The organism is Microvirga aerophila, from assembly GCF_003332305.1.
Classification (GTDB): domain Bacteria; phylum Pseudomonadota; class Alphaproteobacteria; order Rhizobiales; family Beijerinckiaceae; genus Microvirga; species Microvirga aerophila.
The window spans coordinates 57,672-113,507 of sequence record NZ_QOIO01000002.1 but is presented as its reverse complement, the minus strand read 5'-3'; the positions used below and the strand labels follow the sequence as shown (position 1 = coordinate 113,507).

Annotated in this window: 59 protein-coding genes (2 of these 59 running past the window's edge); 32 read left to right on the top strand and 27 right to left on the bottom strand. The window is 60.7% G+C overall.

What is annotated here, in order from left to right; genetic code table 11:
* The 4 genes from otnK to DRB19_RS01790 form a co-directional block, all read right to left on the bottom strand.
* A protein-coding gene (otnK, locus tag DRB19_RS01805; protein ID WP_114184315.1) for a 3-oxo-tetronate kinase crosses the window boundary here: on the bottom strand, positions 1-283 show its start. It extends 980 nt beyond the left edge of the window; the window shows 283 of its 1,263 coding nt (coding positions 1-283); its start codon is at positions 281-283; its stop codon lies beyond the left edge, outside the window.
* Positions 280-1,092, bottom strand: coding sequence for a hydroxypyruvate isomerase family protein (locus DRB19_RS01800; protein WP_114184314.1), 813 nt, complete (start codon positions 1,090-1,092; stop codon positions 280-282). The genes otnK and DRB19_RS01800 overlap by 4 nt, the downstream gene beginning before the upstream one ends.
* A gap of 4 nt (positions 1,093-1,096) precedes the next feature.
* Entirely contained in the window at positions 1,097-1,816 is a 720-nt protein-coding gene (otnC, locus tag DRB19_RS01795) for a 3-oxo-tetronate 4-phosphate decarboxylase (protein WP_114184313.1), read from the bottom strand.
* An 80-nt stretch (positions 1,817-1,896) separates the two neighbouring features.
* On the bottom strand, positions 1,897-2,586 hold the full coding sequence (locus tag DRB19_RS01790) for a GntR family transcriptional regulator (protein ID WP_114184312.1): 690 nt from the start codon (positions 2,584-2,586) through the stop codon (positions 1,897-1,899).
* Between the two features lie 211 nt (positions 2,587-2,797).
* On the opposite strand from DRB19_RS01790, the gene DRB19_RS01785 reads away from it, so the two are divergent.
* From DRB19_RS01785 to DRB19_RS01745, 8 genes are all read left to right on the top strand, one after another.
* Positions 2,798-3,826: a 4-hydroxythreonine-4-phosphate dehydrogenase PdxA gene (locus tag DRB19_RS01785; protein WP_114184311.1), complete on the top strand. Its 1,029-nt coding sequence runs from the start codon at positions 2,798-2,800 to the stop codon at positions 3,824-3,826.
* A gap of 57 nt (positions 3,827-3,883) precedes the next feature.
* The gene (locus DRB19_RS01780) at positions 3,884-4,879 is read left to right on the top strand and encodes a Bug family tripartite tricarboxylate transporter substrate binding protein (protein ID WP_114184310.1); all 996 of its coding nucleotides are present in this window, start codon (positions 3,884-3,886) and stop codon (positions 4,877-4,879) included.
* 76 nt (positions 4,880-4,955) lie between these two features.
* The gene (locus DRB19_RS01775) at positions 4,956-5,435 is read left to right on the top strand and encodes a tripartite tricarboxylate transporter TctB family protein (protein WP_114184309.1); all 480 of its coding nucleotides are present in this window, start codon (positions 4,956-4,958) and stop codon (positions 5,433-5,435) included.
* Positions 5,436-5,462: 27 nt separating this feature from the next.
* Complete coding sequence (locus DRB19_RS01770) at positions 5,463-6,977, top strand: tripartite tricarboxylate transporter permease (RefSeq protein WP_114184308.1); 1,515 nt, start codon at positions 5,463-5,465, stop codon at positions 6,975-6,977.
* A 61-nt stretch (positions 6,978-7,038) separates the two neighbouring features.
* A complete protein-coding gene (locus DRB19_RS01765) occupies positions 7,039-7,926 on the top strand; it encodes an NAD(P)-dependent oxidoreductase (RefSeq protein ID WP_114184307.1) in 888 nt (295 codons plus the stop codon).
* A 1,024-nt stretch (positions 7,927-8,950) separates the two neighbouring features.
* Complete coding sequence (locus DRB19_RS31635; RefSeq protein WP_114184305.1) at positions 8,951-9,703, top strand: helix-turn-helix domain-containing protein; 753 nt, start codon at positions 8,951-8,953, stop codon at positions 9,701-9,703.
* 448 nt (positions 9,704-10,151) lie between these two features.
* Positions 10,152-10,751, top strand: coding sequence for a LuxR C-terminal-related transcriptional regulator (locus DRB19_RS29700; protein WP_210207431.1), 600 nt, complete (start codon positions 10,152-10,154; stop codon positions 10,749-10,751).
* A 273-nt stretch (positions 10,752-11,024) separates the two neighbouring features.
* Entirely contained in the window at positions 11,025-11,825 is an 801-nt protein-coding gene (locus DRB19_RS01745) for a transglutaminase-like cysteine peptidase (protein ID WP_308494253.1), read from the top strand.
* Between the two features lie 94 nt (positions 11,826-11,919).
* Here DRB19_RS01745 and DRB19_RS01740 read toward each other — a convergent pair whose 3' ends face one another.
* The 4 genes from DRB19_RS01740 to DRB19_RS01725 form a co-directional block, all read right to left on the bottom strand.
* Complete coding sequence (locus DRB19_RS01740) at positions 11,920-12,741, bottom strand: alpha/beta fold hydrolase (RefSeq protein ID WP_114184302.1); 822 nt, start codon at positions 12,739-12,741, stop codon at positions 11,920-11,922.
* 251 nt (positions 12,742-12,992) lie between these two features.
* Positions 12,993-13,796: an SDR family NAD(P)-dependent oxidoreductase gene (locus DRB19_RS01735; RefSeq protein WP_114184301.1), complete on the bottom strand. Its 804-nt coding sequence runs from the start codon at positions 13,794-13,796 to the stop codon at positions 12,993-12,995.
* 60 nt (positions 13,797-13,856) lie between these two features.
* The gene (locus DRB19_RS01730) at positions 13,857-15,494 is read right to left on the bottom strand and encodes an acyl-CoA synthetase (RefSeq protein WP_114184300.1); all 1,638 of its coding nucleotides are present in this window, start codon (positions 15,492-15,494) and stop codon (positions 13,857-13,859) included.
* 87 nt (positions 15,495-15,581) lie between these two features.
* Positions 15,582-16,394, bottom strand: coding sequence for an IclR family transcriptional regulator (locus DRB19_RS01725; RefSeq protein WP_114184299.1), 813 nt, complete (start codon positions 16,392-16,394; stop codon positions 15,582-15,584).
* Positions 16,395-16,838: 444 nt separating this feature from the next.
* On the opposite strand from DRB19_RS01725, the gene DRB19_RS01720 reads away from it, so the two are divergent.
* The 3 genes from DRB19_RS01720 to DRB19_RS01710 all read left to right on the top strand — a co-directional run bounded on the left by DRB19_RS01720 (position 16,839) and on the right by DRB19_RS01710 (position 19,774).
* Entirely contained in the window at positions 16,839-17,849 is a 1,011-nt protein-coding gene (locus DRB19_RS01720) for a TRAP transporter substrate-binding protein (RefSeq protein ID WP_114184298.1), read from the top strand.
* A gap of 107 nt (positions 17,850-17,956) precedes the next feature.
* Positions 17,957-18,760, top strand: a complete 804-nt coding sequence (locus DRB19_RS01715; protein ID WP_114184297.1) for an SDR family NAD(P)-dependent oxidoreductase — start codon at positions 17,957-17,959, stop codon at positions 18,758-18,760.
* Positions 18,761-18,901: 141 nt separating this feature from the next.
* Entirely contained in the window at positions 18,902-19,774 is an 873-nt protein-coding gene (locus DRB19_RS01710) for a PCC domain-containing protein (RefSeq protein ID WP_162815554.1), read from the top strand.
* A 50-nt stretch (positions 19,775-19,824) separates the two neighbouring features.
* On the opposite strand, the gene pgi is transcribed toward DRB19_RS01710, so the two are convergent.
* Entirely contained in the window at positions 19,825-21,468 is a 1,644-nt protein-coding gene (gene pgi, locus DRB19_RS01705; protein ID WP_114184295.1) for a glucose-6-phosphate isomerase, read from the bottom strand.
* Positions 21,469-21,673: 205 nt separating this feature from the next.
* Between pgi and DRB19_RS01700 the strand changes: the two genes are divergently transcribed.
* The 10 genes from DRB19_RS01700 to DRB19_RS31450 all read left to right on the top strand — a co-directional run bounded on the left by DRB19_RS01700 (position 21,674) and on the right by DRB19_RS31450 (position 31,844).
* Complete coding sequence (locus tag DRB19_RS01700) at positions 21,674-22,915, top strand: glycerate kinase type-2 family protein (protein WP_114184294.1); 1,242 nt, start codon at positions 21,674-21,676, stop codon at positions 22,913-22,915.
* A gap of 282 nt (positions 22,916-23,197) precedes the next feature.
* Entirely contained in the window at positions 23,198-24,196 is a 999-nt protein-coding gene (locus DRB19_RS01695; RefSeq protein WP_114184293.1) for a DctP family TRAP transporter solute-binding subunit, read from the top strand.
* 68 nt (positions 24,197-24,264) lie between these two features.
* A complete protein-coding gene (locus tag DRB19_RS01690; protein ID WP_114184292.1) occupies positions 24,265-24,816 on the top strand; it encodes a TRAP transporter small permease in 552 nt (183 codons plus the stop codon).
* A gap of 2 nt (positions 24,817-24,818) precedes the next feature.
* Positions 24,819-26,099, top strand: coding sequence for a TRAP transporter large permease (locus tag DRB19_RS01685; RefSeq protein ID WP_114184430.1), 1,281 nt, complete (start codon positions 24,819-24,821; stop codon positions 26,097-26,099).
* Between the two features lie 131 nt (positions 26,100-26,230).
* Positions 26,231-27,217, top strand: a complete 987-nt coding sequence (locus tag DRB19_RS01680) for a D-2-hydroxyacid dehydrogenase (protein WP_114184291.1) — start codon at positions 26,231-26,233, stop codon at positions 27,215-27,217.
* A 115-nt stretch (positions 27,218-27,332) separates the two neighbouring features.
* Positions 27,333-28,157, top strand: coding sequence for a class I fructose-bisphosphate aldolase (locus tag DRB19_RS01675; protein WP_114184290.1), 825 nt, complete (start codon positions 27,333-27,335; stop codon positions 28,155-28,157).
* Positions 28,154-29,194 carry an alcohol dehydrogenase catalytic domain-containing protein gene (locus DRB19_RS01670; protein ID WP_114184289.1) on the top strand — a complete coding sequence of 347 codons (1,041 nt, stop codon included), beginning with the start codon at positions 28,154-28,156 and terminating at the stop codon, positions 29,192-29,194. The genes DRB19_RS01675 and DRB19_RS01670 overlap by 4 nt, the downstream gene beginning before the upstream one ends.
* Positions 29,187-30,743 (top strand): xylulokinase, encoded by a 1,557-nt coding sequence (locus DRB19_RS01665; RefSeq protein ID WP_114184288.1) that lies wholly within the window; start codon positions 29,187-29,189, stop codon positions 30,741-30,743. The genes DRB19_RS01670 and DRB19_RS01665 overlap by 8 nt, the downstream gene beginning before the upstream one ends.
* An 18-nt stretch (positions 30,744-30,761) precedes the next feature.
* The gene (locus tag DRB19_RS01660; protein WP_114184287.1) at positions 30,762-31,466 is read left to right on the top strand and encodes a FadR/GntR family transcriptional regulator; all 705 of its coding nucleotides are present in this window, start codon (positions 30,762-30,764) and stop codon (positions 31,464-31,466) included.
* A 246-nt stretch (positions 31,467-31,712) separates the two neighbouring features.
* Positions 31,713-31,844: a hypothetical protein gene (locus DRB19_RS31450; protein ID WP_276330591.1), complete on the top strand. Its 132-nt coding sequence runs from the start codon at positions 31,713-31,715 to the stop codon at positions 31,842-31,844.
* A gap of 108 nt (positions 31,845-31,952) precedes the next feature.
* Here the strand turns inward: DRB19_RS31450 and DRB19_RS01655 are convergent, their stop codons facing one another.
* On the bottom strand, positions 31,953-32,837 hold the full coding sequence (locus DRB19_RS01655) for an NAD(P)-dependent oxidoreductase (protein ID WP_114184286.1): 885 nt from the start codon (positions 32,835-32,837) through the stop codon (positions 31,953-31,955).
* 174 nt (positions 32,838-33,011) lie between these two features.
* Between DRB19_RS01655 and DRB19_RS01650 the strand changes: the two genes are divergently transcribed.
* Both DRB19_RS01650 and DRB19_RS01645 read left to right on the top strand, forming a co-directional pair.
* On the top strand, positions 33,012-33,917 hold the full coding sequence (locus DRB19_RS01650; protein ID WP_114184285.1) for a DMT family transporter: 906 nt from the start codon (positions 33,012-33,014) through the stop codon (positions 33,915-33,917).
* 178 nt (positions 33,918-34,095) lie between these two features.
* A complete protein-coding gene (locus DRB19_RS01645; protein WP_114184284.1) occupies positions 34,096-35,589 on the top strand; it encodes a sensor domain-containing diguanylate cyclase in 1,494 nt (497 codons plus the stop codon).
* A 10-nt stretch (positions 35,590-35,599) separates the two neighbouring features.
* On the opposite strand, the gene DRB19_RS29695 is transcribed toward DRB19_RS01645, so the two are convergent.
* Both DRB19_RS29695 and DRB19_RS01640 read right to left on the bottom strand, forming a co-directional pair.
* Positions 35,600-35,737, bottom strand: a complete 138-nt coding sequence (locus DRB19_RS29695; RefSeq protein WP_162815553.1) for a hypothetical protein — start codon at positions 35,735-35,737, stop codon at positions 35,600-35,602.
* Between the two features lie 282 nt (positions 35,738-36,019).
* Positions 36,020-36,766 (bottom strand): LuxR C-terminal-related transcriptional regulator, encoded by a 747-nt coding sequence (locus DRB19_RS01640; RefSeq protein WP_114184283.1) that lies wholly within the window; start codon positions 36,764-36,766, stop codon positions 36,020-36,022.
* A 300-nt stretch (positions 36,767-37,066) separates the two neighbouring features.
* Between DRB19_RS01640 and DRB19_RS01635 the strand changes: the two genes are divergently transcribed.
* Positions 37,067-37,489, top strand: coding sequence for a DoxX family protein (locus DRB19_RS01635; RefSeq protein ID WP_114184282.1), 423 nt, complete (start codon positions 37,067-37,069; stop codon positions 37,487-37,489).
* Between the two features lie 155 nt (positions 37,490-37,644).
* Positions 37,645-37,905, top strand: coding sequence for a hypothetical protein (locus tag DRB19_RS01630; protein ID WP_147021656.1), 261 nt, complete (start codon positions 37,645-37,647; stop codon positions 37,903-37,905).
* Positions 37,906-37,932: 27 nt separating this feature from the next.
* Here the strand turns inward: DRB19_RS01630 and DRB19_RS01625 are convergent, their stop codons facing one another.
* Positions 37,933-38,124 (bottom strand): hypothetical protein, encoded by a 192-nt coding sequence (locus DRB19_RS01625; protein WP_114184280.1) that lies wholly within the window; start codon positions 38,122-38,124, stop codon positions 37,933-37,935.
* A gap of 222 nt (positions 38,125-38,346) precedes the next feature.
* Here DRB19_RS01625 and DRB19_RS01620 point away from each other — a divergent pair, with 222 nt between their 5' ends.
* A complete protein-coding gene (locus DRB19_RS01620; RefSeq protein ID WP_114184279.1) occupies positions 38,347-39,714 on the top strand; it encodes an amidase in 1,368 nt (455 codons plus the stop codon).
* A 17-nt stretch (positions 39,715-39,731) separates the two neighbouring features.
* Here the strand turns inward: DRB19_RS01620 and DRB19_RS01615 are convergent, their stop codons facing one another.
* Positions 39,732-40,100, bottom strand: coding sequence for a hypothetical protein (locus DRB19_RS01615; protein WP_147021655.1), 369 nt, complete (start codon positions 40,098-40,100; stop codon positions 39,732-39,734).
* Positions 40,101-40,533: 433 nt separating this feature from the next.
* Here DRB19_RS01615 and DRB19_RS01610 point away from each other — a divergent pair, with 433 nt between their 5' ends.
* From DRB19_RS01610 to DRB19_RS31445, 4 genes are all read left to right on the top strand, one after another.
* A complete protein-coding gene (locus tag DRB19_RS01610) occupies positions 40,534-40,743 on the top strand; it encodes a hypothetical protein (RefSeq protein WP_147021654.1) in 210 nt (69 codons plus the stop codon).
* Positions 40,744-40,883: 140 nt separating this feature from the next.
* Complete coding sequence (locus tag DRB19_RS01605; RefSeq protein WP_114184276.1) at positions 40,884-41,267, top strand: response regulator; 384 nt, start codon at positions 40,884-40,886, stop codon at positions 41,265-41,267.
* 148 nt (positions 41,268-41,415) lie between these two features.
* Complete coding sequence (locus DRB19_RS01600) at positions 41,416-41,868, top strand: sigma factor-like helix-turn-helix DNA-binding protein (RefSeq protein WP_114184275.1); 453 nt, start codon at positions 41,416-41,418, stop codon at positions 41,866-41,868.
* Between the two features lie 170 nt (positions 41,869-42,038).
* Complete coding sequence (locus DRB19_RS31445; protein WP_276330590.1) at positions 42,039-42,161, top strand: hypothetical protein; 123 nt, start codon at positions 42,039-42,041, stop codon at positions 42,159-42,161.
* Between the two features lie 129 nt (positions 42,162-42,290).
* On the opposite strand, the gene DRB19_RS01590 is transcribed toward DRB19_RS31445, so the two are convergent.
* The 10 genes from DRB19_RS01590 to DRB19_RS01545 form a co-directional block, all read right to left on the bottom strand.
* Complete coding sequence (locus DRB19_RS01590) at positions 42,291-42,740, bottom strand: hypothetical protein (protein ID WP_174799906.1); 450 nt, start codon at positions 42,738-42,740, stop codon at positions 42,291-42,293.
* A gap of 355 nt (positions 42,741-43,095) precedes the next feature.
* The gene (gene greA, locus DRB19_RS01585) at positions 43,096-43,563 is read right to left on the bottom strand and encodes a transcription elongation factor GreA (protein WP_114184273.1); all 468 of its coding nucleotides are present in this window, start codon (positions 43,561-43,563) and stop codon (positions 43,096-43,098) included.
* A gap of 54 nt (positions 43,564-43,617) precedes the next feature.
* Positions 43,618-44,742: a branched-chain amino acid ABC transporter permease gene (locus DRB19_RS01580; protein WP_114184272.1), complete on the bottom strand. Its 1,125-nt coding sequence runs from the start codon at positions 44,740-44,742 to the stop codon at positions 43,618-43,620.
* Positions 44,739-45,758 carry a branched-chain amino acid ABC transporter permease gene (locus tag DRB19_RS01575; protein ID WP_114184271.1) on the bottom strand — a complete coding sequence of 340 codons (1,020 nt, stop codon included), beginning with the start codon at positions 45,756-45,758 and terminating at the stop codon, positions 44,739-44,741. Before DRB19_RS01575 ends, DRB19_RS01580 begins: the two co-directional genes overlap by 4 nt.
* Positions 45,755-46,480 carry an ABC transporter ATP-binding protein gene (locus tag DRB19_RS01570; RefSeq protein ID WP_114184270.1) on the bottom strand — a complete coding sequence of 242 codons (726 nt, stop codon included), beginning with the start codon at positions 46,478-46,480 and terminating at the stop codon, positions 45,755-45,757. Before DRB19_RS01570 ends, DRB19_RS01575 begins: the two co-directional genes overlap by 4 nt.
* Positions 46,473-47,249, bottom strand: coding sequence for an ABC transporter ATP-binding protein (locus DRB19_RS01565; protein ID WP_114184269.1), 777 nt, complete (start codon positions 47,247-47,249; stop codon positions 46,473-46,475). The genes DRB19_RS01570 and DRB19_RS01565 overlap by 8 nt, the downstream gene beginning before the upstream one ends.
* A 7-nt stretch (positions 47,250-47,256) precedes the next feature.
* Positions 47,257-48,447, bottom strand: a complete 1,191-nt coding sequence (locus DRB19_RS01560) for a substrate-binding domain-containing protein (RefSeq protein WP_114184268.1) — start codon at positions 48,445-48,447, stop codon at positions 47,257-47,259.
* 85 nt (positions 48,448-48,532) lie between these two features.
* Entirely contained in the window at positions 48,533-49,447 is a 915-nt protein-coding gene (locus DRB19_RS01555) for a DMT family transporter (protein WP_114184267.1), read from the bottom strand.
* Positions 49,448-49,570: 123 nt separating this feature from the next.
* Complete coding sequence (locus DRB19_RS01550; RefSeq protein WP_114184266.1) at positions 49,571-50,485, bottom strand: SMP-30/gluconolactonase/LRE family protein; 915 nt, start codon at positions 50,483-50,485, stop codon at positions 49,571-49,573.
* Positions 50,486-50,493: 8 nt separating this feature from the next.
* Positions 50,494-51,330 carry a universal stress protein gene (locus DRB19_RS01545; RefSeq protein WP_114184265.1) on the bottom strand — a complete coding sequence of 279 codons (837 nt, stop codon included), beginning with the start codon at positions 51,328-51,330 and terminating at the stop codon, positions 50,494-50,496.
* A 172-nt stretch (positions 51,331-51,502) separates the two neighbouring features.
* Between DRB19_RS01545 and DRB19_RS01540 the strand changes: the two genes are divergently transcribed.
* Complete coding sequence (locus DRB19_RS01540) at positions 51,503-52,087, top strand: carboxymuconolactone decarboxylase family protein (RefSeq protein ID WP_114184264.1); 585 nt, start codon at positions 51,503-51,505, stop codon at positions 52,085-52,087.
* Between the two features lie 11 nt (positions 52,088-52,098).
* On the opposite strand, the gene DRB19_RS01535 is transcribed toward DRB19_RS01540, so the two are convergent.
* Complete coding sequence (locus DRB19_RS01535) at positions 52,099-52,920, bottom strand: polyphosphate kinase 2 family protein (RefSeq protein WP_114184263.1); 822 nt, start codon at positions 52,918-52,920, stop codon at positions 52,099-52,101.
* Positions 52,921-53,058: 138 nt separating this feature from the next.
* Here DRB19_RS01535 and DRB19_RS01530 point away from each other — a divergent pair, with 138 nt between their 5' ends.
* On the top strand, positions 53,059-53,694 hold the full coding sequence (locus DRB19_RS01530; RefSeq protein WP_114184262.1) for a glutathione S-transferase family protein: 636 nt from the start codon (positions 53,059-53,061) through the stop codon (positions 53,692-53,694).
* Positions 53,695-53,767: 73 nt separating this feature from the next.
* On the opposite strand, the gene ligD is transcribed toward DRB19_RS01530, so the two are convergent.
* Both ligD and DRB19_RS01520 read right to left on the bottom strand, forming a co-directional pair.
* Entirely contained in the window at positions 53,768-55,339 is a 1,572-nt protein-coding gene (gene ligD / locus DRB19_RS01525; RefSeq protein ID WP_114184261.1) for a non-homologous end-joining DNA ligase, read from the bottom strand.
* 143 nt (positions 55,340-55,482) lie between these two features.
* Positions 55,483-55,836, bottom strand: the 3' end of a protein-coding gene (locus tag DRB19_RS01520) for an ABC transporter ATP-binding protein (protein ID WP_114184260.1). 1,278 nt of this gene lie beyond the right edge of the window; only the last 354 of its 1,632 coding nucleotides appear in the window; its start codon lies beyond the right edge, outside the window; the stop codon is at positions 55,483-55,485.

Here is a 55,836-nt window from a genome sequence, read left to right as displayed (position 1 = left end):
TATTGCCCTCGTCGGTAGAGTCGAAGGTGGAGCAGTACTTGAAGAAGAGATGCTGGGCGCCTGCCGCGCGCAAGGAGTTTGCTGCGGCCAAGGATTGCTCGACGGCTTCCTGCGCGGGGATCGTTCGCGACTTGAGCGCCACGACGACAGCGTCGGCGCCCGATAGATCGAGGCTCGCATCCGGCACGCCGATGGTTTGAACCGTCTTGAGCCCTTCTCGGGCGAGCATAAGCGCCAGATCCGTTGCGCCCGTCAGATCGTCTGCGATGCATCCGAGTTTCATGCTGTGATCTCTCTCGAGCTGGATGGCGTGGTGTTGCCGGATAAGGCCCGGAGCCAGCCGAGCCCGTCCTCAGTTCGCCCACGGGGCTTGTACTCGGCTCCTATCCAGCCCTGGTACCCAAGGCGGTCGAGAACGCTGCAGATATCGCGGTAGTTGACCTCGCCTTCATCCGGTTCGGCACGGCTCGGTACTGCTGCAATCTGCACGTGCCCGATGATGTCCAGGTATGTCTTGAGTCGAGTCGTCAAATCGCCCTGCGTGATCTGCGTGTGGTAGCAGTCGAACATAATCTTCACGTTCGTCCGACCGACTTGGTCAATGATCGAGGCTGCCTGTTCGATGCGGCTGAGGAAGTAGTTCGGCTTGTCGCGATGATTGATCGGCTCGAGGAGAACCATTATCGAAGCTTGCGCGGCCTTGTCGGCGGCTTCTTTCAGATTCGACACGAACGTGCGCTCGGCAGCAGCGAAATCCTCGGCGCTCACGACGCCTGCCATGCAATGGACGGCTGTCGCGCCGATTGCTGCTCCGTATGAGAGCGCCTGATCGACTGTCTGCTCGAACTCGCTCTCCCGGCCCGGCAAAGCTCCTAGGCCGAAATCGCCTGCTGCGGCGTTGCCGACGGCCGTATTCAAGCCAAGCATCGTCACCTGAGCCTTGGTGAGGGCATCGCGCATGTCGGAGGCTGGCACCTGGTAAGGCCAGTGCATCTCGACAGCCCGGAAGCCAGCCGCCGCGGCGGCGGTAATTCGATCGGTTTCGGGTCTTTCCGTGAAGAGAAAGCCCAGATTGGCAGAGAAGCGGGGCATCGGTTCATCCGCATTTGTGGGAGTGTTGATGGGGAAGCGAACAGGACTCATGAGCGGTCTCGGGCGCTTCGGCGCCAATCGCTTCATCCAGGCCGAAATGATCGACAAGATCTCTCACCTGGGCCCGGCTTAACAGGCGCGGATTCAGTCCATGCAAAAGAAGACGGAGTTTGGCTGTCTCCTCCAATTCTTCAGTTGCGTAGACAGCCGCTTCCAAATCCTTGCCGGCGACGACGGGACCGTGGTTGGCGAGGAGCACGGAGGTATAGCGTCCTGCGAGGCCATGGATCGCGTCCACGACCGCAGGATCTCCCGGACGGTAATAGGGAACCAGGGCAGTTCGCCCGACACGCATGACATAATAGGCGGTCATCGGCGGGAGTACATCGGCTGGGTTCACATCCGGCAGCATGGAAACCGCGACCGAATGGGTGGAGTGCAGGTGGACGATGGCCCCTGCATCCTTGCGGGTTGCATAAAGGGCGGAGTGGAGGGGTAGCTCTTTCGTCGGTTGGTCCCCAGACAGCAGGCGGCCGTCGGGATCAAGCTTGCTCAACTGGGCAGGGTCGAGAAATCCGAGAGAACTATTCGTCGGAGTTGCGAGCCAGTTTCCATCCCCCAGCCGAACCGAGATATTGCCGGATGATCCTGCGGTCAGACCGCGCTCGAACAGGGAGCGGCCGAAGCGGCAGATGGTTTCGCGGAGTTGGCTCTCATGGCTCACGTTGGCGGCCCTTGGCGAAGTGTGGCTGGGGTGCCTTGCGTCACCGGCGTTGAGCCGGCGGCGCGAGGCGTTCTCGGTATTTAGATAGAGTTCCTGACGCGCTCCCAGGTTCTCTCCATATGAACCGTCAGGACTTTGGACAGGCGCTCCGCGTCTCGCGCCTCAAGCGCGCTGATGATTTCCTCGTGATCGGCGACGGCCGCAGCCCATTTTTCGGGGCCCTCGTTGCCGATATACCGGATCCGCCGCAGACGGGCCTGCAAAGTTCCGTGGACGTAGGCCAGGGCCTCGTTCTTCGTGAGCCGGAGTATGGCCGAGTGGATATTTTGATTTAGCTTGAAATAGGGCAGTCGGTCGCGGCTCGCATACATCTCCATCATATGATCATGCAGACGCCTGACTTCGCGAATGTCCTTATCTGTGGCCTGTTCACAGGCGAGACGACCCGCGAGCCCCTCAAGAGCCCCAAGGACCACCAGGCTGTCATAGACATCCTTGGCGCTGAACTGCCGAACCACGGCACCCCGGCCTGGCGACAACTCGACAAGCCCCTCGCTCGCAAGAAACTTGAGCGCCTCTCTCAGAGGCGTGCGCGACACGCCGAGCTTGCCGCCCAGGTTTCCCTCATGAATCCGGGTGCCCGGAGCTAGTTCGCCCTCGATGATCATGTCGCGCACCCGCGCCACGATGGCCTCGTGCAGGCTCTGTCGGGCAATGGGTCCACGCCCTTCGAAATCTTCGAGCAAGGAGTGCGAAGCCTCGGTTGCCATTGGTCGATCCATCTTTGGAATATCCGCCTGTCATAACGCCTGCGGTTGCACCATGCATCCATTATATCGGATGCTACGCACGTGCAAACAAAATTCTGTATGCAGAATACTTGCGTACACGGAATGGGCCTGTTAGTGTCCTTACGTCATCTTAGAAGAGGTTGCTGTGAGCGCTCGTTCCTCATCAACAAAGCCCACCGTCGCGTTTGCCATGGGCGATCCGGCCGGCATCAGCCCAGAGCTTGCGGCCAAGCTCATAGCATCCGACGAGATTCGGTCTCAGGCGCACTTGGTGATCTATGGCGACCGTCGGATCCTGGATCAGGGCGCTAAAGTTGCTGGCCTCGGCGTTGATGTGGACGCAATCTCGCCGGATGACGCGATCCCGGTAGATTCTACGCGTCCGGTTTTCGTCGACTTGCAAAACCTCAGCTTGGACCAGGTCACGCCGGCAACCGCGACCCTTGAGGGCGGCTTGTTCGCGACGGAGAACTTCCGGCGCGCCTTGCTCCTGGCGCAGTCGGGCCGCGCAGATGCTGTCTTCTTCACGCCATTCAACAAGAAGGCGATGCGCCTCGCCTATGATGGATATGACGACGAAATCCGTTTCGTGCGCGACGTCCTGAAGACGAGCGCCCCGGCGAGCGAATTCAACGTTCTGGGTAATCTCTGGAATGCCCGCGTGACGTCTCATATTCCCCTGTCGCGAGTTGCCTCCGCAATCTCCGAGCAGGCGATCCTGCGCTCCCTAACTCTGGCGGACCGCTGCATGCGCGCAGCTGGCTTCAACCCGCCGCGCATCGCTGTAGCCGGGCTCAACCCTCATGCAGGCGATGGCGGGAATTTCGGTCGAGAAGAGATTGACGTGATCGAGCCTGCCGTCCAGCAGGCTATTGCCCAAGGTCTCACGGTCGAGGGGCCATTTCCATCGGATACCGTTTTCCTGCGGGCCAATAACGGCGATTTCGACGCTGTTCTGACCATGTATCACGACCAAGGTCAGATCGCCATGAAGCTGATGGGCTTTGACCGCGGCATCACGCTGATCGGCGGCTTCCCGTTCCCGATCTGCACTCCTGCTCACGGCACCGCATATGAAATTGCCGGCCGCGGAATCGCCAATCTCGGCGCAAGCCGAGAAGCCCTTTTACTCGCGATCCGTATGGGTTCTGAGGTACTGGCAAGACGACAAGCCGAGGGCGGGACTGCGCCGGAACTAGCGGTGGCTGGGGCCTCATAACGACCCAAGCTCATGCCGACGCCATCGGCCCGTATTAATCATCAAGGGAGGAAGAGAATGATCAAGAAAACGTCGTGGTTGGTTGCAACGGCTCTCACCGTTGTGTTCGGCGCAGCGGCACAGGCTGATTGGAAGCCCGCGAAGCCGGTTGAATTCATCGTAACCTCGAGCCCGGGCGGAGGAACGGACAACTTTGCGCGAATGGTCCAGTCGATCATCGCGAAGCACAAGCTGATGGAGCAATCCGTCGTCGTTACGAACAAGGGCGGCGGCAGCGGAGCCGAAGGCTTCGTTTACACGAAAGTAGCCGCAGGCGATCCCCACAAGCTGACCTTCGGCACCAATAATGCATACCTCTTGCCGTATGTGGCGAAGCTCGCCTACAAGCCGAGCGAGTTGACGCCGGTTGCCGCCATGGCTCTCGACGAGTTCGTGCTCTGGGTCAACGGGAACTCACCCTACAAGGACGCAAAGAGCTTCATCGAGGCCGCCAAGGCAAAGCCGGAGACCCTCAAGATCGGCGGGAGCCAGTCCAAGGATACTGATCAGACCCTCACAAGCTTGATTGAAGAAGCGACCGGAACGAAGTTCATTTACGTGCCGTTCCAGGGCGGCGGCGCGGCTGGTGTCCAGCTGGCCGGCGGTCATATCGACGGCAATACGAACAACCCGAACGAGAATGCCGGACAATGGAAAGCCGGCGCTGTGACGCCGCTCTGCGTGTTCAGCCCGACCCGCCTCCAAGGCGGTGCGAAGGTCACGGCCACGATGGGTTGGTCCGATATCCCGACCTGCAAGGAAGCCGGCATTCCGATCGAGCAGTTCCAGATGCCCCGCACCGTGTGGCTGCCGGGCGGAGTTCCTCAGGAGGCCGCAGAGTTCTATGCTGACCTTCTGAAGAAGGTCAGCGAAACGCCGGAGTGGAAGGAGTATATCGAACGTACTTCCCAGACCAACCGTTTCCTGGCCGGCGAAGAGCTGAAGCGCTTCATTGCCGAGGACGATGTGAAGACGAGCAAGGTCTTCGAGCGCGAAGGGTGGATCGTTCGCTAAGATCCAATAAGCCGATGACCGGCGCAGCTCTGCCTGCGCCGGATTACCCGGTGCGGCGCAGGTAAGGGACGACGCAATGATTTCCCGTTTCCAGGCTGAAATCGCAACGGCGCTCATGACGGCCGGTCTGGGGCTGACGGCCGTGGCCGGCGCCCTCGAATTCGGTGTCGGTTGGGGAGATGCCGGCCCCGACGCGGGGGCGTTTCCGTTCTACATCGGGCTGCTGATCATCGCCGCGAGCATCGGCACGCTCTTTCAGGCAGCGACCGGACGACAGGCGCTGCAATCCGTCTTCCTGGATCGGGAGCAGGCCAAGCGGCTGGGGGCGTTTTTCATCCCAATCCTATTCTTCGTCCCTACTGCCCTTCTACTCGGGCTCTACGTGGCAACAGCCCTTTATCTGACCTTCGTCATGTGGATGCAGGGCGGCTACAGGCTGATCGTGTCTGCTGCTTCCGGCCTTGCGGCCGCCGTCATCTTTTACATCGTGCTCGAGATTGCATTTCAGGTTCCTCTCCTGAAAGGGCCTCTTGAAGCCGCGTTGGGCATTTACTGAACTCCAACCGATTGCGGGAGACAGGCCGTGGAAAATTTCGCATCGCTCCTGCATGGCTTTGGAGTTGCCCTGACGACTTACCATGTCGCGCTGATGGTCGTCGGCGTTCTCCTCGGCATTCTGGTAGGCGTCCTGCCTGGCCTTGGCGCGCCGAACGGCGTCTCGCTGCTGCTGCCGCTGACATTCACGATGGATCCCGTCTCAGCCATCATTCTCCTTACGAGCATGTATTGGGGTGCGCTCTTCGGCGGGTCGACCACCTCAATTCTGTTCAACATTCCGGGCGAGCCTTCGTCGGTTGCAACGACCTTCGACGGGTATCCCATGGCCAAGCAGGGCAACGCCGCCGAAGCCTTGACGCTCGCATTCCTGTCAGCGGGCTTTGGGGCTTTGGTGGGTGTTATCCTCATCACGGTCTTGTCCGGATGGGTGGCCAAGTTCGCCCTCAGGTTCAGCTCGCCGGAATACTTTGCGGTTTACTTCCTAGCCTTTGCGAGCTTCGTCGGATTGGGCGGGACGTCTCCCTTCAAGACGGTCGTGTCCATGGGGCTTGGGTTTGCGTTCGCGGCTGTGGGCATGGATACGGTATCGGGCGGACTGCGTCTGACATTCGGGCTGAACGAACTTCTGAGCGGCATCAGCTTCCTGATCGCAGTGATCGGCTTGTTCGGCATCGGCGAGCTCATGCTCACCATGGAGGAGGGGCTGCGCTTCGACGGGATCCGGGCCCGCGTCAGGCTTCGCGACGTTGTCCGGACCATCGGTACGATGCCCCGTTACTGGGTTGCGCTACTGAGAAGCAGCGTCATTGGGTGCTGGATGGGCATCACGCCGGGTGGGCCGACAGCCGCTTCCTTCATGAGCTATGGTCTCGCCAAGCGCCTCTCCCGCCGCAAGGAAGCCTTCGGCAAGGGTGAGCCTGAGGGCGTGGTTGCTCCGGAGACGGCCGATCACGCAGCCGGAAGCAGCGCCATCCTGCCAATGCTCGCACTCGGTGTGCCGGGCTCCGCGACCGCGGCTGTGATGATGGGCGGCTTGATGATCTGGGGCCTCAATCCGGGACCCATGTTGTTCATCGAACGTCCGGATTTTGTCTGGGGCCTGATCGCCAGCATGTACCTGGGCAACATGGTCGCCGTGCTCGTGGTGCTGACCACCATCCCGCTCTTCGCTTCCATCCTGCGCATCCCGTTTGCTATCATCGGTCCGATCATTGTGATCGTCTGTTTCATCGGCGCCTATACGGTTGCGGGACGCTCGTTCGATCTCTGGCTGGCGCTCGCGTTCGGGCTCGCGGGGTATCTGTTCAAAAAGCTCGACTACCCGATCGCGCCTCTCGTCCTCGCAATGGTGCTGGGCGACAAGGCCGAGGACGCCTTCCGGCAATCCATGATCATGTCCAAGGGCTCGCTGTCGATTTTCTGGTCAAACGGCCTCGTGGCAACGCTGATATCGCTCGGACTGGTGCTCGCGTTCTGGCCGCTTCTCAGCATGGTGCTGGCTCGCCTGACACGGCCGAAGACCACTTCGGCCACCGCCTGACAGCGCTGGACCGCACCATCCACAGCTAAGCGTATCACTCTAGCGGCAAGGAGTTTCCGAAATGGCATCCACCTCAGGCAGCATCGCATTCCTTGGCGTTGGCCTCATGGGTTCACGTCAAGCCAAGCGGCTGCTCGATGGAGGCCACCCGCTCACGGTTTGGAACCGCTCCCGCGAAAAGGCCGAAGCTCTCGCTCCATTCGGCGCGAGTGTCGCCGATACGGCGCATGAGGCCGTGCAGGATGCGGATATCGTCATTCTGATGCTCGAGAATGGCGCGATCGTGCGGAATGTCCTGTTCTCGCAGGACGTTATAGAGACCCTACGGCCCGGCAGCATCGTCGTGGACATGAGTTCTATCAAGCCTGCCGAAGCGCAGGAACATGCAAAGCGGTTAGCAGAGCGGGGCATCCATCACATCGATGCGCCTGTATCGGGGGGAACCGTTGGGGCAGAGCAGGGCACTCTGGCCATCATGGCCGGCGGCGATGCTGGCGTGTACGCCCGGGTAGAGCCTATTTTGAGCGTGATGGGGCGTCCTGTTCATGTGGGACCGCAGGGCGCGGGTCAGCTTGCCAAGCTCGCCAATCAGATCATCGTCGGCGTCACGATCGGGGCTGTCGCGGAGGCCTTGCTCCTGGCGCAGCGCGGCGGGGCTGACCCAGCCAAGGTCCGCGAAGCCTTACGGGGCGGCTTTGCCGAAAGCCGCATCCTCGACCTTCATGGCCAGCGGATGGTCGAGCGGGATTTTGCCACGAAGGGGCGTTCGGTCACGCACCTGAAGGATTTGGACAACGCCCTCGATGCGGCGGAGCGGCTGATGATGGATGCAGTGCCTTATACGGCCCTGACCGCCAGTCTTTTCCGTGGGCTTATAGAGAATGCCGGGGATCTCGACCACAGCGGCCTGCTCGTGGAACTCGAGCGAAGAAACGGCGCCGCAGCCTGAAATTTCCGGGATGCGGCGGGGTCATCTCCGCTGCAAGCAATACAGCACTTCGACCTGGTGGGAGCGTCACTCCGCTAGAAAGCGGTAACGCTGCTGAATGGTGCGCTGCAAGTCGCGGGTATCCTTGAGGATGGCGCTGACGAACGGAGTGCGGTCAGGAGGATCATGGCAAATCTCTATTGTTTCCAGGCGGGCTGGTTTCGACCAATAGAGGGACGATATCCCGTCATGCTGCACTGCGGTATAGGGCTCACGCCATGTGAGCTATGCGCTTCGGGCATGAGCCCACAGAGTAACTAAGTTCGCCGCCGCTTCGGCGTAAAAGAGAGCGCTGAGCATACCCCTCGCACCTGCGGTTTATGCAGCTCCGTCAGTGATCACCCAGTGGACATCACGGAAGATCGTTCTCGCCTTCAGATGTCTGCCGCTAGGGAGTTTTTGACCCGCTGCAGGCCTTCTGGCGTGAGTGGGTCAACCCTCAGAATCTTATGTTCCCCTGCGGACCAGCGCTGTGAGAATGCGAGGCGAACATAACCGCCATCCTGGAGAGGGAGAAAGTACGTCCCGTCCGATTCACCTTTCAGGAAACAGCGCAGACCCACATAAAAGCTTTCCTCATAACCTTTCACGGCTCGACGGATCGCTGGGTGGACCACAAGGGTAATTTTCTTGCTCTCGCAGACTTCTTCGACACTTTCGAAACTCAACACCGTCGAACCCCGTTTTAAGAGCAGCCGGTTGGCTACTGTCTTGGTTCAACGTCGCTCGTAAGGATACGGTTCAATGCGATCCCCACAATGGATAGCAGCCGAACCGAACCTCTCGAACCACAGGTTCACTTTGGCCGCATGGGCTGTGAGGGGCATTCGGCTCCGGCGTTTGCTGTAAGCCGGAGATCATGCTTTGATAAGCCAAGATTGTTTAAAGGATATGGGACTGGGCAGACAGATTGTCTCTTCGATAAGGCCGGCAAACAGTCGAAACGCGTAAGGAGCCGGGTTCTGCATTGTAGGTTCGGGTCGATATGGAACATCGATGTATTCCTTCAGATCAAGCTCCTAAACCGGCAGGTCACCGTGTTAATCGAATTTTGGCGGCCCTTGACCCTGATGATTACGCGCTCATTGAACCACATCTCGAGTTCGTGGAGCTGACGAGGGGCAAGGTCCTCTTTGACGCCGGCGAAACGATCCATCACACGTATTTCCCTCACGACTCGGTTGTTTCCCTTGTAACCGTCATGGAGGATGGCAACTCCGTTGAGATGGCAGTGTTCGGCCGGGAAGCACTGCTCGGCTTCGTCAGCGCCATGGTCAGCCGCCAGTCTTTCGGACGATATATCGTACAGATAAACGGAACCGCATCCCGAGTCCCTGTTGATCGCCTTCACGAAGTAGTCGCTACCCGCCCAAGCATGAGGCTGCTGTTTCTCCGTTTCACGGAAGCGCTGCTGGCGCAGACATTTCAGACTGTCGCATGCAATGCCGTTCACAGCGTCGAAGCCCGCTGTTGCCGGTGGATCCTGAGCATGCACGACAGGCTGGATCAGGACACTCTACCCCTTACGCACGAGTTTCTGGCCGAGATGCTAGGCGTGCAACGGTCCACGGTCAGTCTTGTGACCCGCACGCTTCAGACGGCAGGTCTGATCTCACAGCGAAGGGGCTTTATCACCGTCACGGACCGTGCGGGTCTCGAGGACACCACTTGCGAGTGTTACGATAAGATAAGACGCAATTTCGAACGTCTTTTGCCTGGCACCTACACGCATCGTTAGGCTGCTATCCCGTCAATTCCAACTGCTTCCGGCATTCAACAATAAAAACTTGCGGTAAAACCCCTAATGTCCGGAAATTTTCCTTTTATGTCGGATTCCCGACAGACGCTTCAATCCAAAGTGTTATCGTGGCCCCTGCACCTGTTCTACAAGATGAACGACGGACGGGGCAAGTTAAAACGAAATATCGTATCTCATGAATTGTGGGTACGACTTGTTTCTATAACGGGAGAGCGGGATGATCGAGGTTAACGGAAACATCGTTACTCAAGCGCGATCTGGCCTCGACGGGGTGTCGACAGGAGCTTCCGCGCCGGTGCTGGCTATCCTGCTTGGTGAGAATGCCCTACTTTTCACAGGCCTGAAGCATTTGCTGTCAGGGACCCGCTTCGTTGTGACGGAGATGGCATGGGGTGATAGCCTACCGCAGATCCCACACGACCGTCCCGTGCTCTTCATCGTCAGCGCAAGTCATTGGACGGACGAGAGCATCAGCACGATCCGTCATCTGAAGACACAATGTCCGATCGGACGGGTTTGCATGCTGGCCGACGATTTCGACATCACCCGCGTTATGGAAGCTTATGAAGCCGGAGTTGATGGCTTCTGCCTGATGACCGCAGACCGAGATGTTCTGACCCGTTCTCTCGACTTGATCGCTCTTGGGGAGGATATCCTTCCCTCCGGGATCGTGCTTTCAGTGCTTGCCCAACTCTCGCGCCAAGCAGGAAGCCAGCCTCGTCATGCATCCAACGACAAGACGAGAGTTTCCATCCCGATCGCCCATAAGCTTTCCGTTCGAGAGGGTGAAATTCTGCGCGGCCTGATGGAAGGTGAGCCTAACAAGGTCATCGCGCGCCGGTTCGGATTGAGCGAGGCTACCGTCAAGGTTCACGTCAAGGCGATCCTTCGAAAGATCGGGGCGAAGAACCGTACGCAGGCAGCCATGTGGGCGTCCGATCATATTGTGACGGAGAATGGCGACAGCGCAGGTCCAATGAATACCAACTACAAAATAGACGGCGAACACCGCTCCTTCGCTCGTTAAGCGGAATTTTGGCGCTAGCCGCACACGTGGCGGCGCCGGATCTCCTGATACTCTCGAAGCAGGCCGACGCCGGAAATACGCGTCGGCCTTTTTTGTCTGCGTGATCGAGCCGCCAACGAGGCAACTGTTCGCTATTTGGGTCTCGGGGCATTGGTCTAAAAGCAACCTCATGTCCTCAACGCCGCAAGGCAATTAACCGTCTGGGATGCTTTCCAAAGCGGTTGAAGAGCCTGGGCGAACTGCGCTCCAGGCCGCCTCAGCGCCTCCGTTAGGTTGCGCACCGACCTGATAACGCCTCTTAAGAAGTGGTTTACTACCTCCGTCCATCATTCCAGTTCTGCTCTGGAGCCTCGCATGGACGGTCCTACTTATGCCCTGTTATCGAAACCGGCGGTAATCGCCAGGTTCGCCGCCTCATACAGGAAGCGCTGGACCGGAAAGGCAAAACGTTGCCTCGGTTCTGCCGTGGCGGCGCTGGGAATTGCAGTCACGACCATTTCCGATCCAGCCGCAGCTGCATTCGCCGAGAAAGCGTCGTTGCCTACAGCCAGCGAAGCCACTCGCTCCCACGGAAAGGCAGACCCCACGACCGCTTGGATCCGCTTCTGCGAACAGCTTCCTGAGGAATGTGCGATCAATGCTCGCGAGCCCACCCTTGTCTCTCTCAACCCGGATATATGGGCCGCGATCACCAGTGTGAATGAACGTGTGAACGCCATGATCCTGGCTGTCACGGACCAGGATCACTGGGGCGTGGTGGATCGTTGGGACTTTCCCGACGATGGCATGGGCGACTGTGAGGATATCCAGCTTCTCAAACGCAAGCTGTTGATAAAGGCCGGCCTTCCGCGCCGCGCCATGCGGATGACCGTAGTCATCGATGAATTGGGCGCCGGGCATGCTGTGATGATGATCCGGACCGATCACGGCGATTTCATCCTCGATAACAAGCGGGATGCGGTGCTTCCATGGAAGCAGACAGGCTATGTTTACCTCAAACGTGAAGGGACCGAGAGCGAGGCCTGGGTCATGCTTGGCGACTGGGCGGTGCCCATCGTCACCGTGAACCGTTAGGCAGCCGAGAATTTCGGCTTCGCCTCAACCTGACCTCCACGCCACCGCATGGAAGCCAGGACTGTGCGTTTGCAGTAGGCGTGAGGCCAGACGGTCAGCTTTTCAGGAATTGCAGAATATCTGCATTGACCTCGTCCTTGCGCGTCGAGCAGATGCCATGATCCGCTCCAGGGTAAATCTTCAAGGTCGCGTCGGGGACGATCTTCGATGAGAGCATGGCAGATGCGCCAATCGGCACGATCTGATCATCGTCCCCATGGAGGATGAGAGTCGGAACATCGAATTTTTTCAGGTCCTCGGTGAAGTCGGTTTCCGAGAATGCCTTGATGCAGTCGAGCTCGTTTTTCACGCCACCCATCATTCCCTGCAGCCAGAACCAATCGCGAAGGCCCTGGGAAACATTTGCTCCCTGACGGTTGGCTCCAAAGAATGGGGCGCTCAAATCCTTGAAGAATTGAGAGCGATCGGCCGAGACGCCTGCGCGAATGTCATCGAAGGTCTCCAGCGGCAAGCCGCCGGGATTCGCTTCGGTCTTCAACATGATCGGCGGAACTGCGCTGATGAGCACGGCCTTGGCCACCCTTTTGGTACCATGACGACCGATATACCGGGCGACTTCTCCTCCACCGGTCGAATGTCCAATATGGATTGCATCCTTCAGGTCCAGGGCCTCCACCAGCGCCGCCAGATCGTCCGCGTAGGTGTCCATCTCGTTGCCGTCCCAAGGCTGGCTTGAACGGCCATGCCCTCGGCGATCATGGGCGATGCAGCGATAGCCGTGCGACGCTAGGAAAACCATCTGATCGTCCCACGCGTCTGCAGTCAGCGGCCAGCCATGACTGAATACGACAGGCTGCCCCTGGCCCCAATCCTTGTAGTAGATCTCGGTGCCGTCTTTGGTCGTGATCATGCCCATGAAATGACCTTTCTGAGGGTGAAGGGGAGGAGCCTGAATCACCTAGGCCCCGGTCACGACAGTAAGGGCTCGCATTTTGGCTGTCGAAGTCGCCCGCATGGGCAAAAGAGTAATGTGGCTCGAATTAGTAGCACTCCGGAAGGCGACGAGAGCCACATCTGCATCCCCGAATACCGCCGTCCATCGCACGTCAATGGCTTCGCGCCTTCGGCCAATCCGACAAGCGCTTTGCCCAAATTGAGGAAGCTCTTCTAACGAGCGCCGGCATCCTTCGCCGCTGGAGCATGCACTTTCGTGCGCCCCATTAGCCCCGCAGCCGTGAAGCCGCCATCGACGCAAAGGGTCTGTCCCGTCACGAAACTCGACCGGGCGTCATCCAGAAGGAAAATCACCGCACTGGCAATCTCGGACGGTTTTCCATAGCGGCCCTGCGGAACGGTGGCGAGCCATTCGGCACGAATTTCGTCAGTATGAACTTCACGGACAAGGGGCGTCTCTATGGGCCCGGGCGCGACGGCGTTGACCCGGATTCCGGCGGATGCGAGCTCCACGGCCATTACCTGGGTCATTGTAATCACGCCACCTTTGGACGCGCCGTAGGCCACCCGCCCCACATTGCCGCGAACGCCAGATACCGATGCGATGTTGACGATGGAGCCCTTGCCTCGCTCCCGCATGCGGCGCGCGACTTCGCGGGAAACCACGAAGCTTCCAATGAGGTTGACCTCCAGAAGCGTGCGGAAAAGATCAACGCTCGTTTCGATCGCCGGAACATCGCGGCCAATTCCGGCGGAGTTCACCAGCCCGCTGATGGGTCCGAAATCTCCTTCGCATCGGAGAATGGATTGTACGACCGCATCCTCATCCGTGATGTCCAGTTGCTCGAAGCGAACAGACCCGCTCGACCTTCCGAGGGTATCGCGGCATTGATCGAGGCTCTTTTGATCACGATCGACCACGACGGCACGCCAACCCTCTTCGAGAGCAGCCTCGACCACGGCGAACCCAATGCCCGAAGCACCGCCCGTAATGAGAACCGTTTCCTGGCCTGCCATCTTGTTCCCCGTTGGTGTGAATAGCGTGAGCAATGCCTCGACAGGATGTGCGGGCGCGCCTCAGGCAGAGGCTTCGATCTTTTGATCCAGCGGCAGGTAACCTCGTGCCTCCAACTCCGCGCGAATGTTTTTCTTCGTGATCTTTCCGTAGGCGGATCTTGGCAGGGCTTCCCAGAAAAACACGCGCTTCGGGAGCTTGTATCGAGCAACCTTTCCGTCCATCCAACCTAGAAGCTCGCGCTCGTTCAGCGCAGCGTCGGGGCGAAGAACGCACACTGCAACGCCGACTTCCCCCCAAGTCTTATCGGGCACGCCCAGCACCGCCACTTCGGCAATGGCCGGATGAGTGAGCACCTTCTCCTCGATTTCGCGCGGATAGACGTTCGAGCCGCCCGAGATGTACATGTCGGAGGCGCGACCAGTGATGTAGAGGAAGCCTTCCTGGTCCATGTGGCCAAGATCGCCGGTTCGAAACCAGCCGTTCCGAAAAGCCTTCTCGTTGGCCTCCGGGTTGTCGTAGTAGCCGGCAAAAACAGCTGGGCCACAGACACAGATCTCGCCTGTCGCACCCGACCGGACCTCGCGGCCCTGGTCGTCCTGTATGGAGACCTGCATGCCGGTTCGCTCGTAGCCACAGGTTCCGATCTTGACGTCGTCACCATCATCCAGCTCATGAAGGGCAGGGGGCAGTACGGTGATGTTTCCAGTGACCTCGCCCAGGCCGAAATATTGAACCAGCACTTTCCCGAGCTTTTTCAGGGCGTGCTTCTGGTCCTCCCGGTACATGGGTGCGCCCGCATAGATCACATAGCGTAGCGATGAGTGATCATGGGCATCGATCGACGGGTGCTCGGTCAGCATTTTCACGATGGTCGGAACCGTGAACATGTTCGTGATGCGCCATCGGGCCACCAAGGCCCACGCTTCGTTTACGTCAAAGCGGTCGCCTGAAAGAAGCACTGTCTTGGCGCCTCGCGCCACCTGCACCAGTTGGTGGACGCCGGCTCCATGGGACAGTGGCGCGACTACGAGAGACGCGTCCGCATGGGTTGTTCCCGGCATCAAGTCGCAGAGATGGTTCGTGATCACGAACGCCATCTGTCCATGAGTCAAAACAGCAGCTTTGGGACGTCCGGTCGTCCCCGACGTAAAGAAGAACCAGCACGGATCGTCGTGCAGGACCGGCGCCGGTGATACGGCCTCTCCCATATGACGTTCGACGAGATCGTCGTAGTCTTCCCCGATCTCCGATCGGCCGATGGAGATGACGAAGCGGATGCCCGGCACAGCCTCGCGGACGGCTGCGGCATGGTCGGGAAAATCGCAATGGCAAATCATGGCGGAGGCCCCGCTTGCTTGCGCCAAATATGCAACCTCATCAGAGGTCTGCCTGTAGTTTGTCGGCACCCATACCGCCCCGATGCGAAAACAGGCGAACATCGACTCGAACATCTGATGGCAGTTCTTGGACTGCACCAATATGCGGTCGCCTTTCGCGATGCCCTTCGCCGTAAGGGCGGCCGCCATAGCGTCGACGCGCCGGTCGAGTTCTACCCATGTCAGGGTCAGGTCGCCCCACACGAAGCCGATTTCCTGCCCATGACGGCGCGCCGTTTGGCGAAGGAAATGGGAAAGGTTCATAACCCGCCTGGAGACCGGGATCACGCCGCCTTGTGGCTGAGGATGGGTGCTGGTCATATCATCTGCTCCAAGGACGGAATGCGGTTCGGCAGGAAAAACTTTAGGATTTGAAGGGAGTCTGGCGATGCGCATGGTCCTCGCGCATCATCCTCGGCCTTCCGGGACAAACATCTTGCGAAGCTTGGCCTCTATGCGTCCGGCCTCGAGCTTCAGATAACGGGCAAGTTCCGGCTGCCGCTTCTCGGTCAACCGACTGTCGATCGCCGCGATGCTGAGCGCGCCGGCCACTCGCCCATCTGGAAACAGAATGGCGGCGCCGATTCCCCAGGAACTCGCGACGATACGGCCGGGATTGACCGAGTAGCCGTGCTCACGGGTCTTGGCGACATCTTCGCGGATCTGTCCTAGGGTGTAGTTGGAATATTGCGCATCCAGCACTTTTTCGTTCGCCGCAAGAACGCGCTCGACTTCGTCGTCCTTGAGGGCGGCCAGAATAGCGAGCGAGCCTGCGCCAATGCCGAGCGGATGCTGATATCCGGTTTGAAGGGCGTGGGTCCTCACCGGGTATGTGCCTTCCTGACGGTACAGGCACATGGAGTAATTTTCCCGCCTCACCGAAATGAAGCTCGTGTCCATGGTGACTTCAGAGAGATTGCGCAGGCTCTCCATTGAAAGCTCGAGCAATCCATGACGGCGCGACGCAAGGGTGCCGAGGACATAAGCTTCCTCGCCGAGGTAATAGCGTTTTGTCTGGGCCTCCTGCTCGACTAAACCAGCGCGCATCAGGGCGAGAAGCAGCCGCCGGGCTGTCGGTTTGTTAAGTCCGCTCTCCTCGACAATGTCAGTCAAGGGCGCGCCGTGCTCGGCCCCTCGGCCAACCAGAGCTAGCAGCCGCAAAGCCCGGTCAACGCTCTGTGAGCCTGACAGATCGTGTGTCGAGGATTTGAGGTCATCCATGGCAGATCCGGTGAAGGTCCATATGGTGGACCTCAATAGCTCCTTAGGCAATCGTAGTTGCTCCAAGGAATATTGCAATGACTTGCCAGACGTGTATCTTTTCCTCCGTATTAGACAAACAACGATCCATAAAATGGACCTCTTATGCGGTTCGTACCGCTGATGCTAAGGGAAGCGGGAGGAAACGAGATGCTGAATCGGACTTCTAGGCGGGTTCGGTGCGCGGGGAGGATCCCAACGCAGGGCGAACATTTGTGCCGTGTGCTGGAATGCGAGGGACTGCTGCGGCGCTGATCGTCGCAAACGATGGTCGTCGTTAGACCCGACGAGACATAGCGTGTCGCGGCCTTGTCTTGATCGCCGTGACAGCGTCAACCTCAAACGCCTTCCTTTAACCCACGGAAGCGCTTAACGTCTGCCAAAACAACCATGAGGGAGAGAAACATGATCATTTCACGCCGGACGATCCTGCAAGGCGCAGCCTCTGCGGCGCTGGTGAGCGGCTTCGGGGCTCGTGCCCAATCAGCCGAGTTTACCTACAAGTACGCCAACAACCTGCCTGCGGCGCATCCCATGAACCTTCGCGCGAAGGAAGCTGCGGACAGGATCAAGCAGGAAACCGGCGGTCGGGTCGAGATCCAGATTTTTCCCAACAACCAGCTCGGCTCCGATACGGACATGCTGAGCCAGGTCAGGTCCGGCGGCGTCGAGTTCTTCACTTTGTCTCCGCTGATCCTGTCCACGCTCGTGCCCAACGCCTCCTTGAGCGGCATCGGTTTCGCATTCCCCAACTACGATGCCGTCTGGAAGGCGATGGATGGCGAGCTCGGCGCCTACGTCCGTGGCCAGATCTCCAAGGCCAACCTCGTCGTGATGGACAAGATCTGGGACAACGGCTTCCGGCAAATCACGAGCTCCAACAAGCCAATCCAGACTCCAGAGGATTTGAAGGGATTCAAGATCCGCGTTCCGGTCAGCCCTCTCTGGACGTCGATGTTCTCCGCATTCGGATCCTCGCCCGCCAGCATCAATTTCGCGGAAGTTTACACGGCTTTGCAGACGAAGGTGGTCGACGGGCAGGAAAATCCCCTTGCGATCATCTCGACCGCGAAGCTGTTCGAGGTTCAGAAATTCTGCTCCATGACGAACCACATGTGGGACGGGTTCTGGTTCCTGGCAAATCGCCGGTCCTGGGAACGCCTCCCTGAAAATCTACGCACGGTCGTCGCGAAGCACCTCAACGAGGCTGCCGTCTCCGAGCGCGCCGATGTCGCGAAATTGAATGCCGGGCTCAAGGACGAACTCGTGTCCAAGGGCATGGCGTTCAACGAGCCGGAAGCCGGACCATTCCGTGAAGCGCTTCGCAAAGCCGGGTTCTATGCGGAGTGGAAGAAGAAGTACGGCGATGAAGCATGGGCTATCCTCGAGAAATCGGTGGGCAGCACCCTGAGCTGATCGCAATGCCTTATCGCTGCCTGACTGCCAGCAGGCGGTCGGGCAGCGATGCGCTTCCGCCGCCATAAGAGCGCGCATGCTCCAAAGCCAGCGCTCAAGGGAGAAACATGGTCGATCGTCTGAAGGGAAAGACCGCCATTGTGTTCGGAGCGGGATCCTCCGGGCCCGGATGGGGCAACGGCAAGGCCGCCGCCGTAGCCTACGCGCGGGAAGGCGCCCGCGTTGCTTGCATCGACCTCGCGCAACAGGCCGCGGAAGAGACGGCGGCCATCATCAGGGGCGAAGGTGGCAGCGCAGCTGCCATCACGGCAGACGTGACCGATAGCAACTCGGTCGCGGAGGCGGTTGCCTCGACTGTTGCTGCGTTCGATCGGATCGACATTCTCCACAACAACGTCGGAGTCACCCACATGGGCGGCCCGGTGGAGCTGACCGACGAGAAGTTCGAGACAGCCCTCAATCTCAATATCGGTTCGGTCTATCGTTCTGCCAAAGCGGTCATTCCACATATGCTGCGACAGGGTCACGGAGCGATCATCAACATCTCCTCGCTCGCAGCTATCCGTTGGACCGGCTACCCATACTTTGCGTATTACGCCACTAAGGCGGCGGTGAACCAGGCGACCGTCGCGCTCGCCATGCAATATGCCCGCAACGGCATTCGCGCCAACTGCATCATGCCGGGATTGATCGACACACCACTGATCTACAAGCAGATCTCCGGGCAGTACGCATCCGTTGACGAAATGGTGGCGGCGCGCAACGCAGCGGTTCCGACTGGCAAAATGGGAACGGCGTGGGACATTGCCAACGCGGCCGTTTTCCTGGCCTCGGACGAGGCTCAGTTCATTACAGGGGTATGCCTTCCGGTCGACGGGGGCCAAAGCTGCGCCGTGTCCGAGTTCCATTGAAAGCCGTGTTCGCGTTTATCACGCAGAATAACAAGTCGCGGGAACAAGGCAGCCGACACGTCGAAGCTCCATGCGGCGAGTCAGGGGCGTGCGTCCCATCCGACAACCGTTTCCAACGGAATCATGGTTGAAGGCTATATCATGAGGAAAATTCTTCATCCAGGTCCCGTTGCCCCCGAGCGCGTCGCTGCCGTAAGCGGCTCGCCGGTTCGGCTGCGTTTCACGCTCGAACCGGGATGTGCGGTCGATGAGGCAATCACCAAAGGCTTTGAGGAGGCGGGCTGCATGGGCGGCTTCGTCTTCCTGCAAGGTGGACGGTTCGAGCCGTTCAAGTATGTGATTCCGGCTGCGTCTCCCGATGCTCTGCATGCAGCGTGGTACAGCGCCACCTTCGAACCGGAGGGCGCCGTGGAGATCGTGCGGGCAGGCGCCATCGTCGGCTTTCGAGACGGAAAGCGGTTCATCCACTGCCACGGGATCTGGGACACCGCCGAGGGGCCGCGCATGGGGCACATGCTTGCCCGAGACACCAAGATCGTTGACCCCATCGAGGTTACGGGAATCGGCATGAAAGACGCCGCATTCCAAGCAATCCCCGACGCTGAAACGAACTTCACCCTTTTCGAGCCGGTTACTGCGCCTGGAGGACAAGCAGGCGCAGGAGGTCAGCGCACCCTGATCGCAAAGGTCCGACCGAACGAGGACGTCAGCGTAGCGATTGAGAGCATCTGTTCAATGCACGGAATACAGGCCGCCAACGTCTTCGGTATCGGCAGCTTGAACGAGGTCCACTTCGTCGGTGGAAGTTTTGTCAAATCGTACGCGACGGAGGTACTGATCCGGAGGGGCACCGTGGCGAGGGTCGACGGTCAACCTCGGGCCCGGCTTGAGATCGATGTCGTCGACATGGATGGCCGGATCTTCTCGGGAGAGATTTTAAGAGGCGACAATCCTGTCTGTGTCACCTTTGAATTGGTGATCGAGGCAATCGAACAGGACGCTGGCCCCGCGTGAATGGATCGTCGGTCTCCTGTAAAATTCCCGTCCATGAAATATAGAAACGCCTAACCTCTACGCAGATGCTTGAAATGATTGATCAGGCCATTTGTCGAGCTGTCGTGGGTCGTGATCGGTTCATCGCCGTCCAACTCAGGCAATATGCGAGAGGCCAACTCCTTGCCCAATTCGACGCCCCATTGGTCGAAGCTGTTGATCCCCCAGACGATGCCTTGGACGAAGATCTTGTGCTCGTAGAGCGCAATCAGGGAGCCGAGCCTGTGAGGCGTCAGCCTCTCATAAAGGATCGAGGTCGTCGGCCGGTTGCCTTCAAAAATCTTATGCGGCAGCAGGGCCGCCAGGGCTTCGCCTGACAGGCCCTTCTTCTCCAGTTCGGATCTTGCTTCGGCCTCGGTTTTTCCGAACGCAAGGGCTTCGGTCTGCGCCAGAAAGTTGGCGAGCAGCTTGTCGTGGTGGTCCCTCATGGGCGTCTGGCTTTGGGCCGCCGCCATGAAATCCGCTGGAATCAGCTCTGTGCCCTGATGGAGGAGCTGGAAGAAGGCATGTTGGCCGTTCGTGCCGGGCTCGCCCCAGATGATGGGACCGGTGGCGTAATCGACGCGCGTGCCATCGCGACGGACGAACTTGCCGTTGCTCTCCATGTCGCCTTGTTGGAAGTAGGCGGCGAACCGACTGAGATGCTGATCGTAAGGAATGAGCGCCACGGTCGAGGCGCCCAGGAAGTTGCGATACCAAACACCGAGAAGACCCATGATGACCGGCAGGTTCTGGTCGAGCGGAGCGGTTTGAAAATGCTCGTCCATGGCATGCGCACCTTCGAGCAGCTCAAGGAATCGCTCGAAGCCGACCGCCAGCACGATCGGCAGGCCGATGGCCGACCAGAGGCTGTATCGACCGCCGACCCAATCCCAGAATTCGAACATGTTGGCCGTGTCGATGCCGAACCGCGCCACTTCGGCCGCATTGGTGGAGACGGCCACGAAGTGTTTGGCCACCGCATCCTCACCCAGGGCGTCCGTCAGCCAGGCCCGCGCGCTGGCCGCATTGGTCATGGTTTCCTGGGTCGTGAAGGTTTTCGATGCGACGATGAACAACGTTCGCGCCGGGTCGAGACGGCTGATTGTGTGGGTAAGATGCGCCGCATCGACGTTGGACACGAAATGCGGCCGCAAGTCTGGCCGCTGATAGGGCTTCAAGGCCTCGCAGACCATCAGGGGTCCAAGGTCCGAACCGCCGATCCCGATATTGACGATGTCCGTAATGGCCTCGCCTGTCGCTCCACGCCAAGCGCCGCTCCTGACACGCTCGGAGAAGTCACGCATTCTCCCCAGCACACCTTCGACCCCCGGCATGACATCGCGACCGTCGACGACGATCGGCTTGCCGGATCGGTTGCGCAAAGCAACGTGCAGGACCGCGCGGTTCTCGGTGGAGTTGATCTTCTCGCCTGAGAACATCTTGTCCCGCCACCGCTCCACATCGGCGAACCGCGCCAGATCGAGCAGGAGCTCCATGGTCTCCGTCGTAACGCGATGCTTGGAATAATCGAGGAGAAGATCGCCGAGCCGGACGGAGAGGCGCTCGAAACGTTCCGGATCCTGTGCAAACAGATCGCGCAGGTGCAGCTTTCGAATGGTCTCGGAGTGCGCTTGCAGCGCCTGCCAAGCCGGTGAGGCGGTCGTCGTCGTCATCAGGTTGTGGTCCAGCCCAAGAAATTGTTCCGGATGGATGTTAGGGCACGGACCGTCCGGAGGCCAGCTTGAGCGACCTCGTCATCCTCGCCGCCGGTGGGTATTTGTCGTCTCCGGTCGCGGAAGCGGGCTCCTGACGCTTTGGATTTGCCGACGAGCGTCGCTCATCCTAAGCATATGCCCCGGTTCAGGTGAAGAGGTTCACATGGTGAGTGACGAGCAGGTCCTGCGGGAGCTTTTTGCAGCGGCTTCGTTGGCTGCAGGTCCAGACGGAAAGTTTTCGGCCCGTCTGCCGGCTGCTCCGAAAGGGCGCACTATTGTCATCGGTGCCGGCAAGGCTGCCGGCTCCATGGCGCGGGCCTTCGAGGTGGAGTGGGGGCGTCCTTGTGAAGGCCTGGTGGTTACGCGATACGGGCATGCCGCGCCGACCCAGTTCATAGAGGTGGTCGAGGCCGCGCACCCGGTTCCGGATGAGGCAGGTCTCAGGGCCGCCGAGCGGATTCTCGCACTCGCCCAATCCGCTGGGCCGGATGATCTCGTCATCTGCCTCATGTCGGGCGGCGCGTCCTCGCTTCTCACCCTTCCCGCCCCCGGCCTCACCCTGGCCGACAAGCAGGAGATCAACCGACACCTTCTGAAATCAGGAGCGCCGATCACGGTCATGAACCGGGCACGCCGGGCATTGTCGTCCATCAAAGGCGGACGGCTTGCGGCGGCCGTCGCTCCGGCAAGGCTCGTCACCTACATCATCTCGGATGTCCCAGGCGATGATCCGGCGGTTGTGGGCTCGGGACCGACGATTCCCGACATTGCCGATCCTGAAGTCGTGCTTCGGGAGCTGAAGGCCTATGGCATCCCCGTCTCCGAGAAGATCGAGACGGCGATTCGGGCCAATGCCGCCATGGATGCGGCTCCCCCTGGAGAGGTGCATATGATCGCGACGCCCCGATCAGCCCTTGTGGCGGCAGCCGACAAGGCCCGGGAGCTTGGTCTCAACCCGCTCGTTCTCGGCGACGCGATTGAGGGAGAGGCCCGCGAAGTAGCAACGGTTCTGGCCGGAATTTCGCGGTCCGTCGTTCTTTATGATGATCCCGTCGCGAAACCCTGCGTGCTCATTTCAGGCGGAGAGACGACCGTTACGGTTCGGGGAAAGGGCCGGGGCGGTCGCAATGCAGAATTTCTCCTCGCCCTGGCGCTCGCGTTACGGGACGAGGCTTCGATCTCGGCTCTTGCGTGCGATACCGACGGGATCGATGGCTCGGAGGACAACGCCGGCGCTTGGATCGACGCCGCCTTCTTCGAGGCTGCGTCCGCCAAGGGGGTCGATCTCGTCCTTCATCTTGCCAACAACGACGCCTACTCGGCCTTTGCTGCCCTCGACCGGCTGATCGTGACCGGCCCAACCCTTACCAACGTGAACGATTTCAGAGCCATCGTCATACGATAGCAACGGCTCGTTCGTCCGCCGAATGATGCACTGTGAACGAACACCGCGAAGCTTTGCCGTATCGCACGGGACGCGTCGCCCACTGTTCTTCTGCCGTTCTTTCGCACCCTGCTCATGCCATCATGACTATCGCCAGAAGACTTGCCCACCCGAACCGGGCCTTTGGGGCAAAAGGATAGTCGACGATGGTCGATAGTCCGAAATTGGTTATACCACTTGTCAGGTCCTAAGCGTTTCGCTAGCGTATTGGCATAACCAATAACCAACTAGGAGGAGACGAGAATGCTGAAATCAGTGATTCAGGGTGTTGCGACGGCTGCGATGATGATGATCGCGACGGCGGCGAGCGCCCAGACGACGTTCACGCTTTCGACACCGGACCCGGACAATTCCGAGATCACGCTTGCGGCCAACAAGTTCGCTGAACTCGTGTCGCAGAAGACCGGGGGCAAGGTCACGGTTAAGGTTTTCCCGAACGGCACTCTCTACGGCGGTGATCCTTCGGCGGCCGTAAAGCAACTCGCGGGGGGCTCCCTCGACATGCTGCTGCTGTCGACATCGCTCTATGCGAATTTCAATCCGAAATTCACGGCGATTTCCGTCCCCTATCTCTTCAGCGACCTTGGGCAGCTTCGGTCCTATCTGTCTGGCCCGATGGGGCAGGAACTCACCGCCGATCTGGAAAAGATCGGTATCAAGGGCCTTGGCATGTGGCCGCGTCCCTTCCGCCAGATGACGAATTCCCGTAAGCCCATTCTTAGCCCGCAGGATCTCAGCGGTCTGAAATTCCGCGTCCCCAACAACCCGCTCTGGGTCGAGTTCTTCAAGAAGATGGGCGCGGCTCCGACGCCAATGGCGTTCGCTGAGGTCTATAACGCTCTGCAGCTCAAGGTGATCGACGGGCAGGAAAACCCGATCAACATCCCGGTCACGGCCAAGTTCTATGAAGTGCAGTCCCATGTGACCATGACGAACCACATGGCGGACGGCTGGGTGCTGGCGATCAACCCCGCCAAGTACAACGCGCTTCCCGAGGACCAGAAGAACGCCGTCAGGCAGGCAGCCACGGAGGCCGAAGCCTGGAAGGTGGAGAACGACGCCGCCGATGAGGGCCGCTCAATCGCGACGCTCAGCGAGAAGGGCATGAAGGTGGAGCGCCTGACGCCCGAGCAGCAGAAGGCTTTTGCCGACGTCGCCAAGGAGCTGTTCCCGACCTTCGCTAAACTGGTGAAGGACCAGTCCTTCTTCGACCGCACCATCGCGGCCGTCGGCAAGCAGTAAAGACAGACATCCTCCAAGAGAGCTGGCCGCATGCGCGGCCAGCATCTTCATTCGGAAGTTGACGTCCCATGGCTCATAAACCGTCTCTTCTTGGCAGGTTCGTCAAGCTCAGCGCCGATTTTGCGGCGGGGGCGACGGCCGCCGGCATTCTCATCGTGGTCCTTACTCAGGTCGTGACCCGCCTGCTGGGCGTGCCCGTGTCCTGGTCCGAGGAAGCGACTCGCTATCTTTTCGTCTGGATGGTCTTTCTTGGATTGGCAGCGGGCTTTCGCACCGTCGAGAGTGCTCGCGTCGTCGTGTTCATCGCTGCAGTGCCCCGCCTGTTCCGGCGGCTGGCGGTTCCGATTTACGTCAGTTCTTCCATTTTGTTCTTCGTTCTCATGGGATGGACGGGCATCAGTCTCGTTCGCCAACAGATCATGATGAACGAGGAGACGGCGACGCTTCCCATTCCCATGTGGATCATCGGCCTGATCCTGCCGATCTCGGCTGTGCTCGCCATTCTGGCCATCCTGGAATCGCTGAAGTCGAGCCGCAATCTCATCGCACTGCCCGAGGTCGGTATTCCGCCCCAGGTGGACCTGGACGAACCCGACGTGTTTGTTTCGAAAGGTCATTGACCGTGAGCATCGCGCTTCTTCTGCTATTCCTCGGATTGTCCGCTCTCGGCGTTCCATTGGCGGTGGCGCTTGGCCTTGCCAGCGTCGCGGTCATCACGATGTTCACCTCGACGCCCATCGATCTTTTGTCGCAGAGCATGTTCTCGGCGATGAACTCGTTCCTGCTCGTGGCGGTGCCGCTTTTCATTCTGGTCGGGCACTTCATGGAGCGGGGGCGCGTGGCGGAGCGTATCTTCGACTTCGCTGAGGCGATCGTTGGCTGGATGCCGGGCGGTCTCGGCCACGTGAACGTGGTTTCCTCCGTCATCTTCGGCGGCATCTCTGGATCGTCCGTGGCCGACATTGCGTCCGTCGGCGCGATCGAGATCAAGGCTATGGAGCGGCATGGGTTCCCTAAGGGCTATGCTGTCGGCATGACGCTAGTCACCTCCACGCTGTCGTCTATTATCCCGCCGTCCATCCTGGTGGTGATCGCAGGCTCCATCGCGAATGTGTCCATTGGAACCCTGCTCGTGGCGGGCTTGATCCCGGGCCTTTTCATCGCGTTCGTGTTCATGGTGTTCAACCATTTCTACGCGGTGCATCACGGCTACAATCCACCGACGCCGTTCAATTTCCGCCTGGTGGTGACGACAGGACTTCGCGCCATCCTCCCGATGCTGACCCCGGTCATCCTGCTCGGCGGCATCGTGAATGGCTTCTTCACCCCGACGGAAGCCGCTGCCATCGCGGTGGTCTACACGATGTTCCTGTCGGTCATCGTCTATCGCAGCATTCCTCCGTCAGAGATCTGGAACATCCTAGTCGAGACGGCGCGAGCCTCCGGCACGATCCTGTTCATCGCCGCGACCGCAAAGCTCGCTGCCTGGGTGTTTGCCTTCGACGGACTGCCGGTGCAGGTTGCCGAGTTCCTGTCCAGCATCAGCACCGGCCCGACGATGGCGCTGTTCCTGATCTTCCTGTTCCTCATCGTGGTCGGAATGTTCATGGATGCCATCGCGGCCATGTTCATCCTGATCCCTGTGCTGCTGCCGCCGGCCCTGAAGATGGGTATTGATCCCATGCATTTCCTGATCGTCACCGTGGTGACGCTCACGCTGGGCCTGGTGACGCCGCCTGTTGGCGTATGCCTTTACGCAGTGGCGCAGGTGGCCAAGATGTCCATTGAAGATGTCATCAAGGGCTCGATGGTTCCAGTGCTCATCCTCACCGCCGCCATCCTGGCGCTCGTCCTATTCCCGGTTCTGACCATCGGCCCGATCAAGCTCCTGGGCCTCTACTAAGATACCGGGCGCGGGTGTCATACGCGCCTGACAAGGATCGTGAACAAAAAGCTGCGGCGTTTCTCATGCGCGAGGGCAGGGGCGCAAGCTGCGGATGCTCCTGACGCAGTTATGTAGAAAGTGGTGCAACGATGAACCATCAACCCTCCGTCCGACCGGCACGCATCGTTTTCCTCGATCGCGAGACTCTCTCGCCCGAAACGAGGCTCCGGCCGCCTGCCTTTCCGCACGAGCTCGTGACTTTTGACAAGACGGCTCCCGACGAGGTCGCGTCCCGCATCGCGGACGCCGACATCGTGATCACCAACAAGGCGCCGGTGCGCCGTGCGGCGCTCGATGGAGCCTCAGAGCTTCGACTGATTGCCGTTGCGGCGACCGGCACCGATGTCGTCGACGTGGCAGCCTGTGCCGAACGTGGCATTGCGGTGAGCAACATCCGCAACTACGCGATCAACACCGTGCCTGAGCACACGTTCGCGCTCATGCTCGCCCTGCGCCGAAGCATCCTTGCCTATGCGGATTCCGTCCGCCGGGGGCGGTGGCAAGAGGCTGGTCAATTCTGCTTCTTCGACCACCCGATCCGCGACCTTTCCGGCTCGACCTTAGGGATCATCGGAGACGGCGTGCTCGGACGTGCGGTTGCCGACATTGCCCGTGGCTTCGGCATGCGGGTGCTGTTTTCCGCCTACAAGGGTTCAACCGGGATGGGGCCGCTCTACACGCCCTTCGAGGATGTCCTGCGGCAGAGCGATATCATCACACTCCATTCGCCCCTCATGGCTTCCACCCGCAACATGATCTCGGGTCCCGAATTCGCCCTCATGGAGCAGCGGCCCCTCATCATCAACACGGCGCGCGGCGGGCTGGTGGACGAGGCGGCTCTGGCGGAAGCGCTGACCAGCGGCCGGATCTCCGGCGCCGCCTTCGACGTCGTCACCGCCGAGCCTCCCGCGGCGGACCATCCGTTCATGCGCCTGGTGGACCGGCCCGATTTCATTCTGACGCCTCACGTGGCCTGGGCCAGCAGCGAAGCGATCCAAGGGCTGACTGACCAGCTCTTCGACAACATCGACGCGTTCTGGGCCGGATCCCCAAGGAATCTCGTCACGATCGGGTAATTGGTAAGACCAATTTCCGTGGATATTGTCTGTTCGGCAAAATTGGTATAACCAAATTTCTGTCATTCGTTCTATCGGTTCAAACCGACCGCTTTGCGCTTTAAAAGGAGCCTTCATGTTTCTCGGAAAAGAAGTCCGCCTCAGCCGAATCGTCAATCCAAAGTCCGGCCGCATGCTGGCGATCACCGTGGATCACCCGATCACCCGCGGCATGATGCCGGGTCTCGTGGATATCCGGTCGGTGATGAAGAGGGTTGCTGCCGGCAAGCCCGACGCGATCACGATGCACAAGGGCATCGCCGAGAAAGTGTTCCCGCCCTACGCCGGCCAGTCTTCCATTATCCTGAAGGCCAGCGCCTATTCGGTGCAGTATCACCCGACCTACGACACGCCGGTGGCGGACGTGGAGGAGGCGGTGCGCATGGGCGCCGACGCGATCTCGGTTGGCTGCATCGTCGGTGGTCCCGATCAGGCACAGCAGCTCACCTTCCTGGGCAAGGTCTCCAAGGAAGCAGCTTCCGCCGGCATGCCGCTCGTGGCGCACATCTATCCGAAGGGCGCTTTGATCAAGGACCAGCATGATGCGCAGGTTCTCGCCTATGCGGTTCGCGCCGGCGCCGAGCTTGGCGTCGACATCATCAAGACCATGTGGTCGGGTTCTGCTGAAAGCTTCCGCCTCGTGGTCGATTCCTGCCCGGCCATCGTGGCACTTGCAGGCGGCGAGATGGGCGAGACCCTCGAAGACTACCTCCGCATGACCCGCGAGGCGCTGGACGTTGGCATGCGCGGCGTTACCTACGGCCGCTTCGTCTGGTCCCACCCGCATACATCGGCAGTGATCAAGTCGCTTTCGGCACTGATGCACCAGGACGCGAGTGTGGAAGAGGCCCTTAAGGTCTATGATCGGGCTCTCGAGGAAGAGAAGGATCTCCAGTCATGAAGGCAGCTGTACTTCGCGCTCCTGACGACTTCGTCCTGCAGGACATGCCGACCCCGTCGGCCGGTCCTGGCGAACTGATCCTCAAGGTCAAAGCTGCGACTGTCTGCGGTACGGACATCAGGATCCTGCGTGGCCGCAAGACCAAAGGGGTTCGGTTCCCGTCCGTGCTCGGGCATGAGTTTGCCGGAGAGGTCGTCGAGGTCGGCGCAGGCGTTTCGCAATTCTCCTGCGGCGACGCGGTTTCCGTGAACCCGGTGATGCCCTGCCGGCGATGCGCCTACTGCAAGACCGGCCGCGAAAATGTCTGCCTCAACCGTCAGGCCATCGGCTATGAGTTCGACGGAGCTTATGCCGAGTACCTGAAGGTGCCGGCTCTGGCGCTGGAATCCGGCAACGCCGTGAAAATTCCGCAAGGCATGGCCTACGAAGCCGCAGCACTTGCCGAGCCGCTGGCCTGCTGCATCAACGGCATGCGCAACGTGGGCGTCAACCTGGGCGATGTGGTCGTCATCCTGGGTGCCGGGCCCATCGGCCTGATGCATGCGGCGCTGGCCCGTCGCGCTGGCGCGCGCCTCGTGATCATGAGCGAGCCGAACGAGATGCGTCGGCAGGCAGCCCTCGATCGCGGCGTCGATCTGGCTTTCGATCCCACGAAGGAAGACCTTGCGGGAGCCATCCGTGACGTGACCGACGGGCTTGGCGCAGATGCGGCCATCCTGGCGATCGGCGTGCCGGCGCTCGCGAACGAAGCCTTGAAGCTCGTGCGCAAGGGCGGGCGGGTCAATCTCTTCGCGGGCTTCTCGGCGGGGGACATGGCAACGTTCGACGTCAACCTGGTGCATTACAACGAGATCACTGTCACCGGCGCGAGCGCGCTCCGGCGTCAGGACTACGAGACTGCGCTCAACCTGCTTGCCGGCGGCCTCATTGACGCGAACTCCCTCGTCACGCACCGCTTTGAACTCGGCGATGCGGTCGAGGCGCTGAAAGAGGCTGAGAGCGGGCGGGCATTGAAGGTGGCGATCCGCAATGACTGAAGCCTTCCTCGGCGTTGACGCAGGTACGAGCGGGATCAAGGTTTGCGCCTTCACACGCGAAGGCCAGCTGATTGCCAAGGCTCATCGGGCGGTGCCTGTGATCACGCCCTATTCGCTTTGGGCGGAGATTGATCTCGAGCGCTACTGGGCCGCAACCGCCGAGGCGATCCGGGAGGTCGCAGCGCGGGTGCCTTCGATCATGTCGATAGGCCTTGCGACGACCTGCCCGACGACCATCCTCCTCGACGGGGATGGCCGTGCAGTCAGGCCGGGGATCCTCTATCTGGACGGCCGCGCTCAGGCGCGCCTCGACGCGGTGGTAGGATCGGACGCTCCGGCCTACGCCCGGGAGACAGGAAACCGGACCAGTACATCCACGTGCTGGGCGGCCAACCTCGCATGGGTCCGTGAACACGAGCCCGCAGCTTGGGCCCGAGTACGCCGGGTTACCATGCTCAATGGCTTTCTGGCCCGCCAACTCAGTGGCCAGGATGCCATCGAGCCCACGCAGGCTTCCTATTCGGGGCTGATGCGGATCGGCACTGCCGAGCCTTCCTGGAGTGCTGATCTCCTGGCTGTCTGGGGGCTCGATGCTGCGATGTTGCCCGACATTCGTTCCTGCACCGACGCCATCGGCCAGGTGACCGACGCAGCCTCGGCCTTGACGGGGATCCGGGCCGGAACCCCGGTGGCGCTTGGCGCTGCCGATACGGCAGCCGCATCCTTCGCGGTTGGTCTCGTGGATGGCGGCAAGGTGTTCGAGTCGGTGGGAACGTCGGGTGTGATCACCTTTTGCCTCGACCGACCCGATTTCGAGGCATCCTTCCTGCACCGGCAGCATATCATCCCCGGACGCTGGCTCGCCCATGGCGCCATGTCGACCCTTGGGGGAGCCTTCGGCTGGCTCAACAACAAAGTGTGGCCGGAACTCCAGACCCTTGCGGAGTTGGAGCGTCTGGCGCAGGAATCCATCCCCGGGGCGAACGGCCTGCTGTTTCTGCCTTACCTCGCAGGGGAACGGAGCCCAATCTGGGACGCCGAGGCGAGCGGTAGCTGGCTCGGGTTGCTTCTCCGGCACACCCGGCAGGACATGGTCCGCGCGGTCTTCGAGGGAACCACCTTTGGCCTGAGGCAGATCCTGGAGCGCGGCTCGGCCAAGTGGGGCATACGGCCAGAGCGCATGCTCGGCGTCGGCGGCGGCGCACGCAACCGGTTCTGGGGTCAAATGAAAGCCGACGTCCTGAAGCTCGATTACATCATGTCGGACATGCCGGACGCCGCCGCCCTTGGCGCAGGCCTCCTGGGCGCCATAGCGGCAGGGATGTTCACCAGCGCGCAAGATGCGGATCTCCCGCTGATCCGGGAGAATGCCGTGCCGATCAAGCCTGGGCCCCAGCGGACCCTCGATACCTACGATCATATGTTCAAGATCTTCGATTCGGCTTACCCGCAGTTGCGGGACCTGATGCATGCTCTTGCAGATCGCAGCTCCGACCGGTACGCAGATGTGGAGACGAGGCCCCGCCTTGGGACACGAGCATCTGGATAAGAGGAACGACGATTCTCGATGACCGATGGCGAAGACGACATCCTTGCGCGCGTCATTGACATCGCAATGGAGCTACGCCCCGACCCGAGTGGGCGTATCAAACTGCCGACCGAGCGAGAACTGGCTGACCAACTCGGCATCCAGCGACCGACCCTGCGCGACCGGCTGACCGTCCTGGAAACCCTTGGACTGCTTCAGCGTGTTCAAGGCAGCGGCACCTATCTGGCGCTGCCGAATTCGCGGTTTCTCCAGTTCTATTTCGGCGTTGCGCTGAAATTGGGCTTCATCTCGATCGACCAGATTCAGAATGCCATGGAAATGATCGGTCGAGAGATGGCCGGCGCGGCTGCAATCCACGCGAGCACGGCCGATTTCGAAGAACTCGACCGGCTCATCGACGAGATCGCCGCCTGTGAAACCATGGAGGATGTGGTCGAGCTTCAGTTCGAGCTCCATGCCAGCCTGGCCAAAGCCTGTCGCAATCCGGTCATCGTGATCGTCATCGATGGGCTCTCGTCGGTCATCCGGTCGGTCATCGCCAACAAGGTGAAGATCATCTCCATGGTGAGGGGAGCCTTCGAGCGGAATGTCGAAGCCTATCGTGCCTTGGTGCAGGCCCTGCGGGACCGGGAGCCCGAATTGGCCAGAACCGCGATCCAGGAATGCTATTGGCTCTGGCGCAGGGAGGAATCGAAGATCTCGATCCTCAACATCAGCGACTGAGGCTTGATCAGGTTAGTGCTTCGCCAAGCTTCATGACGCTACGGCGCAACCATGGGCAGCGTGCTCACGCCTTATGCAATAGTTAACTGAATACGGCAGCAGGATTAAGCATCCATGCTGGGGGCGCATAGGTCACCTGTGCTGACCTATCTACCGCATCGCAATATAAGGCCCCATCTTAGGCTCAGGCAGCGTTCGGAAAGCGACTGCCTTGGTCCTAGGACCACACTCTGTGGAGAAACTCTTATGTTCGTTGCAAACATCCTCCGTGTCGTCATGCGTGTCGTCAATGCAATCGCCTATGCCAACCAGCTCAAGGCCAAGCGTCTGATGAAGCAGCACATGGCTCGAGCCGGTAAGCTCGGTCTGGATTTCTGAGCGACGCATTCCGTGCTGCGCCGACCCCTTCGGCGCAAAGCACCTTCTACCCCGGCTTAACCGATCGATTTGAAAGCCCGAGCCCCGCGTTCAAACGCCTCGGGCCTGTCAGGCAAGAGTCTGACCATTCAGGGCGAGGTAGGACCGGATGACTTGGCTGTCATCCGCAGCGCCTTCGCCCCGCCCGGACGCGGCGAGAAACATCTGATGGGCAGCCGCCGCCAACGGCAACGCGGCCTTCGTGTCCCGTCCCGCATTCAAGACGATGCCGAGATCCTTGACAAAGATGTCAACCGCGCTGGCCACGTGAGGGTCGGCCTCCAGCATGCGTGGTCCCCGGTCCTTCAGCATCCAGCTCGACGCGGCCGAACCGCCTAGGATCTGGAGCAGGATATTCAGATCGACATTGACCTTCCCGGCGAGCGCCAATGCCTCCGCGGCCACGGCGATATGAACGCCGCAGAGCAGCTGGTTGACAGTTTTCACCATGGCGCCCTGACCAGGGCGTTCACCCACATGAAAGACCTTGTCGCCGAGGGCGTCGAGAACAGGCTTCGCCTCCTCGAATGTCTGACGTGCGCCTGCCGCCATGATCGTGAGAGTTCCGGCTGTTGCGCCCGCCACGCCTCCTGACACCGGAGCATCGAGCAATCGCCGGCCGGTCTCCCGAACCCGCTGTTCGATCGCCTCCGCGGCCGATGGCGGGCAGGTCGCCATCAGGGCAACGATTCCGTTCGGGCTGAGAGCCGCAAGTGATCCTCCGTCAAACAGGACAGCTTCAGCCTGGGCGGCATTCACAACCATCAGGATCAGCATATCCGCCCCTGACGCGACATCGGCGGCACTTGCCGCCCGCAGGCCGCCGGCACTCTCAAGGTTCTCCAGGGCTTTGGAGTTCAAATCGTATCCGCCGACCGTGAAGCCTTTTGCGACGAGGTTCTTGGCCATCGGCAGTCCCATCGCGCCAAGGCCGACGAAAGCGATGCGTGTCATGGTGTCCTGTCCCCTTCGGTGAAATCACTTGTTGATAGTCGAGCCTATTTGACAGAAAGGGAAGTAAGGCGTCCCCCAGTCGGATGCAGCAACAGACCTCAAGGTCGAAGGCGTTTGGCCGTAGGAGCGGGCCCGTTCCCCTTCCTTGCCGCAATCGGAGCCAGTCCCATTTCGATGCGTGAATTCCCCGTCAACCGCGATCGCCCGCTGCGGGGCATCGCCCTTATGATCCTGGCGCTTGCCTTCTTCTCCTGTTCGGACGCCGCATCCAAGGTAATGACCGCGACCTTGCCGGCGGTCGAAGTGGCATGGCTTCGCTTCTGCATTTTCACCCTGCTGATGGTGGGGACGATATGCGTCACGAGACAATCCTCCGCGCTGCGCTCGCAGCGTCCGACCCTGCAGATGCTCCGCGCTCTTGGTGTGCTGGGTTCATCGGTCTTCTTCATCATGGGCTTGGCCTTCCTGCCGATGGCGGAGGCCACGGCCATTGCGTTCGTCTCACCCGTCATTGTAACGGCTCTCTCGATTCCGTTCCTGGGGGAGGTTGTGGGGTGGCGCCGGTGGTCGGCGGTGGGAGTAGGGCTGCTTGGGGTCCTCATCATCGTCAGGCCGGGCGCGGGAGCGTTCGACGCGGCCGCCATCCTGCCGATATTGTCGGCCACAAGCTGGGCCGTCGCCCTCGTGGTCACCCGCAAGATGAGCGGAGCGGATGGTCCGGTCGTCTCACTGACCTATGCAGCACTCGTCGGATTGCTGGCGACCTCGGTCATTGTCCCGTTTCAGTGGGTTTCACCCGGCTGGCCAGAGATCGGGCTGGCCCTGATCACCGGAATTTCATCCACAATTGCCCAATGGCTCGTGGTCGTGGCCTTCCAGCAGGCCCGGGCATCCGTTCTGGCGCCCTTCGCGTATAGCCAGCTGATTTGGTCGGGCCTGCTCGGCTACCTGATCTTCGCCAATGTTCCCGACCAATGGACCGTCGCTGGAGCGGTCGTGATCATCGCAAGCGGGCTTTATACGGCCCACCGGGAGCGCACCGTCCGGGTGACTGGCGCGCTCATGAAAGACACTGACTGAAGTAGAGGGGCGCTGGAGCTTTTGCTGCGGCAAATTCCTGCACTGTGAAGATATGCCTTAAGGTAAACCCCACGTTAACGTAGGTAGGTTACTTCAATAAAACGTTTGAGCTTATCAATGCAGCCTTTCGATATGCGTCGCTTCGCTGGCTGATCCACCGAGATTTTATAGGCTTCGCATGACGAACGACCTCGAAAGCGCCCAATCCGAGATCCGAGCCTGCCCTTCGCGGGACGATGCAGAGATGTTTGATCTCGCGCCTGTTTCCCTTTGGCTCGAAGACTACAGCGGCGTGAGGCGGCTGTTCGAGGAATGGCGCCAAGCGGGCGTGACAAAGTTGCGGAATTATCTGCTGGAGGACCCTGGGCGAGTGGAGGCCTGTTCAGCCTTGATCCGCGTGATCAAGGTGAACCGAAAGACGCTCAGCCTTTTCGAGGCGGATGATCTCCCGCACTTGATCGAAAACCTCGGCAAGATTTTCCGAAACGACATGTTCAAGGCTCACGTGGAGGAGCTTGAACAGCTATGGAACGGGCAGACTGAGTTCTTCAGCCATACGGTGAATTACACATTGTCGGGGAGGCGCCTCGATATCCAACTGAAGGGCAGCATCCTTCCAGGCCATGAGAACGGCTGGGAACGGGTTCTGGTGGCGATCGAGGACGTGACCGACAGGGAAACGGCGCGCCGTCAGCTTGCCGGTAGCGAGCAATATGCCCGTGGGCTGTTCGAGCATTCCCCCGTATCGTTGTGGGTGGAGGATTTCAGCTGCGTTAAGCGGCTCATCGATGAGGCGCGGGACAAAGGCATACGGGACTTTCGTGTCTTCACCGATGTGCATCAGGAGTTTGTCGACCGCTGCATGGCCGAGATCCGCGTCATCGACGTGAATCAGCACACGCTCGAGTTATTCGCCGCACCGGACAAAGCCACCTTATTGCGCCGTCTCGGCGACGTCTTTCGCGACGATATGCGGGAGCCCTTCAAGGAGCAACTCATCGACCTGTGGAGCGGCAAGCTCTTTCAGCAGCGGGAGGTGGTCAATTACTCACTGAATGGAGACGAACTCCACCTTCATCTCCAGTTCTCGGTTCTGCCCGGCCATGAACAGGACTGGTCTCTGGTTCAGGTTGCGCTCACGGACATCACGGCTCGCAAAAAGGCCGAAGCCTATCTCGAGTATCTAGGACAGCATGACGTCCTGACGAAACTCTACAACCGCTCCTTCTATGCGGATGAGTTGAACCGGCTTAAGCGCAAAAGGCTCTTTCCGGTCACGATCATCGTAGCGGACTTGAACGGCCTGAAGGCTACCAACGATCAGCTGGGCCATGCTGCCGGCGACGCATTGCTGCGTCGCGCCGGAGAGGTGCTGAACAAGGCCGTCGACAAGCCTTGCCACGTTGCGCGGATCGGCGGTGATGAGTTCGCGATCCTTCTGCCTGCGACGGACGAGCGCGACGCCGCTGTCGTGGTGGAGAACATCGAAAAGCTTGTTGAGGTCAATAACCAGTTCTACTCCGGCCCGGCTCTCAGCTTTGCAATGGGAGCCGCAACGGGACGTGCCGGCGAGCGACTCGAGGATGTGGCAAGACGAGCCGATCTTCTCATGTATGAGGTGAAGCGGGCATATTACATGGAAACCGGTTTCGAACAGCGCCGCGTCGGATAAGGCGGCTGCTTCACTCGGACTTGGGAGGTGATGGACGTTCCTTCATGCGCGTCGCGAGCTTTCGCAGCATCGCTTTGACATGCTCCTTGATGGCCAAGGCTTCTTCAATGTCGGCCTGTTCTTTCGAATGGTGGCCGTCATTCACCATTAGGAGCGTCTCCGAGCGGTTTGGTCCCAAGGCTGAGCTTAGTTGGTGTTAGGAATCTTTTGCAATTGGAGCAAACAGATTGCGCCTTTTGAGGTATGCGTCCTTACGGTGACATGACCTTTCTATTGCGGATAGCAAACACCACACCTGTCGGAATGGAGATAGCCAGCCTCAGCGAAGACAGCGACGCAAGAATGTGCTCGAGCCAAGGCAATGGTAGGCAGGAACGTCTGATAAGCACCCCGGAAGCGCTTTGTTCCGTTTAGAAGAACGAGGCTTGTCTTACCTGGACGCCATATGAGGGTCTCGTTGGTCTGAAGCCATATGGCTCGCAGCCCACATGGCAGCCTGCGTGCGGTTTTTCATCCCGGTCTTCCGCAGGATCGCCTTGACGTGAACTTTGACGGTCGCTTCGGTCAACCCGAACTGCCGCGCGATGAGTTTGTTCGGAGATCCCTCCATGAGGCAGCGCAGGATTTCGCACTCTCGTGAGGACAGACTGTGGGATTTCAGATCCGATAGATCGATTGGATCGTGGTGGGAGGTCTCCTCACGCGCGTGCTCACCGCCGAATGACAAGTTGTGGATCAGCTTACGAAGCATGGCGGAGGGAAAAATATTGCCTCCCGCCATGACGAGCTCGAGGGACTTGATGAGGATGTCGGGGTCAACGTTCGAGCTGCAGAAGCCATTCACGCCTGCATCCGCGCCGACCAGCACCCAGGCGGGCTCGAAGCGCTCCGCCATGACAACGACTCGCGCACCCGAACAGGATGCTCTCAACCGCCTGACGATATCCGTCGGATCGGAACACTGGCTGCCATCGATGATGAAGAGGGCGGGTCCTGAGCGGCTTAGGGTTGGTGCTTCGTGAGGGGCCGCTTCTGAAACAATGAAACGCGATTCTGAAAGAATGTGTCTTAGCCCCATGCAGAACAAGGCGTTCGTACTGATGATGATCGCCGGCACCTGAGTATCGTGTTGAGACACCGGAAAAGTCCGTTCATCATAGACGCTGATCAGGGACATAGATTACCTCACGGTCGACGGCCCATACTCGCGAACGAGGCCAGCCAGCGACATCCTCAGAGCAGGGGGCTTGTGGTGGAGATGATTGTACGGCAATCATCGTCTTGGCAGGTGCCTGACGTCGAGGAGTAGCGAAATCTCGCATTCGTGACATTAGTAAGATCACGAAGTACTTTCCCGGATCTTCAAGCGACGAAACTCAGTTGCTTGAGGAGCGAGGAATTCTTGTTGATCATCGCTCGATCGATTGTGAACATCTCATCTACGGACAGTTGTCAAGAACCAAGCCGGAGACACCATATGACAAACCACGATGCTCTTGGCCGCTGGTCGCCGCAGGCGCTTGCTGTTCTGCGGATTGTAACGGCTCTGATCTTCATGTTGCATGGTACGCAGAAGCTCTTCGGCTTTCCTGCTCCGCCCGAGAGCGGGATCCCGCCGCTCATGTCACTTTTCGGAGTCGGGGCCGTGCTTGAACTCGTCGGCGGCCTTCTGATTCTGTTCGGCTTCTTGACCCGCCCTGTCGCCTTCGTTCTGGCAGGCGAGATGGCTGTCGCCTACTGGATGTTCCATGCTCCGCGGAGCATGTATCCGGCGCTCAACGGCGGCGATGCCGCCATCCTCTATTGCTTCGTTTTTCTGCTTTTCGTCTTCACCGGACCGGGAGCCTGGAGCGTTGACGGAGCGAGGAAGACGGGTCCCCGGCACTCCTGGGAGCGCTGACCGAGCGCCTTCCCGTATACATGAGGGGCGCGCCGGTCTGTCCATGGCCGGGCAGGGCCCGTCAAACGACCAAGGGCGGACGAACGGCGCGATCGGCGCCATGAATCGACACTCGGCGGATGTTCTAGACGATGGTTGTCAGCCAGGAGCGTGCCGTGAACCTCGAGAGCCTACAAGTTCTGCTTTGGAAATTGGCGGTCGTGGTGGGATGGCTTTCGATCATCCCGCTTAGCGGGGGCTGGTATGCCCGCAGGAGGTTCCGCATTCTCCTCAAAGCTCCACTGACCGATGAAGTCGAGCATCTGACTCATCTATGGGAGGGGCGAATCCCTCGCTGGACGAACATCGGCCTTTCGATGGCAGGCTTCTCGATCCTGTGCTTCATCGCTTGGCTTATCGTGCGGGCTATCTTGTAACGCACGGGCCATTGCGGATTGTGCCCGTCAGGGCTTGGGCTTCTGCTGGTCGGGGACCTTCACGGCTGGCGCCGGAATCGGTTCGGAGTGATGATCCGCCGAGCTTTCATCCGCGTTGTTCTCAGGCAATGAGGCTGGCCGCCGGCTGCTGTTCAGGCTCATGTTCGCCAGCCCTTCTTCATCGTCGCTGGAGACGATGTTCTTTTTCGGTTCGGTCATAACTGCCTCGGGCCAGGAACGGGTTTCATGGTCAGCAAACATCAACGGACGATGCGATGCACTCGTTCCGGAGCGGTTGAATTGCCAGCAGCTAGCAAGCGGTCTAGCCACGGGTGAAACGCCAGGCAAAGCTGGTCGACAGTCAAGCTCGGGGGCTGCATTCTTTCGGAAATCCGTTACCTTGACCGCGCCTGGGGCTGCTTTGGAAAGTTGCAACACACGATGACCACCACCGGACCGACCTTGGCCATGCTTGTGGATGATCTTGCGTCCGGCCGCACCACGAGCCGTGCTCTCGTGGAACAGTGCCTGGACAGGATCGACGATCGGGACGGCGAGGGATCCCGCACCTTTCTACAGGTCTCGCGGGAGACCGCTCGGATGGCCGCGGATGGCATTGACGCCTTGCGGGCTGCGGGTGCCGCGCCGTCGCCGTTTGCAGGCATTCCGATCTCGATCAAAGATCTGTTCGACGTCCGTGGCGACGTCACCATGGCCGGATCACGGGCCCTTTCGGATGCTGCCCCGGCCGCGGCTGATGCTCCGAGTGTCAGGCGATTGCGCCGCGCCGGATTCGTCATCATCGGGCGAACGAACATGACCGAGTTCGCCTATTCCGGCCTTGGCCTCAATCCTCATTACGGGACCCCGCGCAACCCATGGGACCGCGCTACCGGGAGGATCCCCGGGGGCTCGTCTTCAGGAGCCGCCGTCTCGTTGACGGACGGGATGGCGCATGCGGCCTTGGGCACCGATACGGGAGGATCCTGCCGCATTCCGGCTGCTTTCACGGGGCTCGTCGGCTTCAAGCCGACAGCGCGTCGCGTGCCGCTCGATGGAGCGGTTCCACTTTCGCCGAGCCTCGACTCGATTGGTCCCATCGCCCGAACGGTCGCCTGCTGCGCCGCCTTGGACGCTATTCTGGCGGATGAGCAGAGCATGGATGTCTCGCCCGTCTCGGTTGAAGGCTTGCGCCTTCTGGTGCCAACCACCATCATGTTCGACAATATCGACGACGTGGTCGCAAAGGCGTTCGAGCGCGCTCTGTCGCGTCTGTCGGCGGCCGGCGCACGGATCACCGAAGCGCCTTTTCCGGCATTTGACGAAATCCCAAAGATCAACGCCAAAGGCGGCTTTACGGCGGCCGAAAGCTACGCGTGGCATCAGCCGCTCATCTCGCAGAAGAAGCATCTCTATGACCCTCGTGTCGCGGTGCGCATCCTGCGGGGCGCGGAGCAAAGTGCCGCGGATTACATTGCGGTTCTGGCTGCGCGAAAGAGCCTGGTCGACCAAGCGACAGCTGCGCTCGCGCCCTATGATGCCTTGATCATGCCGACGGTCCCGATGATTCCTCCGCGCCTCTCGGATCTGGCCGACGACGAGACGTACGGACGGGTGAATCTGCTGGCGCTACGCAACCCGACGACCATCAACATGATCGATGGTTGCGCCATTTCGCTGCCGATGCACGAGCCGGGCGAAGCCCCTACCGGCTTCATGCTCGCAGGCGCGGGCGGGAGCGATCGGCGCATCCTTGGCATCGCGGCTGGCCTTGAACCCGTGCTGGCGGGGCCTATGGCTCAGGATTAGCTGGCTCGACCCGGCGGCTACCGGATCACATCGACGATGATGCGCTGAGAAACCGGCGCGGCCTCGGATGTGGAGGCAACGATAAACCCCTTGCAGGTCGTGGTGACCGGGTAGATCGGCGTACGGTGCTTGTGGACGCCGACCATGTAGTTGACGGTGTAGTAGGGATGCCCGCCCTCCAACGTGGTTTGTTTCGTCTCGAAAACGTATCCAAGCTGTGTTGGGTTGATCCGATAGACGGTTTTCGGAGGGCCGAAGGCTGCGATGCGTTCCGAGATGGGGCGGCCGATGTAGTCGGAACACGCAACGGCGAGGGTTTCGTGGGTCATCGGCACGCACGCGGCTGAACTGGCTGCCATACCAAGAACGAGAACCAGTTTTTTCACGTACGCCTCCCTTGCTGCGAAAGACCTACCACCCGCCGATTAAGAGTCGATTGAGGCCGATGATGACGTTCGGTTTTACTTCGCACACGCCGATGCCGCCGATGCCGCCGATGGAGCCAACACACGAGAACTTGGCCGCTTGGCAGGACGCTGATCGATCAAGCGTCAAGGCCAGTAGTCCGGAACACTCTGAGTGCATAAGCATTGCTATAGGGAACCCGCCTGGAACGTGAATCATAGCTTCGGCGCATGGCGGGAATTTAAGCCTAAACGCTCATTGCTTTATCAGGCACTCAAAAAGTTACGGATTGAGGTAGACAAGATGGCTCTCACCGGTCGTTTCAATCTCCGAAGGACATTTACCGGTCGCATAACATTGGTTGTCGAGGAGGAGGTTAAGACTCTCTGGAGCCGCCTCTCCGGAAACACTAAGGTGCGCCGCCGTTGGCGCGACGCCAAGGTCATGGACTTGGCTGCTCCCGAGCTGAGGAGTCTCGTCGACCTGCGCTTCAGGCCGCACTATCTCGGAGCTGCTCATGACACCGCGAGCTGGCCTCCGACCCGCCGGCAGCTCGAAGCTTTGCCGCCCAAAACCCTCTACTATGAGAACGTCGACGAGGATGGCCGCCCGACGGCTCACTGACGGCTGGATCGGCTCATCTTTTGGCAAAGCCTGCCACGACCCAGTGGCAGGCGACTGCTGTGGGCGTATGCTGAAAATTCTTTTCAACAATAGAAACTTAGCCCTAGGAACTAACATAGGTTAGCGTTCGTTTCGCATGTATGCTGGCCCCCAGACCTGAAGAACAACCCGTCGTTCTCCTCGTGGAGGACGAGCCCTTGGTGCGAATGACCGCCGTCGACGAGCTGGAAGATGCCGGGTTCCGGGTGTTGGAAGCCGCGAACGCCGACATCGCTCTGCTGGTGCTCGAGACATGCTCCGACGAGGTCCAGGTGCTGTTCACCGATGTGGACATGCCCGGCTCGATGAACGGGATGGCTCTCGCCGAACAGGTATTCGCGCGCTGGCCGCATATCCGCTTGCTGATCTCATCCGGCTACGCGTGTCCCGATCCTGATGAAATACCCGATCATGGGCGTTTTATCCCGAAGCCCTATCATCCCGCGACGCTCGTGCGTCAGATCCATGATATGATTCGCGCTTGAGCCGATCATCACAGGCGAGCAGCCCAGGTTTTGATGTCGGCCTACTGGTCAGCGGACCGTTGTGGGCGAAACCAAAGGCCGAGCTTCGCCGTTAAGTTTGATGATGGGCAGCCGTCTCTGTCCTTTGGCTCTCGTGGGAGTGTGCCAATTGACCACGCTGAAAGAGTTCGAAGACGCTCTGCGCGAGCAGGGATTGAACATGGCCCTCGCGGTGCTGCAAAAGCTCCGTGAACGCGACCGCGCAAAACGTTCGATTGCCCCGGCCCGCCGGATTACGGGACGCAAGATGACGCCAGACGTCGCTCGCCAGATCCTGGAACTCCATGCGACGACCGGAATGACCCAGCAGGAAATCGCCTTCAAGCTCGGCGTCAACCAAGGGCGCGTCAACGAAGTCATCAAACGCGGCAAGTGGCTGGAAGAGAACCCGGCTTCTCCCGAAGCTGTCGCAAGAGATCGGGCCAAGGCGCGCATGGCTGATAAGAACAGCCAGACCCAGACTAAACCCCGTGCCGCTAAAGCGGGCCCAGCCCGGACAGACAAGAAACGTGGTCGCGCGGAACCGGCTCCGAAAGCTCAGCTTACCTTGGGCGACCTGTAGCCCGACATCGCTACTAGTTTTGCATATGCCGGGCGGGCACCGAGCACCCCTTCAGGTGCAATTGCGCACACCCAGAGACAGCAACAGCTCGGGTGAGTTTGAATATGAAATGTTATTATGTTACCAAATTCCTGCCGCCGATAGGCGGCGAACAACAAAGGGAAATGAACATGCTGAAGAAAGCAATGTTGCAGATTGCATTTGCCGTGGCTGTCACGGTTACGTTCGCGAGCTTTGCCGCTACCCCGGCTCAGGCGGGTTGGTCTTGGGGCGAGATCCAGTCGGGTCGCTAAGATCTCGTTGCTTGTGGAACGGACGTAGCAGTTTCCGCAACGTCATTTCGCCTTAAGAAAGGCATCCTTTCCATCAGGACAGGATGCCTTTTGCGTTCTGTGCTTAGAGCCTTCGTGGGTGGTTCAACATCACGCCGATGCCGACGGGGAGTCGCCATCCTCGATCTGCACCTGACCTGAGCCCGCAAGCTCCGCCAAGTCGCCAACGGAGACCCAGCTGATGCCACTCCGGTTCTCAGGCACCAGATAGGCGAAGCCGTTGCGGATTTTCTCCACCGTGCACGGATAGGCGCGGCGATCGCCAGGGGGGCGGTAGACGATCCGAGTTCCGGGCTTGATGGTGGCGACCACCGGGGTCGTATCGGTTTCTTCTGGCTGAGGCGCGGCATCAACTGCCGGAGGCCCGTCCGATTTGAGCGCCCGGAAGCGGTCGAGGGCTGCGATAGCGGCCTTTGCCCGGTCACGGTAGCGTTCGTGGACGACCCGGAGGATCGGACCTTTCTCGCGGCCCGGATACCAAGCGGTGCCTCCAAGCTTCGCAAGCTCTTCGGCTACGATTTCGATCTCTGCTTCAGTCATTTGGATCGCCCCCTGGGACTTGCAGGTCAGGTATAAGGCCAAGTCTTACGCTGATCAGTTAGATTTTGATCTTAACCCTAAGTTGAGACAAAATGCTGAGTCAAGATAAAACCTGATTTGCCCTAGTTGATACAAAATAACATCAGAGGTGTTGGAGGATTCAATTGGGCAATACTGTAAGTCCTCGGTGCCCTACAAGCAGAGCAAAAGGTTTCCTTTAAGAGCTCGTTTTCCCTAACGGCAAGCGCACGGGTACGGTGACTGAGGGCCAGCTCGCGACGCATGCCTCGGCGCATTTGGCACCAATGCGTCGATGTGTCTTGAGGCTCTGGCAGGTGCCTTGGGCCGGAAAGTCCTACTCGATCCGAACGATCTCGGCTTGTCCCTGAGGCAAAGGAACGGCATCACCGATCTCTTTGCCCATTAGAGCACGCGCCAGTGGCGACACATACGAGATGCTCCCCTTGGCCGGATCAGCTTCGTCCTCGCCCACGATCTGATAAGTTTGAGACCGGCCGTCGTCCCGTTCGAAGGTCACGCGGGATCCGAAGCGGACATGGGATGTGTCCGACGACGCGGGCACGAGTTCCGCCGTCGCTCGCCGGTAGGTCCAGTAGCGCAGATCGCGGGACACCCGAGCTATTTCGGCCTTGTCGTCCCTTGCCTGCGCATCTGCGAGACGCTGCTGCAAGCTCGCGACTTCCTGATCCATTTGGGCCAAACCAGATGGGGTCACGAGGTTCGGATGCGGACTGACCTGGCGGTCCGGAAGGTCCTCATAGGCTTCTCCACCCTCGGGTTCCCGAACAAAGGCACGGCTCATAACGCATCCCTCCGCTCCTGAGGGAAACGCCCCACCGCGGGCTTGGTTGCACGGTCAAGCTCGTGACGACCGTCCTTGCCGCAGGCGGCCCACGATCCCCCCGGGGAACGCATAGACGCTGATGATGAACAGGGCGCCGAGCCAGAGCAGCCAGCGGTCAGGGTGGATGAGGTTGGGAAGGATCGGGACGCCCGACAAAGCCGTGCTGCCGGCCTCCATGAGGACCTGCAGGTAGCTTTGCGCCAGCACGAAGAGGGTTGCGCTAATGACCGCGCCGTACATGGTTCCCATGCCGCCGATGACCACCATCAGGAGGATGTCGATCATGATCGAAAAGGACAGGGTCGTGTCCGGTCCGTTATAGCGCAGCCACAGAGCAATGAGCGCGCCCGCAACCGCCGCCGCCAAAGCGGAGATCACGGAGGCTGCGGTCCTGTAGGCGACGACGCGATAGCCTAGCGCCTCGGCGCGAAACTCGTTCTCGCGGATGGCTTGGAGCACCCGCCCGAACGGCGAGTTCACGAGACGCAGAAGGAGCAGGAATACTCCAAGGGCCACGAAGAACACGAGATAATAGGCCACCACACGTCCGTTGACGGTCACGCCGAAGAGCGGCTCCGACAGGGGGCGGAATGCTGGTCGGAGCTCGAACGGTAGCTGAAAGGACAGGCCGTCCTCGCCGCCGGTGATTTCGGAGAGCTGCGAGGCCAGCACAGCGACCGCCGACGCCACCGCAAGCGTGATCATGGAAAAGAAGATCGCCCTGACCCGCAAGGAGAGCAGCCCGATGGCCGCGGCCAGCAGGGCCGAGAGCACAAGGGCCGCCGCAAGCCCGACGGCGACCGATGTCCAGCTTGCCCCCAGTCGTTCGAGCGCGATGGCGACACCGTAGCCGCCGATGCCGAAGAACATGGTGTGGGCGAAGGACACGATCCCGGAATAGCCGAGCAGCAGGTCATAGCTCGCCACCAGAACGATGAAGACGCAGATCTTCGCCGCGGTGCTCAGGGGCTGGCTGCCGGAAAAGAGAAAGGGCGTTGCGGCCAGAATCGCGAGAATGGCCAGTAGGATGAACGACAGGACCCGTGATCGGGGGAGGTCCGATGACAGGAGCCCCTGCAGGAAGCCGCCGCGGACGCGGGTCTCGTCGAAGAGAGCGGGGATGGAGGTCGCGGTCATCGGCGTGCTACCGGAAAGAGGCCCTGCGGACGCCAGATCAGCACGAGAGCCATGACGAGGATGTTGGAGATCAGCGCGAGCTTGGGGGCCAGAAAGCCTACGTAATTCGCCACGAGGGCAACCAGGATGGAGCCTACGAAGCATCCGCCCACCGAGCCCAGGCCGCCGATGATGATCACGATGAACACCAGGACCATCACCTCCATGCCCATGCTGGCGGTCAGGGTCTGGCGATAGAAGGCCCACATGACGCCGCCGAGGCCGGCGAGCGCTGATCCCGCCACGAAGACGCTGACAAAAAGGCGGCGAATGCGATAGCCGAGCGCTTCGACCATTTCCGGGTTCTCGACGCCGGCGCGGATCAGCAGGCCGAGACGCGTGCGGTTGAGAACGAGCTGCATCGCGATGAAGACCAGGAGCCCAATTCCCACTGCGACCACGCGAAAGCGTTCCATGACGATGTCGCCGAGGACGAACGCGCCGCGTAGGGTTTCAGGCAGCTGGATCGGGATCGGCGACGCACCCCAGATAGCGTGAATCGCCTGCTCGGCAACAATGAGACCGCCCATGGTGACGAGGATCTGTTTCAGGTGGCTGCCATAGACCGGACGAACGATCACCCGCTCGAAGACCGCCCCGACAATCCCCGTCACGGCCATGGCGGCCACGATGCAGAGCCCGAGAAGGGTAAGATTGAGCGCGACCGAATCCGCCTGTCCCCAGGCGGCCAGAGGCCCCAGCACCAGAAGAGTCGCGTAGGCCCCAAGCGAAATGAAGACCCCGTGGCCGAAATTGATGATGTCCATCAGGCCGAACACCAGCGTGAGACCAGATGCCATGAGGAAGATCATCATGCCCATGGCGAGACCGGCCACGGTGAGCGTCACCCAGGAGGATGGGCTTCCGATGAAGGGAAGCGCCAGCAGCGCCAGCGCAGGCACGAGCGCCAGCGGCAGCCAGTCCGTTCTGGTGATGGGTAGCTCGGAGACGGAGGAGGGTTCTGCCATGTCGGTCATTGGTGAGCATCCAGGCTGAGGCCGAGCAGGCGCTGCTGCAGGGATTGATCCGTCACGAGGTCGCTCATGGGGCCGCTATGAACGATGCGGCCGTCGTCCATGACCACCACACCGTCTCCCAGTACCGAAGCCGCGTAGAAATTCTGCTCGACGAGCAGGATTGTCTCGCCTGCCGCTTTCAGCGCCTTGAAGGCTTCGATCATGCTGCGAACCATCACGGGCGCGAGACCCTTCGTGGGTTCGTCTACAAGCAGAAGCCGGCGCGGCTCGGCGATGGCGCGGGCAATGGCCAGCATCTGCTTCTGTCCACCGGAGAGATTGCCGGCGGGCAGGTTCCAGAAGCGCCTGAGGGCAGGGAAGAGCCCGAGCATCCAGTCGAGCCGCGCGCTGTCGACGGGGCCGCTGCGGGCCGCAAGGACGATGTTCTCCCGCACGGTCAGATCCGTGAAAATGCCCATGGCTTCCGGCACATAGGCGATGCCCGCCCGCGCGATGTCCGGCGTGGCGCTCGCCGTGATATCGCGCCCATCGAAGCGGATGCGTCCCGAGGAGGCCTGCCACAGGCCCATGATGGTGCGCAGCGTCGTGGATTTGCCCGCGCCGTTGCGGCCGAGAAGCATGGTCAGGCTGCCGGCAGGCACATCGAAGTCCACGCCGTGGAGAATGTGGTACGGCCCAATATGGGTCTGCACGCCTTCCAGCTGGAGCAGGGGCTCAGGCACGGGCGGCCTCCAGTCCGAGATAGGCTTCCTGAACGACCGGCGAGGCGATCACTTCCGCAGGCTCGCCATCCGCCACAAGCGTCCCGTTGTGCAACACGATGATGCGGTCCGCCAGCGAGCGCACCACGTCCATCTTGTGCTCCACGAGGAGAACCGTCGCGTCGCCGCGCTGCTTAATGTCGTGAATGAGTTCGAGCACGGTCGGCACCTCGTCGACGCTCATGCCGGCGGTCGGCTCGTCGAACATGAACACCTTCGGCTCCATGGCGATGATGAGAGCCACTTCAAGCTTGCGCTGGTCGCCATGCGAGAGGGCCTTGGGGGCCACATGGCGCTTGTCCGCGAGCCGCACCCGCTCAAGAACCGCTTCCGCCTTCTCGATGAGATCGCGCCGGCTGTTCCACACTTTGAAAAGCGACCAGCCCGCATCGGCGCGGCTTTGCACCGCGAGCCGCACGTTCTCCAGCGCCGTCAGCTGCGGAAACAGGTTGGTGAGCTGGAAGGCCCGTCCGAGTCCGCGCCGCGTCCGTGCGGATGGCGGCAGGCCTGTGATGTCCTGCCCGTCCACCAGCACCTGTCCGGCGGTGGCGCGCAGCTGCCCCGACACGAGATTGAAATAGGTGGTCTTGCCGGCGCCGTTCGGGCCGACGATGGCCGTGAGCGTGCCGGGCGTGAACCGGCACGACACGTCGTTGACCGCCACATGGCCGCCGAACCGAATGGTCAGCCCGCGCGTTTCCAGCGCGGGCGTGGTTGTTGAAAGGTTCACTGTCGGATCAGCGCTTGTTCCGGACCGGGATCGGCAGCTTGTCGGCTGGGATCGTGCTGACGAGGTCCAGAAGGTCGTTCTGATCCTTGCCGTTCGCCTTGACCTTGAAGTGATACATGACCTGAAGGGCCTGGTGGTCTTCCTTGCGGAAGGTCATGGGACCCTTCGGGGTCTCGAAGGTCATGCCTTCCATCGCCTTGATCAGCTTCTCGGTATCGGTGCCGCCCGCCTTCTCGATCGCCGTGAGAGCCGCGGAAGCCGCCGCGAAGCCACCTGCGGTGAAGAAGTCCGGCGGGGCGTTGAAGCGCTTCTGGTGCTCGGTCACGAGCCAGTCGTTCATGGGGTTCTTCGGGAAGGCATAGTAGTAGTACACCGCGCCTTCCATGCCCGGATAGTTCTTATAGATCTGCATGGCCGGCAGGATGTTGCCGCCCGGCGCGATCTCGATGCCAAAGCGCTCCGGCTTCAGGTCCGCGATCTTGGGCAGGGGATGCTGGCCTGCCCAGATGATGGTGATGATCTTCTTGCCGGGCTTGTCCTTGAGCGCATCGAAGAGGCGCTGGGCCGAAGCCGTGAAGTCGGTGGCGTTCTGCGGGGTGTATTCCTCGAACACCACTTTGGCGTTGGGGCGGATTTCGGCAAGCGCGTTCTTGAGCGCCGCCACGCCGTCGCGGCCGAAGGCATAGTCCTGCGCCAGGGTCGCGATGCTCACGTCGCCGCTGGCGGGGACAGCAGCAGCCGCCCCGTAGGCGTCCTGCGTGGAGTTGCGGGCCGTGCGGAAGATGAAGCGGTTCCACTTGTCGCCGGTGATCGCGTCCGCCACGGCGGGCTCGACGATCAGAACCTTCTCGTTTTCTTCCGCAACCGGCAACATGGCCAGCGCCGCAGCGGACGACGTGGTGCCGACGGCCAGGTCGACCTTGTCATCGTTGTAGGCTTGTTCGAGCAGGGTCTTGGAGAGATCGGCCTTGAGCTGGTCGTCCTTCACGATCACGGTGATCTTGCGGCCGTTCACCGCCATGGTGCCCTTGGTGAGATATTCCAGCCCCATCATGAAGCCGGCTTCGGTCTGCTTGGCGTAAGCCTCCAGCGGGCCGGTCTTGCCGGCGATCAGGGCGATCTTGATGTCCTGCGCGTAGGCAGTGGACGTGAGCAAAAGACTTGCCGTTGCGGCAATAATTTTAGACTTCAGGCGCATCGGGCTCCCCATGATTTTATAGCGTCATTGACCCTTCCGCCTCGCGGCCTGTCAAGCACGACTCTGGGAGCATCTGTGGAGGGGTTCACGCCTCCGGCAGGATCGGAGCTTCCACATCTTTCTCGCGCCGGGCGGCTTCGCGCTCCAGAAGAAGCAGCGCAAGACCGGCGGCGCAGATCACGACCGCGCCGATGAGTGTCCAGAACTGCACGATGTCGCCAAAGAACAGGTATCCCAGCACAATGGCCCAAACGATCAGGGTGTATTGATAGGGTGCGACGATCGACGCCGGAGCGATCTTGAGGGAACGGTTCACGCAGGCATGGCCGGCCATGGAAATGATCCCCAGGAGGAACAACCCGGCCAGATCCAGCAGGCTCGGATTGACCCAGCCGAAGGGGGCCGCCACGATGCCGAAGATAAGCGCTCCGATGATCTGGCCGAGGACCAGGGTGCCGTCGTCGGTGTCCCGGAGCTTCCGGGTCGTGATCATGAGGAGGGCGTAAAAGACGCTGCCCCCAAGCGCGATGAGGGCAGGCAGGCTCATGGTGGCAGGCGACGGCCGCAGGGCGATCAGGACGCCCACGAAACCGATGCCGATGGCGGCCACCCTTTGCCGGTCGAGCCTCTCGCCGAGCCAGAAAACCGCAAAGGCTGCCACGTAGATCGGCCCTGCGAGGTAGTACGTCATCACGTCCGCAAGAGGCAGGTATGTGACCGCCCAGTAGAAGCAGGCGACCTCCAGGGTCGAGAGCGTGATCCGCAGCAGATGAAGCCCCGGCTGCGGCGGGATCTCAAGAGCGACCTTCTGCCTGCGCATGAGGGGAAGCAGCACCACGAGCGCCGCCATGCTGCGCAGGAGCAGAACCTGGCCGACCGAATAGGTGGCCACAAGCCACTTCCCCATCACGTCGTTCATGGAGAACAGGAAGACGCCGAGCAGCATCATTCCAATGCCGAAGGGGACGCCAGATCGAATTTTGAAGGCAGGAAAGGACATGAAAAGCTCGAGAAATCACGCTTATGCGCGGCGCATCCATGGGTGATCCGGCCTGGAATGACAAGCTGCCCGTGACATGGCTGTCCTGCGGCCGCCGGCGCATCGAGCGGAAAAAGGGGTGCTCTAGAACGTCTTGGCCCCGTTTACGTACAGCATGACGGCGTAGAGCGAGGTCGTCGCGCAGATGTACAGACGGTTGCGCTTGGGACCGCCGAAGACCACGTTGGCGACGTTCTCGGGCACGAGGATCTTGCCGATCAAGGTGCCGTCCGGATCATAGCAATGGACTCCATCCCCGGCACTGGTCCAGATCCGCCCGAAATCGTCCAGCCGGAAGCCGTCGAACAGCCCGTTGGTGCAAGTGGCGAAGACCGATCCCCCGGCGAGGCCGCCGTCCTCGGCCACGTCGAATACCCTGATGTGGCGCGGGCCGTCCGGCACATGGGTCGCGCCCGTATCGGCCACGTAGAGGCGCTTCTCGTCGGGAGAGAATGCAATGCCGTTGGGGCGCACGAAATCGTCGGCGACCCGCGTGACCGCGCCGCTCTGGGGATCGACGCGATAGACATGGCAGCCGCCGATCTCGCTCTCGGCCTTGTGGCCTTCATAGTCGGTGTCGATCCCATAGGCCGGATCGGTGAACCAGATCGAACCGTCGGATTTCACCACCACGTCGTTGGGGCTGTTGAAGCGCTTGCCGTCGTGGTGGCTGGCGACCACGGTGATCGAGCCGTCGTGCTCCGTGCGGGTTACCCGTCGAAAGCCGTGTTCGCACGTGACCAGGCGTCCCTGCGTGTCGACCGTGTTGCCGTTCGAATAGCCCGATGGGGCCCTGAAGACACTGACGGCGCCCGAGGTCTCGTCATACCGCATCATGCGGTCGTTCGGCACGTCGCTCCAGACGAGGTATCGGCCTGCCGGAAAGTAGGCCGGTCCCTCGGCCCACCGGCACCCTTCCGCGAGTTTTTCGAGACGTGCATTGCCGACGGCAAGACGCCGGAAGCGTTCGTCCAGTGTGACGGCGACATCCCTGAACATGGCGTCGGTTAATGGGCCATCAGGACTGGAATGGTCGTGTTGCCCAGGATGTGGCTTGTTGCGCCGCCAAAGAACATCTGCCTGAGGCGGCTCTGGGTGTAGGCTCCCTTCACCAGCAGGTCGCAGCCCAACGCACCAGCCTCCGCCAGGATCGTCTCGCCCGGCCTGTTGTTGGGATCGGGCGCCGTTATGGCCTGCGCCTCGATGCCGTGCATCCGCAGGGCGCGCACGAGTTCGGACCCCGAAGGCCCGGGAACGCCCCAATCCTCGAGTTCGAGAACGACGACCCGGCGGGCCCTGGCGAGAAGCGGCATGGATCCCAGTACCGCGCGGGCCGTTTCCGTGCTCCGGTTCCAGGCGATGACAGCGGTTTCGCCAAGACTGCGTGGAGGGGCGGGGGGCGCGATCAGAACCGGGCGGCCGGTCTCGAACAAGGCGGATTCCACGGTCGACAGGCGTGTCCGGCCGCTCGCACCGTCCGGCCGGCCGAGAACGCTCACGTCGAAAACCCGCCCGTAAGCCCCCAGGAAAGCATCCTCCATCAGGCCGTCCTGCCGCCAGCCATAGCCTAGCGTGGCAAATCCAGCGGCCGCGCGGGAAATCTGCTTCGTCACCATGAAGGCCTCGAAGCGCTCCCGGCAGGCCCTGGCCATTTCGACCCGGTTCTCCGGGGTGATCGGCGACGGCACCCCGATGGCGATATCGACCGGGAGCACGACTGGATAATCCGGCGTGATCGCGATGCCCTCGATGTAGCTGTCGAAGGCGCGGCCCAGAAGGAGAGCCGTTTCCAGGATGGGCTCGACCACGGCGTGGTCTTCGATGGGGACGAGAATGGTTTTCATGAGTGTATTGTCGCGCTCATTCGGCCTGTCGGCAAGTGCATACAGCCAAGGTTGTAAGGCGGCGCTGCCCTGTCGCCAAGAACCGGGCCGGGCGCTGCAGGCTGCATGGGATCCCGAACCAGGTGGATTCCTGCTAGGCTGATGTGCGTGAGCACTCCGCTCGGAGGTCCAGATGTTCTTGCACACGATAGCCGAGGAAGACGCAACCGGCCGGATCGCGGAAATCTACGGGAAGCAGAAATCGCAGCTTGGTTTCGTGATGGCCGCGACGCAGTGCTTCACCGCGCGCCCGGACTTGCTGCCGATCTACACCGATTTTTCCGACCGGATCCGGTCCGGATTCTCGCTTGGCCTGCGGGAGTGGCGTCTGATCACGCTCATCGCCGCCAAGCACACGCGATCCACCTACTGCTCCTATGTCTACGGCAAGCAGCTGATCGGCGATCTGGGATCGAAGGAGGCCGTGATGGCCGTGCAGCGGGATTTCAGAACGGCCGGCCTGTCGGAGAAGGACCTGGAGATGCTGACTTATGCAGAAAAGGTCGCTCAGGACTCATCTCAGGTTACGCAGGCCGACATTGATCGGTTACGCGCCGTCGGCTTCACCGATCGGGAAATTTGCGACATCGCTCTTTGCGCCGCGTTCCGCTGTTTCGTCAGCCGGTTCTTCGACGCCGTGGGAGCAGGGCCCGAAAGCAGCTACATCGACAGTGACGAGGACTTTCGCTCGGTGATGACGGTCGGCAAGGTATACTGAGACCGGTTCTTTCAGGGAATCTTGAAGTCGGCCGGGTTCCACGAAACCTCCGGATAACGCGGGTCCATCGCCTCGAGGGTTGCCTTGACGATGGACGCGATCGCGGCGTTGCGGACCCATTTTCGGTCGGCCGGAATCACATGCCACGGGGCCCACGGAGTCGAGCAGCGGTTCAGCATGATCTCGTAAGCCTCCTGGAACTCGTCCCAGTGCTTCCGATCATCCAGGTCGCCGGCGCTGAATTTCCAGTGCTTTTCCGGATTGTCGAGACGCTCCTGAAGGCGCTCCGCCTGTTCGTCCTTGGAGATGTGGAGCATGAATTTGAGGATTGTGGTGCCGTTCTCGACGAGGATCTTCTCGAACGCGTTGATCTGCTCGTAGCGCTGCTCGATCTCCTCCTTCGGCGCAAAGCCGCGGACCTTCGCGACCAGCACCTCCTCGTAATGGGATCGGTTGAAAATGCCAATGGTGCCGCGCCTTGGGCAAACGGCGTGGACGCGCCAGAGATAGTCGTGGGCGAGCTCGATCTCGGAGGGTTGCCGGAAGGCCGTGACCGACACACCGAGCGGGCCCGTCGCATTGAAGACGCCCCGGATCGTCCCGTCCTTTCCGGAGGTATCGGTGCCTTGAAGAATCACCAGAAGCGCACGCCGGCCCTCCGCGTAGAGGTGGTCCTGCAGGGTGTCGATCTCCTGCGCACAGGTGCGGGTCAGAGCCTCGGCTTCCTCCTTGGCGGCAAGGCCGCACTTGTCCCGAGGATCACGGTCCGACAGGCGGATCTGCTCCCCTGGCCGGATCCGAAGCTTCTCGACCAAGTCCAGCGCTTCAACCATCACGCACGCCCTTTCCGCCTCATACGAAACGATAGGGCGGGGCAGGGCGAAAAGAAGATGCGCATGACACCTGCTCCGGCTTTACTCGCCGATAGCCCGGTCGTACCAAGAGCGGCATTCGAGGATGAGAGGTTGGGAATGCTTGCTCTTCATTACTACCCGGGTAACGCCAGTCTTCTGCCGCACATGGTCCTGCGCGAGCTGGGCGTGCCGTTCGAGCTGCGCCTGGTGGACCGGGGGCAAGGCGCTCAGAAAAGCCCGGAATATCTCAAGCTCAACCCCAATGGCCGCATTCCCGTTCTGGTGGACGGGGATCTCGTCCTGTTCGAGACAGCAGCCATCGTGCTTCACCTCGTGGACAAGTATCCCGATGCGGGACTTGCACCACCTGTCGGCACCGCGGAGCGGGCGGAGTTCTACAAGTGGATGGTGCACCTCACCAACACGCCTCAGCCCGAGTTTCGCGCGTGGTTCTACCCGCATGAACATGTGAACGACGAAACCGCCGTGCCCAGCGTCAAGGAAACAGCGGGACAGCGGCTCGACCGGATGTTCGACGTGATCTCCGAACAGCTCGGCGACAAGCAATGGCTTCTGGGGGAGCGCTTCTCGGCCGCCGATCTCTTCCTGCTCATGCTCATGCGCTGGAGCCGCGGGATGCCTCGGCCCGCACGGGCGATCCCGAACCTGAATGCATTCGCCGAGCGTGTCTTCGCACTACCGGCCGTGCAGGAGACGTTCAAGGTCGAGGGAATCCGGACCCCGGTCTTCTAAGGGAGCCTGTTAGCCGTCATGGCCGGGTTAGCCTCAGCCATGGATGACAGAGCTCAGTGTCGGAGTGAGCGGCTCAACCCTTGGGCTTGCGCCGTGCGCGTTTGGTTTCAGGCAGAACCTGGTCGATCTTCGTCAGGTCCGCCCACGGGTCCGCCTTGAGTGCTTCAAGGCGCTTGGGGAGGTTCTGCACCGTGAAGCCGTTGGGCCTGATCTTTGGCGAAAGCTCGTCCCAGGCGACCGGCGTCGCCACAGGCGCACCTTCCCGCGAGCGCGTGGAGTAGGGCGCGACCGCCGACGCCTCGCGGTTGTTGCGCAGGTAGTCGATGAAGATCTTGCCCTCGCGCTCGGCTTTGACGGACGTGGTGGTGTAGCGATCGGGCTCCTCCGCCGCCATGGCTTCCGCCATCTGGCGCGTGAAGGCGGCAGCCTCTTTCCAGGTGGCTTTCGGCGTGACCGGCACCACCACGTGCAGGCCTTTGCCGCCTGTTGTCTTGACGAAGCTTTCGAGCCCAATGGCTTTCAGCCGATCCCGTACGGCGCGGGCACCCTCGATCACCATCGGCCAGTCCACACCTTCGCCGGGATCGAAGTCGAAGATTAGGCGATCGGGACGGGCGAGGTCGGCGATGGTCGCGCCCCAAACGTGCATCTCCAGCACGCCGGACTGTACGAGAGCGACGACGCCCTGAATGTCCCGGACAAGCAGAACTTCCTGCTCGCCCTTGCCGTCCGGCACCATTTCACGATGGATGAAGTCGCTGAGACCGGCCCAGGAATGCCTCTGCACGAAACAATGCTTCTGGGCTCCCGACGGACAGCGGATCAGCGTCAAAGGTCGATCGACGAGATGCGGCAGAAGCCAATCGGAAATGCCTGCATAGAACTCGGCAAGCTGCTGCTTCGTCAGTCCCTGCTCTTCCCAGAGCAGCCGGTCCGGATGGGTGAGGGGCACGCCCGCCACTTCAGCCGGCGGAGTATCCTTGGTCTTTTTGGATGAGGTTCGTTTCGTCTTGGCCGGCGTCACGTCAGCCTTCGCCTTGGCGGATTTGGCCGCGGTCTTCTTCGCTGGTGCTTTTGGCTTGCCGGCGATCTCTTCGATGGACCGGCCCGTTTTCACCGACAAGGGTTCCTCCTCAAGGATATCTGGATCGTCCTCCGACCGGGCATGCTCATCCTCGGCCTTGATGAGCAGCCAGGATTCCTGGCGCTCCTTCGGGCGCTTACCCATGCGCACCAGATGCCAGCTTCCATGCAGCTTCTCGCCCTGGAGGCGGAAGGTAATACGACCCTTGGCGTAGCCTTCCTGTGCGTCGCTCTCAGGTTCCCACGTTCCGCGATCCCACAGCATGACCGTGCCGCCGCCATACTGTCCCTCCGGAATGGTGCCTTCGAAATCGCCGTATTCGAGCGGATGATCCTCCACATGAACCGCGAGGCGCTTCTCGCCCTTGACGAGACTTGGTCCTTTGGAAACCGCCCAGCTTTTCAGGACCCCATCCAGCTCGAGCCGGAAATCGTAGTGCAGACGGGATGCGTCATGCTTCTGGATAGTGAAAGAGGCCCCGGGCCTGCGGGAGGGCTTTCCCTTCGGTTCAGAGGTCTTGGTGAAGTCGCGCTTGGCGCGATAGGTCGCGAGCTTTGCCATGGCGCGGAGTCAAATCCGCACCCGGCGATCCGGTTCCAGAGTCTCAGAGTTGGCGAGAACGTCCGCCACACCTTACGACAAGCGTCCCCTCGTTCCCTCCCCACAAGGAGAAGGGAAGAGCGCGCCTTGTCCGGGCTTGATCTTCAGGAGGCGAGGGGCGCCTCGGCCTTGCCGGGTTTCCGTTCATGCAGGAAGGCCGCGGCGATCAGGTCGCGGGTATAATTCTCCTGCGGCCTGTCGAAGATCTGCTCCGCAGTGCCGCGCTCCACCACCTTGCCGCTCTTCATCACCATGATCTCGTCCGACAGCGCCCGCACCACTGCCAGGTCGTGGCTGATGAACACGTAGGCGAGGGCATGGGCCTTCTGGAGGTCGCGCAAGAGTTCCACGATCTCCTTCTGGACGGAGCGGTCGAGGGCCGATGTGGGCTCGTCGAGTACGACGAGCTTCGGGTGCAGGATCATGGCTCGGGCGATGGCGATGCGCTGGCGCTGGCC

What these genes read in the sequence shown, in the direction of transcription:
- DRB19_RS01605 (WP_114184276.1), top strand. Translation starts at nt 40,884, where the DNA reads ATGCTGGCCCCCAGACCTGAAGAACAACCCGTCGTTCTCCTCGTGGAG.
- greA (WP_114184273.1), bottom strand. Translation starts at nt 43,563, where the DNA reads ATGAGCCGTGCCTTTGTTCGGGAACCCGAGGGTGGAGAAGCCTATGAG.
- DRB19_RS01700 (WP_114184294.1), top strand. Translation starts at nt 21,674, where the DNA reads ATGGTGAGTGACGAGCAGGTCCTGCGGGAGCTTTTTGCAGCGGCTTCG.
- DRB19_RS01720 (WP_114184298.1), top strand. Translation starts at nt 16,839, where the DNA reads ATGATCATTTCACGCCGGACGATCCTGCAAGGCGCAGCCTCTGCGGCG.
- DRB19_RS01775 (WP_114184309.1), top strand. Translation starts at nt 4,956, where the DNA reads ATGATTTCCCGTTTCCAGGCTGAAATCGCAACGGCGCTCATGACGGCC.
- DRB19_RS01660 (WP_114184287.1), top strand. Translation starts at nt 30,762, where the DNA reads ATGACCGATGGCGAAGACGACATCCTTGCGCGCGTCATTGACATCGCA.
- DRB19_RS01620 (WP_114184279.1), top strand. Translation starts at nt 38,347, where the DNA reads ATGACCACCACCGGACCGACCTTGGCCATGCTTGTGGATGATCTTGCG.
- DRB19_RS01640 (WP_114184283.1), bottom strand. Translation starts at nt 36,766, where the DNA reads ATGTCCCTGATCAGCGTCTATGATGAACGGACTTTTCCGGTGTCTCAA.
- DRB19_RS01715 (WP_114184297.1), top strand. Translation starts at nt 17,957, where the DNA reads ATGGTCGATCGTCTGAAGGGAAAGACCGCCATTGTGTTCGGAGCGGGA.
- DRB19_RS01765 (WP_114184307.1), top strand. Translation starts at nt 7,039, where the DNA reads ATGGCATCCACCTCAGGCAGCATCGCATTCCTTGGCGTTGGCCTCATG.
- DRB19_RS01695 (WP_114184293.1), top strand. Translation starts at nt 23,198, where the DNA reads ATGCTGAAATCAGTGATTCAGGGTGTTGCGACGGCTGCGATGATGATG.
- DRB19_RS01650 (WP_114184285.1), top strand. Translation starts at nt 33,012, where the DNA reads ATGCGTGAATTCCCCGTCAACCGCGATCGCCCGCTGCGGGGCATCGCC.
- DRB19_RS01625 (WP_114184280.1), bottom strand. Translation starts at nt 38,124, where the DNA reads ATGACCGAACCGAAAAAGAACATCGTCTCCAGCGACGATGAAGAAGGG.
- DRB19_RS31450 (WP_276330591.1), top strand. Translation starts at nt 31,713, where the DNA reads ATGTTCGTTGCAAACATCCTCCGTGTCGTCATGCGTGTCGTCAATGCA.
- DRB19_RS01665 (WP_114184288.1), top strand. Translation starts at nt 29,187, where the DNA reads ATGACTGAAGCCTTCCTCGGCGTTGACGCAGGTACGAGCGGGATCAAG.
- pgi (WP_114184295.1), bottom strand. Translation starts at nt 21,468, where the DNA reads ATGACGACGACGACCGCCTCACCGGCTTGGCAGGCGCTGCAAGCGCAC.
- DRB19_RS01680 (WP_114184291.1), top strand. Translation starts at nt 26,231, where the DNA reads ATGAACCATCAACCCTCCGTCCGACCGGCACGCATCGTTTTCCTCGAT.
- DRB19_RS01535 (WP_114184263.1), bottom strand. Translation starts at nt 52,920, where the DNA reads ATGGTTGAAGCGCTGGACTTGGTCGAGAAGCTTCGGATCCGGCCAGGG.
- DRB19_RS31635 (WP_114184305.1), top strand. Translation starts at nt 8,951, where the DNA reads ATGGAACATCGATGTATTCCTTCAGATCAAGCTCCTAAACCGGCAGGT.
- DRB19_RS01790 (WP_114184312.1), bottom strand. Translation starts at nt 2,586, where the DNA reads ATGGCAACCGAGGCTTCGCACTCCTTGCTCGAAGATTTCGAAGGGCGT.
- DRB19_RS01675 (WP_114184290.1), top strand. Translation starts at nt 27,333, where the DNA reads ATGTTTCTCGGAAAAGAAGTCCGCCTCAGCCGAATCGTCAATCCAAAG.
- DRB19_RS01555 (WP_114184267.1), bottom strand. Translation starts at nt 49,447, where the DNA reads ATGTCCTTTCCTGCCTTCAAAATTCGATCTGGCGTCCCCTTCGGCATT.
- DRB19_RS01560 (WP_114184268.1), bottom strand. Translation starts at nt 48,447, where the DNA reads ATGCGCCTGAAGTCTAAAATTATTGCCGCAACGGCAAGTCTTTTGCTC.
- DRB19_RS01550 (WP_114184266.1), bottom strand. Translation starts at nt 50,485, where the DNA reads ATGTTCAGGGATGTCGCCGTCACACTGGACGAACGCTTCCGGCGTCTT.
- DRB19_RS01645 (WP_114184284.1), top strand. Translation starts at nt 34,096, where the DNA reads ATGACGAACGACCTCGAAAGCGCCCAATCCGAGATCCGAGCCTGCCCT.
- DRB19_RS01780 (WP_114184310.1), top strand. Translation starts at nt 3,884, where the DNA reads ATGATCAAGAAAACGTCGTGGTTGGTTGCAACGGCTCTCACCGTTGTG.
- DRB19_RS01575 (WP_114184271.1), bottom strand. Translation starts at nt 45,758, where the DNA reads ATGACCGACATGGCAGAACCCTCCTCCGTCTCCGAGCTACCCATCACC.
- DRB19_RS01635 (WP_114184282.1), top strand. Translation starts at nt 37,067, where the DNA reads ATGACAAACCACGATGCTCTTGGCCGCTGGTCGCCGCAGGCGCTTGCT.
- ligD (WP_114184261.1), bottom strand. Translation starts at nt 55,339, where the DNA reads ATGGCAAAGCTCGCGACCTATCGCGCCAAGCGCGACTTCACCAAGACC.
- DRB19_RS01540 (WP_114184264.1), top strand. Translation starts at nt 51,503, where the DNA reads ATGTTCTTGCACACGATAGCCGAGGAAGACGCAACCGGCCGGATCGCG.
- DRB19_RS01690 (WP_114184292.1), top strand. Translation starts at nt 24,265, where the DNA reads ATGGCTCATAAACCGTCTCTTCTTGGCAGGTTCGTCAAGCTCAGCGCC.
- DRB19_RS01740 (WP_114184302.1), bottom strand. Translation starts at nt 12,741, where the DNA reads ATGGGCATGATCACGACCAAAGACGGCACCGAGATCTACTACAAGGAT.
- DRB19_RS01735 (WP_114184301.1), bottom strand. Translation starts at nt 13,796, where the DNA reads ATGGCAGGCCAGGAAACGGTTCTCATTACGGGCGGTGCTTCGGGCATT.
- DRB19_RS01530 (WP_114184262.1), top strand. Translation starts at nt 53,059, where the DNA reads ATGCTTGCTCTTCATTACTACCCGGGTAACGCCAGTCTTCTGCCGCAC.
- DRB19_RS31445 (WP_276330590.1), top strand. Translation starts at nt 42,039, where the DNA reads ATGCTGAAGAAAGCAATGTTGCAGATTGCATTTGCCGTGGCTGTCACG.
- DRB19_RS01785 (WP_114184311.1), top strand. Translation starts at nt 2,798, where the DNA reads ATGGGCGATCCGGCCGGCATCAGCCCAGAGCTTGCGGCCAAGCTCATA.
- DRB19_RS01580 (WP_114184272.1), bottom strand. Translation starts at nt 44,742, where the DNA reads ATGACCGCGACCTCCATCCCCGCTCTCTTCGACGAGACCCGCGTCCGC.
- DRB19_RS01655 (WP_114184286.1), bottom strand. Translation starts at nt 32,837, where the DNA reads ATGACACGCATCGCTTTCGTCGGCCTTGGCGCGATGGGACTGCCGATG.
- DRB19_RS01590 (WP_174799906.1), bottom strand. Translation starts at nt 42,740, where the DNA reads ATGACTGAAGCAGAGATCGAAATCGTAGCCGAAGAGCTTGCGAAGCTT.
- DRB19_RS01800 (WP_114184314.1), bottom strand. Translation starts at nt 1,092, where the DNA reads ATGCCCCGCTTCTCTGCCAATCTGGGCTTTCTCTTCACGGAAAGACCC.
- DRB19_RS01725 (WP_114184299.1), bottom strand. Translation starts at nt 16,394, where the DNA reads ATGGATGACCTCAAATCCTCGACACACGATCTGTCAGGCTCACAGAGC.
- DRB19_RS01670 (WP_114184289.1), top strand. Translation starts at nt 28,154, where the DNA reads ATGAAGGCAGCTGTACTTCGCGCTCCTGACGACTTCGTCCTGCAGGAC.
- DRB19_RS01545 (WP_114184265.1), bottom strand. Translation starts at nt 51,330, where the DNA reads ATGAAAACCATTCTCGTCCCCATCGAAGACCACGCCGTGGTCGAGCCC.
- DRB19_RS01730 (WP_114184300.1), bottom strand. Translation starts at nt 15,494, where the DNA reads ATGACCAGCACCCATCCTCAGCCACAAGGCGGCGTGATCCCGGTCTCC.
- DRB19_RS01710 (WP_162815554.1), top strand. Translation starts at nt 18,902, where the DNA reads ATGAGGAAAATTCTTCATCCAGGTCCCGTTGCCCCCGAGCGCGTCGCT.
- DRB19_RS29695 (WP_162815553.1), bottom strand. Translation starts at nt 35,737, where the DNA reads ATGGTGAATGACGGCCACCATTCGAAAGAACAGGCCGACATTGAAGAA.